Source organism: Kitasatospora sp. NPDC088264 (assembly GCF_040685715.1).
Lineage (GTDB): Bacteria > Actinomycetota > Actinomycetes > Streptomycetales > Streptomycetaceae > Kitasatospora.
The window spans coordinates 1-55,458 of sequence record NZ_JBFBIR010000006.1 but is presented as its reverse complement, the minus strand read 5'-3'; the positions used below and the strand labels follow the sequence as shown (position 1 = coordinate 55,458).

The window sequence follows — 55,458 nt, the reverse complement described above, 5'->3', positions numbered from 1 at the left end:
CTGATGGCGGGCCGCGCGTCCTCACCCGTACTGGGCGCGGCTGCGGCCCGCGCCCCGAGGGGCGCAGCCAGGAGCACGAAGGCCACGACCCCACGAACGAGGAGACTGCGGACTTGAGAGTGCGTCATATTCCAACGGTAGCGATACGCATACGATATGTGATGCTCGCGTCTCGATCAGGGGGCGTGAAACGGCACGCACGCGCTGATCGATCGAAACCTGCGCCCGGGAGAGCACTTGCTGCTCACCGCGCCCGTCCGGGATCGTCCGGGATCGGGTCACGGAGCGGCCGGTGGTGGGCGGGCCGTCCGGCTGTGGACGTTCGGCCCCACCTCCCGCCGGCTGGTCCACGTCCGGATGCGGAACTTCCGTGTGGCATAGCCAATTTGGGTGAAGGTTTGCCCACCGGTCGACGGGAGGGCGACGGGGCGCCGTAGCCTCGGTGGCGACCCGTCGCCGCCGAGGTGCGCGATCCGTTCGGAGCCACGGGAATTCGTCGACTCGGAAAGGCCATCGACAGAAATGACACTCTCATCGGGCTCATCGGGCGGGACCGACGCGGCGGCCGGCGGGCCCTCCCGCCGGAAGCTCCTCAAGATCGGCATCGGCGTCGCCGTGGGGGCGGGGGCCATCGGCTCGGGTGCCCCAGCGGCGGTCGCCGGCGGTCCGAACGACCCTCCGAGCCCGACGGTCGCGACCAAGGTGAAGAACCTCAGCGGACCGGTCGAGACCGGGCCGTTCGCCTCGCCGTGGACCGACCTCGGCATCCCCGTGCTGTGTCCGGACGGCACCATGCTCTTCGTCTGCGGCGACACCTTCGACGGCGCCCAGGTGGGCGCCGCCGACTGGCGTGCCCCGGTCGGTCTGCGCTCCAGCAGCGCCGACCTGAACAACCTGCGCATCGACGGCAGCGTCGGCGGCAGCCACGCCAACAGCCTGGTCGACGAGCCGCACAACCCGGTCGGCGACAAGGCCACGACGGCGATCCCGTCCGACGTGTTCGTCGTCGACGGCGTGATGTACATGCACCTCATGCGCGGCGTCATCTACGACACCCACCACACCGACTTCTGGCGCTCCACCGACAACGGTGAGACCTGGCAGTACCTGTGCCAGTGGCCGGGCGACCTGTACGGCGGCCAGTTCCAGCAGAAGACGTACGCCGTGGCCGACGACGGCTACTGCTACGTCCTGTCCACGGTCTTCAACCGCGACGTGGAATCGGGAATGCTGCTGCACCGGGTACGGAAGGAGAGCCTCGGCAATCCGGACGCCTACGAGCCGTGGGGCTACGCCGACGGCGGGTGGCGGTGGAACGCGCCCGCCCCGACGACCGTCTTCGGCACCCGCAAGTGGGGCGAGATGTGCTTCCGCGCCATGGACGGCAAGTACGTCCTCACGTGGCTGAACATGGACCAGCTGTCGATCAGGGCGATGGTCTTCGCCCTTCCGACCTCGGACCTGACCACGACGCTGGAGCAGGCCATGATCCTCCCCTGCGCCCCGGGCCAGGAGGTCGCCAACCTCGTCGCCAGCCCGTACGGCGGTTTCGTCATCCCCGGCTCGACGTTCGGCAACTTCCACATCGTCGTCAGCCAGTGGTACGACCCGACGAACTACCGGATCATGCAGTACCGGATCAACATGCTGTCCTGAGCCCGCTCCGGCTTCGGGCCCGATGCCGCCGGCCCGGCGTCGGCCCGGAAATCATGTCGACCGCGCTCGCCTCGTCCGGTACGGTCGCGGGGTTGTTTTCGCTGCCGGGAGCCCGTGCGGTTCGCATGCGGTCTCCCCGGCGGTTCCCCGGCTGAGAGCAGGTATTCGTCATGGCGTGTCGTATCGGTGAGCTGGTGCTCGGTTGCCGCGACCCCGAGGTGCTGGCACGGTTCTGGTGCGAGGTCCTGGACTTCGTCGTACTCGGTCGCGAGGACGACGGCTCGATGGAGATCGGGCCGCGCGAAGGGTTCGGCGGTGCGCAACCGACGATCTTCCTCAGCCGTCGGGACGAGCCCGAGAAGGGCAAGTCCCGCCTGCACATCGACGTGAACCCCACCGACCGCGATCAGGACGCCGAGCTCGAACGCCTTCTGGCGCTCGGCGCGCGCCCGGCCGACATCGGCCAGACCGGGCAGGAGCAGTGGCATGTCCTGACCGACCCCGAAGGCAATGAGTTCTGCCTGCTCAAGGCTCGCATCGACCCGCTCTGATGCTCATCGGCCACGGCTCGGCGCCAGGTTCCGGACGCCCGGGGCCTGCCGCGAAGTCCGGTGCGGCGGGGGTGGCTTGATCGGTCTCGAATCTGACGTGGCGAAAGTCTTGTGCAGATTCGACAAGCTGACCAACCGCGTCTACTTCTGCACGGTGAACCCGAAGGAACGAACCAGCTGATTCCGCCGCCCGGTGGTTCGCTGCTCGCATGATGGCGTGGAGCCGCTGACGGGCCGCCAGGGGCGAGGCGCCCGGTTCGAGGTGTGTGCTGCTACTCGGTGCGGCTCCGGAGCTCGGCGAGGGTCTCCTCGACCAGCAGCCGCGCCTCGGCCACTGTTGCCGCCAGCAGTTCGGCGCTCTCTCCGGGCGCCCCCAACAGGTGGCGGACTCGCGGGCCGAAGCCGGCTGGCGCGGCCGGTAGCGTCTCGGCGGCGGCCAGCGCGCCCTTCTCGTTGAGGCACCAGCGCCGGTCGGCGGCGAACATCGCTTGCACCAGCACGCCAACGGCCCGGGAGAGGCAGAGCGAGACGTACAGCGTGTCCGCCCGTGCCGCGCCCTTCGCTGCGGCGCCGACCAGGAACTCCGCCTCCCAGGCTCCCGCCGTCAGGGCCTCTCGCAACGGCTCGGGGTAGGTCGCGGTCTCCTGTTGAAGGTCCGTCAGCTCGCGGGCTGGGTCGGCCAGGACCTGGCCGAGCGCCACCTCGCCCGCGTAGCAGGGCGACCAGAAGCCGAGGGGATGCCCCGCCTGCACGCCGACTTCGTACCGACCCTCGCGGCAGTCCGCCCACACCTGCTCGACCCGGTCCACGTCCCGCAGGATCCAGTCCACCGCCACGCCGTCGACTCGCAGCCACGCGCCGCCGTTCACCCACGCCCCCCAGCCGCCCGGGCCGGCCACCTCCACCTCGGGGCCGGCCAGCGCGCGCAACGCGGCGAGATCGAGCCCGCCACGGTAGTAGACGCCGAGGTCCCAGTCCGAATCCGGCCGGTGCTCTCCGCGGGCCCGGCTGCCGCCGAGCATGACTCCGACGACGCCCGGCACCTCGGCCAGGCGGTTGGCCATCTCCTCGATGATCGCTCGCACGGGGCGAGTCTGGCACTCACCAACGCGTCGGGCCAGCCGTTTCCGCCGGAGGCCATCGGATGCGAGGGCTTCGAGGGCTTCGAGAGCTTCGAGGGCGGGTGCCCCGGCGGCAGACGATCCACGCGCGTCTGGTGACGAGCGCGGGAGGGAACGGCCGATCCTCCGGAGCCATCGGGCGACGGAGCCGACACCCGTCCCCCGTGTCCTGTGACAGCACTCCAACGCCCCGCTCACCACCCCGAACGGACACGGTGAGTGTGGCCGAGCCACCCGAGCCGTGGGCCGGCTGTCAGGCGCAGCGGGCTTGCAGGTCCGCGGCGGAGTACCGCTTGCTGATCTTGCGCCCGGAGTCGTCGCGCAGGAAGAAGTACCACTGCTGATCCCTGTGGTGCCAGACCTTGTCCCGGACGGTGCCGCAGTGGGGGGTGCGGTTACGGTCATCGAGCACCACCTGCGCTCGTTGGCCGTCGTGGAAGGCGGGCGCGGGTATCTCGGCACCGCCCGGACTCAGCACGGCTGCGCGCGCCTGGTCGGTGAGCTGGTCCGCTTCCAGAGCCGAGTGAAGAACCGACCGGGCACACGACCGATCGTGGACGGTACCGAACGGAACCAGCTCATGGAGCTCGAAACGGCGGCTCGGCTCGGCACTGAGTCTGGCGGACGCGTGCAGGAGCATCGGCACCTCGGCCCAGCCCCCGGGCGGAAGCTCCCGATACACCTCACCCGAGGCACCCATGGCGGCCAGAACGTCGGGCGGGACCAGAGGCTGACGGACGTAGGCCTCGACAACCGCCAGACGCAGGTGCGCGGCAGGGATTCGCCGGCACAAGGCCACCAGGTCGCCGGGTCTGGTGATCAGGTTGATGAACGTGTGGTCGACGAACCGCTGGGCATCGAGGTGCTGCTCGCCACGTGCGTGGATGATGTCGACGGCGTCGGCGAACGCTGCGGGGAAGAGGTCTTCGTACGCCCATAGCCGGTAGGCGTTCAGTCGGTCGGCGAGCAGCCGGTAGCGTTGCTGGGCCGACAACGACATCAATCCATGGACGTCGATGTCCACTCACCTTCTCCCATCGCGGTCCGTGCCGGCGCTCGCAGTGTAGGACACCCTTTCACCGCACGATCGGTGTCGGCAGCCAACACCTGAGGGAAGGCGGCACGTTCATCGAACGCGCGGCGGTCCTTGAGGTGCCGGTTTCCGGGGTCGTTGGGTCGGCGCCGGTGGTGGGGCTTGGTGCCGGAGCCGGCGGGTGGGATCCGGCACCAATCCCCCTTCCCCAGGGGGAAGTTGGCCGCAAAGTGGCGGCGTCAGACCTGGTAGCGGTCCGGGGCGAGGAGGTGCAGGTGTTCGGCGACCCAGTCGGAGGTGTGGCGCAGGCCCTCGTCCAGGCCGACCCGGGGCTGCCAGCCGGCCAGGTCGCGCGCCTTGCGGTTGTCGGAGAGCAGCCGTTCGACCTCGCTGCCGCCGGGGCGCAGCCGGGTCGGGTCGACGACGATGTCGGCGTCCCGGCCGGAGGCGACGATCAGGGCCTTGGCCAGGTCGCCGATGGACACCTCGCTGCCGGTGCCGAGGTTGACGGTCTCGCCGAGCGTGCGGTCGGCGCGGGCGATGGCCAGGAAGCCCTCCGCGGTGTCGGTGGCGTAGGTGAAGTCCCGGGTGGGGGTGGTCGAGCCGAGCCTGATCTCCCGTGCACCGGAGTGGAGTTGGGCCAGGATGGTGGGGATGACGGCGCGGGCGGACTGGCGCGGGCCGTAGGTGTTGAACGGGCGGACGACGGCGACCGGCAGTTCGAAGGCGTGCCAGTAGGAGAGTGCCATCATGTCCGCGCCGATCTTCGAGGCGGAGTACGGGGACTGCGGCTGGAGCGGGTGGTGCTCGTCGATGGGCGCGGTGATCGCGGTCCCGTACACCTCGCTGGTGGACGTGTGCACCAGGCGGGCGCCGTGCCGCAGGCAGGCGGCGGCGACGTTCTGGGTGCCCACGACGTTGGTCTGCGCGTAGGCCTCGGGGGCCTGGTAGCTGTAGGGGATGCCGATGAGCGCGGCGAGGTGGAAGACGGTGTCGCAGCCGGCGACGGCGTCCAGGACCCGGCCGGCGTCGCGGACGTCTCCGGCGAGCATCTCGACGGGGCTGTCGGGGTCGGCCAGGTAGTGGGCGAGGTATCCGCGCTCGGCGTACGGCTTGTAGTGGACCAGGGCCCGGACGCGGGCGCCGCGGGCGACCAGCAGGTCGACGAGGGTGCTGCCGATGAAGCCTTCGGCGCCGGTGACCAGGACGGTCCGGCCGGTCCAGTCCTGGTGGGCGGCGGGGGTGTTCGGGTGGGCGGGGCGGTTCATGGTGGTCCTCCGGTGGTTCGGGGCGGGTGGTCAGCGGTCAGGTGGTCAGCGGTCGTACGGGCCAGGGACGGGGGCCGGGACGGCGGGCGGCGCGGGCGCCGGGGTCCGGCCGATGACGCGCAGCACCTTGGCGGCCAGCAGGTCGGCGGCGCGCGCGTGGTCGCCCGGGTCGGCGGCCTGCGCCATCGCGGCGAGCCGGGCCGGGTCGGCGAGCAGCGGTTCCACCAGGGCGGCCAGCCGTTCGCCGGTGCACTCGTCGTCCGGCAGCAGCAGGCCGGCGCCGGCGTCGGAGAGGACGCGCGCGTTGTGGGTCTGGTGGTCGTGCGGCGCGTGCGGGTAGGGCACCAGCACGGCGGGCATCCGGAGGCTGGAGAGTTCGGCGACGGTGGCCGCGCCGGCCCTGCACACCATGAGGTCGGCGGCCGCGTAGGCGAGGTCCATCCGGTCCAGGTAGGCGACGGCGTGCGCCACCGGGTTGCCGTCCAGCGCGGCCCGGACCTGCGCCAGCGCGGCCGGGCCGGTCTTGATCAGCAGCCGCCGGTCGGTGCGGTGGCGCCAGCGTCCGGCCAGTTCGACGGCGGCCGCGGTGAGGCGGGCGGCGCCGAGGCTGCCGCCGTTGAAGACCAGCAGCCGGACGCCGTCCGGGACGGCGAAGTGCCGACGGGCCTCGGCGCGCAGCGCCGCCCGGTCGAGCTGGGCGACGGCACCGACCAGCGGCATCCCGACGGTCTGCGCCGAGCGGCCGGCGGGCAGGTGCTCGCGGGTGCGGTCGAAGGCGAGCGCGATGTGCGGGGTGAGCCGGGCGGCGAAGCGGTTGGCCCGCCCGGGCACCGCGTTCGACTCGTGCACCACGCTCGGCAGCCCGGCCATCCTGGCGCCGACGATCACCGGCGCGCTCGGGTAGCCGCCCATGCCGACCGCGACCTGCGCGCCCTGGGCCCGCAGGATCTCCCGGCAGTCCCGGCCGGAGCGCAGCAGCGCCGCGGGCAACAGGTAGCGGCGCGCGCCGAGGGAGGCGTCGAAGGGGATCATGTCGACGGTGTGCAGCCGGTAGCCGGCCTGCGGGATGAGGGTGGTCTCCAGTCCGCGTTCGGTGCCGACGAAGGAGATCACGGCCCGCGGGTCGGCTCTGCGCAGCGCCTCGGCCAGCGCGAGGCCCGGGTAGATGTGTCCGCCGGTGCCGCCGGCGCCGATCACCACCGACAGGGGGCGGGCCGGATCGTGGTTGGCATGGTTGCCGTGGTTGCCGTGTTCTGTCCGCATGCCGTCGAGCTTGCTGAGGCCGCCTAAGAGACTTCTCAGAGTCGTTCTGCGGGGCGAGGACGACGGACGCGCCCAGGCGCGACCGGCGGCACAGAGGTGGCAACGCCCGGCAGAGGGCCCCGTGGCCGCCGCGAGGACGAGCTAAGAGGCTTCTCAGATTCGTTCTGAGAGGGTTGTCCGCATGAGCAACGGGCAGAGAGTGCTGGTCGTCGACGACGATCCGGAGGTGCGGGCCGCCGTCGAGGACGGGCTGGCCGTCGAGGGCTACCAGGTGCGCGGCGCCGCCGACGGGCTGGCGGCGCTGAACGAGGTGTCCGGCTGGCAGCCCGACGCGATGGTCCTCGACCTGATGATGCCCGTCCTCGACGGGCTGGCCGTCTGCCGCCGGCTGCGGGCCCTGGGCGACCGGCTCCCGATCCTGGTGCTGACCGCGCGCGACTCGGTGAGCGACCGCGTCGACGGCCTCGACGCGGGAGCCGACGACTACCTGGTCAAGCCGTTCGCCCTGGACGAGCTGACCGCCCGGCTGCGCGCCCTGCTGCGGCGCAGCGCCCCGGCCGCCGAGGAGCCCGGCTACCGCTTCGCCGACCTGGAGGTCGACCCGGCCACCCGGACCGGGAGCAGGGCCGGACGGCCGGTGGAGTTCTCGCGCACCGAGTTCGCGCTGCTGGAGGTGCTGCTGCGCCACCCCGGCCAGGTGCTCCCGCGCGAGGTGATCATGGAGCGGGTGTGGGGCGCCGACTTCGGCCCCGACTCCAACTCCCTCGCCGTCTACGTCGGCTACCTGCGCCGCAAGCTGGAGGCCGGCGGCGAACCCCGGCTGGTGCACACGGTGCACGGGGTCGGCTACCGGCTGGACCGGGCTTGAGGGCGCACGCGCGCTGGCGGCGCCGGCGCCCGCTGCGCACCCGGCTGGCCCTCGCCTGCACGGCAGCGGTCGCCGTGGTGGCGCTCGGGATCAGCGCGGCCGCGTTCAGCATCGTCCGCTACGAGCTCAACCACCAGCTCGACCAGCACCTCACCCAGCAGGCCACCCTGGTGCAGCAGCAGCACCGCGACCAGGGGCCGCAGGTCGTCTACGGCGAGTGCAACTTCCTGGCCGCCCCGGCCTGCGCCCAGATCGTCTCCGCCGACCCCGGCAAGGCGCCGAACGAGCCGTACCTGCTGCCCGTCACGCCGACCACCCGCCAGGTCGCCGACCGGCAGCGGGCCGGCTACTTCACCGACCTCACCATCGGCGGCCACCCGGCCCGGATGCTCACCACCCCGATGATCGCGGCGCCGCCCGGCGCCCGGCAGGCCGTCCAGGTCGCGCTGCGCGCCGACAGCGTCCAGGAGGGAGTGCGGCAGGCCGGCGCGCTGATGGCGGCCGTCGCGGCGGCGGGCCTGCTGCTGGCCGCCGTACTCGGGCGCACCGTGGCCCGCACCGCCCTCGCCCCGGTCGCCCGGCTGACCCGCACCGCCGAACGGATCGCCGACACCCGGGACGCGGGGCTGCGGATCGAACTGCCGCCCGGGCGCCGCGAGGACGAACTGACCAGGCTGGCGGGCAGCTTCAACACCATGCTGGGCGAACTGGAGCAGTCCGTGGCCGCCCAGCGCAGGCTCGTCGCCGACGCCTCGCACGAGCTGCGCACCCCGCTGACGGCGCTGCGCACCAACGCCGAACTGCTGGCCCGCGCCGACCGGTTGACCGAGGGACAGCGGGAGCGGGCGGCGTCCGCGCTGCACCGCCAGCTGCGCGAGGTGACCGGGATGGTGAACGACCTCATCGAGCTGGCCCGCGACGAGGAGCCGCAGCCGCTGCTCGAACAGGTCGCGGTCGGCCGGCTCGTCGGGCACTGCGTCGACACCGCGCGCGGCCACTGGCCGGCGATCGCCTTCGCCCTCGACGACGACGCGGAGGGTGCCGCGGGCCACGGCGCCGCCGAGCGCACCGTCCCCGGCGTGCCGGCCCGGCTGGCCCGGCTGGTCTCCAACCTCCTCGACAACGCGGCCAAGTTCAGCCCGCCGGGCGCCACGGTCGAGGTCCGGCTCACCGCCGGGCTGGAACTGACCGTCCGCGACCACGGCCCCGGCATCGCGCCCGAGGACCTGCCGTACGTCTTCGACCGCTTCTACCGGGCCTCCGCCGCCCGCGCCCTGCCCGGCTCCGGGCTCGGGCTCGCCATGGCGCGGCAGATCGCCCACGCGCACGGCGCCACCCTCACCGCCGAGGCCGCCCCCGGCGGCGGGGCGCTGTTCCGCCTGCGGCTGCCGGGCTGAGCGGGCCGCGACGGTTCGGCGGCGCGGCGGCCAGGCGGCCCGGAGGAGGAGCGGCGGCGCGGCCCCATCGGCGGCTGGTCCGCGCCGCCGGTCTTAGCGGACCTCCACCGTCACCGGATCCGAGGTCCTCTCGCGAACGGGGTGGCGGTCGTCCAGGCCGGTCAGGCCGAACAGCACCGCGCGGTATTCCAGGACGCCGCCGTGTGCTGCCTTGACCTGCGCGGCGACCTCCGCTTCGGTGCCCGTCTCGACCACGGCGCCGCAGGTCATCCGCTCCCACGTCGACCCGCTGCCGCGGCCCTCCAGGCACACCTGCACGTAGGCGGCGCCGTCGTCGTCCCCGTGCCCCGTGACCGTGAAGGTCGTGCCGACCCGCGCCGTGTGCGGAGCCACGACCTCCACCTCGCCCTTGGCGAACGCGGGCCCGGCGGCCAGGGCCACCGAGGCCAGACCCAGCGCACCGATCACGGCGGCCCGGCCGCCCCACGCCTTCGTCCCGGTCCTCTTCGTCCTGCTCATGAACCAACCTCCTCTGGAACGCCCCCACATGGGGGCCGCGCCTTGCGCAGGCGCCCGGGTGTGCCCACCGATTATCGGGGCCGGCCTCCGCCCCGGCCGGGTTGCGACGCGGCCCGGCGTGGTCGGGACGGGACGGTGGACTGCGGGATCGTCGGGCGGGTCGCTTCGGGAGTGGGCGGCTGCCGGGCCGGCACCACGGAGGGGCTGACCGTGGCCCCGGTTCTGCCCTTTCGTCCCTCGTCCAATCGCTCCCGCCGCCCCTAGACTCGGCGGGCGGGGGCGGCTGGAAGGACGGGGAGGGCGTGCGCGAGACACGGAGAACCGCGGAGCGGCAGACGACGGCGCCGGCCGCCGCCGAGCGCGGGGCGCGCCTCACGGGCCTGGCCGCGCTTCAGCGGCGGGTGGGGAACGCCGCGGTGACACGCCAGGTGCAGCGCCAGAAGGGCGGCCTGGACGAGCACTACGCCACGAGGCCCACCGAGCACCCCGAGTGGGGGCCGTACCAGGAGCTGACGAAGGCCGCGGGCATCCCCCAACCCCAGGCCGACGCCGCCTGGCAACTGCTGCTCGGCGGGGTCGACTCGCAGGGCGCGCTGAACGACGAGGCCATGGCGAAGACGAGCGACCGCCAGGAGCAGCGCGAGCTCCGGGCGTCGAACTCCTGGTACCAGGAGTTCGTCAAGCTCGTGGCCGAGCACCTGGAGATCGAGACGCCCACCATGGCCCTGTGGGCGGGCGGCATCGAGACCAGTGACTACGCGTACCGGAAGGGCCACACGCCCCTGGGGCGGACCCGGATCGGCAGTGTGCTCAACGTCCTGGAGCTGCACCCGGACTGGAAGCTGACGGGGCCGATGTGGAGCGTCCTGTCCAAGGCCTTCGTGTCCCGCGCGACCGGCCCCGTGCACATCTTCGTACGGGCCTACGCTCCGGAGAGCATCCTCATCAGGCTGGAGGTCCCGGAACTACGGCTGGTCCAGCGGCTGAACCCGGACGTGAAGCTGATCTGGCACCCCGTGTACACCGCTCCCGGCGGGCAGATGAGGGAGATCTCGAAGGACTGCCGACTCGTCGACAACGCGGAGTACGACGGGCGGGACAAGTGCGTGAGCGCCCTCATCCAGTACCTCAGGATGTTCCACGACGACGGCAACACCGAGGCCGCCCCCGCCCACAAGAGCATGGAGCGGCTGCTCGTCGCGAACGGCCACAAGGACGGCGTCTGAGACTGCCTCCCGGGCAGGCGGGCCCTGCCTGCCCGGGCGGTGCGGCTACCGGACGACCACGGTGTCGGGGACGCGGTTCGGCCCGCCGGGGGTGAGGGCACCCGCCGGGGCGAGGGCATGGCGTGGGCGCCCTGCGCGGGTGAGCCGTCAACTGTCCGGCGGACAGGGCCCATCGGTTTCTGGGACAGGATCGGGATACTTCCCGCACCTGCCTGTGAACGACCCCCGCCTACGGTGATCACACCCGGTGAACCTCACCGGTCGAACGACATCGGGAGACCTCATGCGCACGCGCCGCCTCGCCCTCACCGCCGCCGCCGTCGCGGCGCTCGCCGCCACCGCGACGGCCTGCGGGCCGGACAACAGCGACACGGGCTCCACCGCCGCCAGCCCCGCGGCCACCGCCGCCGCGCCCACCGGGGCCGCAACCGCATCCACCGGGGCCTCGCCGACGAAAGCCGCCGCCGCGCCCACGTCGCCCTCGACGCCGAAGTCGTCCTCCACGCCGAAGTCGCCCGACGCGGCCTCCTCCCCCGCCGCCGACAAGACCGGCTACGGCCAGGCCTGCGGCGCCAACGACCTGGTCCTCGGCGCGAAGGCCGAATCCCAGGCCGGCGGCTACCTCCTGATCACGGCCAAGGCCAAGCCGGGCATCACCTGCACGCTCCCCGGCACCCACCCCACCATCGCGTTCGGCTCGCGCGGCATCGAGGCCGCCAACGCCGAACAGGCCACCGGCGAACCGATCACCCTGAGCGGCGCCAAGGTCGCGTACGCGGGCATCATGACGAAGACCACCAAGGACAACCAGGCGGTCCAGTTCACCGACGTCATCGTGGGCATCGGCAACGCCGACCCCAACCCGGCCAGCATCCTCGTCGGCGACACGCCGGTCGACAAGCCGATCGTCACCAACTGGCACACCGTCGCGAAGGACGCCGTCCCCGGCCTCTGACGGCCGTTCACCGACGGGGCGCGGACCGGCCGTACGACGGCGACCACCGTACGGGCCTGCGCTGTTGCGCTGTTCAGCCCAGGAAGTCGACGCGGTCGATGAGGCCTTCGCGCACCCGGTAGGCCACCAGGACGCGGACCGGCTCGTCGGCCAGGCCGTGGGCGACTTCGTGGTCGACCACCCAGTCGCCTTCGCTGAGCCGCCCCACGATCTCCGCCCGGCAGCGGCCCTTGGCGAACTGTCCGGCGTACCTGTCGCGCAGAGCCTGCCGGCCCTGAAGTCGGGTGCCGTCGGCCCGGTGGATCGTGATGTCCTCGGCATAGGTGGCGACGAAGGCGTCGATGTCGTGGCTGTTGTAGGCGGCGAGCTGCTGCTCGACCACCTCGCGCGGTTCGGTCATGTGATTGGTCGTTCCTTCCTCGGTGTACGGGTTACGTGTTACGGGTTCAACCGGGCTCAGGCCGCGAGACGGCGGGTGGCGAGTTCGGCGTAGAGCGCGGCCCCGTCGGGGAGCACCGCGTCGTCGAACTCCGCGTAGGGCGAGTGGTTGACCGGCAGGTCGTCGGGGTCGGTCCCCTTCGGGGCGGCGCCGAGCCACACGAACGATCCCGGCACGGCGTCCAGGACCCGGGAGAAGTCCTCCGACCCGGTCATCGGGTTCGGCATCGACTGGAAGCGCTCCTCGCCGAAGACCTCCCGGACGGTGTCCGCCAGGAAGTCGGTCTCGGCCCCGTCGGTCACGGTCACCGGGTACTGGGGAAGGTACTCGACCTCGGCCCGCAGGCCGTGGGCGGCCGCGATGGCCCTGACCAGCTCCACCGTGGTGTCGGCGGCCTTGGACTGCGCCTCGGCGGAGAAGGTGCGCACGGTCGCCTCGAAGTAGGCGGTCTCGGGGATGATGTTGCGCTGGGTACCGGCCTGGATCAGCCCGACGGTGACCACCACCGGATCGAACACGTCGAAGCGGCGGGTCACCATGGTCTGCAGGGCGGTGACCATCTCGCAGGCCGCCGGGATGGGGTCCTTGGCCCGGTGCGGTACCGAGCCGTGGCCGCCCGCACCGTGGACGGTGACGTTCAGCGCAGTGGAAGCGGCCATGATCGGCCCGCGCCGGGAGCCGAACTCCCCGTGCCGCATGGCCGACGACACGTGCAGGGCGTAGGCGGCGACCGGGCGCCTGCCTGCCGCGTCGAGGACGCCCTCGGCCAGCATGGCTCCGGCTCCGTCCCACCCCTCCTCGCCCGGCTGGAACATGAAGACCACGTCGCCGTGGAGCTGTTCCCGCCGTGCGGCCAGCAGGTGTGCGGCACCCGCGAGCATGGTGGTGTGCAGATCGTGTCCGCAGGCGTGCATGGCCCCGTTGTCGGCGGCGAACGGCAGCGGGGCCTTCTCGGCGACCGGCAGGCCGTCCATGTCGCCGCGCAGCAGCACCGCCGGCCCCGGTCGGCCGCCGCGCAGCACCGCGGTGACCGAGCTCAGCGCGGAGCCCTGGCTCACCTCCAGCGGCAGTCCGTCCAGGGCCCGCAGCACCCGCTCCTGGGTGCGCGGCAGGGTCAGTCCCAGCTCCGGGAACCGGTGCAGGTCGTGGCGCAGCCGGACCAGGTCCGGGGCCAGAGCGAGAGCGTCGTCGTGCAGGGACACGGGCACCTCCGTCGATCCCGCGCGTGGCGGGAACTTGTGCAGAGCGATCTTGTTCCGTGATTCTGGATCTCTCGGCGGGATTTTCCCGCGATTTCGCAGGATCACGCCACCAGGAGGCCCTTCGATGAACGAATCCACCGGCAGCCGGCCGTGACCGGCACCGAGGTGACCGGCGCCGAGGTGACGGTGGACGAGCTGGACCTCGCCCTGGTGAACGCGCTGCAACTGCGGCCCCGCGCACCCTGGTCCCTGCTCGGCCAGACGCTCGGGATCAGCCCGGTCACCGCCGCCCGCCGCTGGCACCGGCTCTCGCAGGCCGGGATCGCCTGGGTGACCGCCTACGGCCTGCCGCACCCCGAGGACCGCGGGTGCGTCGCCTACCTCGACCTCGACTGCGCTCCCGACCGGCTCCGGCAGATCGCCGACGAACTGGCCGAGGACCCGCACGTGATGAGCATCGAGCACCTCGCCCAGGGCTGCGACCTCGTCGTCACCGTGGCCTTCACCGACCTGGCGATGGTCTCCCGGTACACCGCCGAACGGCTCGGCCCACTCCCCGGGGTCAACGCCGTCCGCGTCCACCTGGCGACCGGCTTCTACGCCGAGGGGATCCGCTGGCGACTGGACTCGCTGGACCCCGCCCAGCGCGTGGAACTGCACGACGATCACCCGGCGGGCTACGGGACGCCGTCCGGCGCACGAGCTGAAGTCCGGCAAGAAGACCGGGAGTTGCTCATCAGACTGGGCGTCGACGGCCGCCTCGGCCAAGCCGAGCTGGCCGCCGCCACCGGGCTCAGCCCGTCCACGCTGCGCCGGCGCCTCGACCGGCTGGCCGCCTCCGACGCGATCCGCTTCCGCTGCGAGATCGCCGCCCGCGACGCCGGCCGGCCGGTCCTGGCGACCTTCCGGGCCAACCTCCCCCCGGACCGGCTCGACGAGGTCGGACCCCAGCTCGCCAGACTCCCCGAGGTCCGGCTGTGCGTGTCCGTCACCGGCCCTCACAACCTCCTGCTCTCCGTCTGGCAGCGCTCCCTCGCCGACGTCCAGCGGCTGGAAACCGCTCTCGCCCGCAGGTTCCCCGACCTGCGGGTGGCCGAGCGCCGCGTGTCGCTGCGCACCGTGAAGCGGATGGGCCGGATCCTCGACGCGGACGGACGCGCGGTCCGCGCCGTTCCGCTGGACATCTGGCGGGACCCGGTCCCGGTCTCCTGACGGCCGTTCAGCCGTTCAGCCGTTCAGTCGTTCGGACCGGTCGGCGCCGCAACGCGCCGTCGCCAGGAGCCGCCAGGAGCCGCGGGCCGCCTCGCGCAGGCCCGGCGGCCCGCCCGCGTGTTCCGGCCATTTCCGGGTGTAGGCGCCCGTACCGGTCGCCCTGGTGGGCAGGATGGCCGACGGCCCGCTCCACTGCCCGGCGCCGGGCTCCGCAGACCGATCGGAAGGCAGGGACCAACCATGCCCAGGAGCGCACGGCGACGCACGGCGGCGGCGACCGTCTGCGCCGCACTCATCGGCGCAGTCGGCCTCCTCGCACCATCCGCCCAGGCCCAGGCACGGACCCAGGCACCGGCCCCGGTACAGGCACCGGCGACCGCGTCGTCGACGGCGGACCGGCCCCGGGACACCACCACGCCCCCGGGCACCGAGGGGCAGTCCACCACGGTCACCCGTCCCGACGGCACCCAGGCACGGTTCGCGGTCTTCTCGACCGACTACGCCACCGGACAGACCATCTGGTACCAGACGCAGTCCGCCCCCGGCGGCCCGTTCGGCGCCTGGAGCCAGGTCAACGGCATGAACCTCAACTTCCAGAACCAGGTGCTCACCGCCGCCGCGGACGCCGACGGCGCCCTGGAGGTGTTCACCATCGGGTACCAGTCGTCGGTCCTGGTCCGGATGCACCAGGCCGGCCCAGACGGGCCGTGGTCGGCACCCGAGCCCTTCGGCCCCGCCGGGGCGGGCGTGCCGAGGTTCTTCGGGGCGCCGGTGGCCTTCCAGCGGGCGGACGGCACGCTGGCCTTCTTCGAGGTCTACCAGGGCTCAAGCAGCCCGCAGTTGTACGTCAACGAGCAGAGCGCCCCCGGTGTCTGGGGCTCCTGGACCGCCCTGGGATCCGGTCCGCTGCCGTCCGGGGTCGCCACCCCCTCCTCCATCACCGAGTCGGCCGACGGGACGTTGACGGTGGTCGCGCACATGTGGAACGCCTCCTCGTGGTTCGCCCAGATCTCCGAGCAGGCCCCGGGCGGCGCCTGGGGCCCCTGGAAGGACTGCCGACCCGGCAACTGCACCACCGGCTGACCTCGCCGGCCACACCCCGGAAGCCCCGCGAGGCGGCCGGGAGGCCGAGCGCACCGCCCGGCGGCACCGCCCCGCCGACCTGCCCGGCGGCCTCGACCACCCCCGGGCCCGAGCCGCCCGAGGCGCTGGCGCAGACTGGGAGGCGGACCACACCCGACCGACCGGAGGACGACACCCATGGCCGACCGGCCCCTGACGCTGATGGCAGTGCACGCCCACCCCGACGACGAGGCCACCTCGACCGGCGGCGTCCTCGCCCGCTACGCCGCCGAGGGCATCCGCACCGTCCTCGTCACCTGTACGGACGGCGCCTGCGGCGACGGCCCCGGCGGCGCCAAGCCGGGCGAGGAGGGCCACGACCCCGCCGCCGTCGCCGAACTGCGCCGCCAGGAACTCGAAGCCAGCTGCCGGGTCCTCGGGGTCGACCACCTCGAACTGCTCGGCTACGGCGACTCCGGGATGATGGGCTGGCCCGCCAACGACGCCCCGGGATCGTTCTGGAGCACCCCCGTCGCCGACGGCGCTGCCCGGCTCGCCGACCTGATGCTCCACTACCGGCCCGACGTCGTCGTGACCTACGACGAGAACGGCTTCTACGGCCACCCCGACCACATCCAGGCCAACCGCATCACCATGGCCGCCCTCACCCAGGCCGCCCTGACGCCCAAGGTGTACTGGACCACGGCGCCGCACTCGATGATGCAGCGCTTCGGCGAGCTCATGCGCGAGTTCGGCGCCGACGGGAACGACGGGGGCGACGGGGACAACCCGGAGCCCACCGGGGAGGCCGTGGAGCTGCCCCCGATCGGGCTGCCCGACGAGGAGATCACCACCTGGGTGGACGCCACCGCCTTCGGCGGGCAGAAGTACGACGCGCTGCTCGCGCACGCCAGCCAGGGCGAGAACATCTTCTTCCTGAAGATGGGCCGGGAGCGGTTCACCGAGCTGATGGGCGTGGAGACGTTCGTCCGGGTCCTCGACACCACCGGCGCGGCGCTGCCCGAGAAGGACCTGTTCACCGGCCTGCGCTGAGCCGCAGGCTGAGCCGCAGGGCAGGCCCGGGCCCCGGACGAAACGATGCAGGCCACGCCCGGAAGGGCGTGGCCGCTTCCACTCGGGGGCAGTCGGCAAGGGCCCAGACCTGGACCGGAGCCCTGGCTGCCGGTACCCGTGCCCGCGCCGGTGACCGAACCGGTGCGGGCCGTCGGATCAGCGGGTGGTGTAGCCGCCGTTGGCGAACACGGTCTGCCCGTTGATCCACCAGCCGTCGGTGAGCAGGAACTTCACGAGCGGGGCGATGTCCTCGATCCTGGTGAGCTCCCCGTTCATGGAGGACGACTTGTGGTAGGCGACGGAGTCGTCGGTCTCGGCCGGGTAGAAGAACGAGGTGTCCATCGGGCCGGGGGCGACGTTGTTGACGGAGATGTTGCGGCCGAACAGTTCCTTGGACAGGGCGCGGGTGAAGTGCTCGACGGGGGACTTGCTACCGGCGTAGACGGAGTACAGGCCGGTGTAGGCGGCCAGCAGCGAGGTCACGATCGTGACGATCTTCCCGCCGTCCTCCAGACGCTTGGCCGCCTCGCGCATCATGAAGTACGCCGCCTTGGTGTTGACGGCGAACATCCTGTCGAACTCTTCCTCCGTGGTCTCCGTCATGGGCTTCTTGATGACCATGCCGGCCGTGTTGACCATGCAATCGACCTTGCCGAAGGCACGCACCGCGGTGTCGAACAGCGTCTCCACCTCGGCGACCCCGCTCAGGTCGCCCTGATGGACGATGGCGTCGCCGCCGAGCTTCTTCACGTCGGCCGCCGTCTGCTCGGCCTTGTCGCGGGAGGAATCGCTGTTGTAGTGCACAACGATCCTGGCACCGTCCCGGGCGCACTCCTTGGCGATGAGGCTGCCGAGGTTCTTCGATGCGCCTGCGATGACGACGACCTTGTCCTTGAGCGTATGGCCGGGCATGGAACTCTCCTCATCGGGAGCCGGAGGAAGGGGAGGGAAGGGGGGAAGCCGGGCAGGCCCGCCGGCCCGGACGGGTGTGCCTGGCGTCTCGCCGCCACCACCACGCTCACGCTATGGCGGCGTGCCAGGGCCCGCATGTCGAGGTCCCGCGGCTTGCGCCCGTGGCGATCGGCACTCACCACCACGCACGGGGGAAAGGCCCACGGCTTGGTGCCGGCCCGCATCACGCCACGGGCGGGTGTCCCTGCCACGCCCAGGAACACCGGGGTGCCGCCCCGCCCACCCCCGCTCCCCCAGAGTTAGGAATCACGCCGGGCTGTCCACGAGCATCCGATTCGTCGCCCCCGGCCTCAGCGAAACCGGCGAAAGGCACGACATGACCAGCAGCACTCCCGGCGGCACCCTCACCCTGGCCCCCGACCTCACCCTCAGCCGGATGGGCTACGGTGCCATGCAGTTGGCCGGCCCCGGCGTCCTCGGTCCCCCCAAGGACCGCGACCAGGCCTTGGCGGTCCTGCGCGAAGCCGTCGAGCTGGGCATCACCCACATCGACACCAGCGACTACTACGGGCCGTTCGTCGTCAACGCACTCATCAAGGAAGCCCTGCACCCCTACCCGGCCGGACTGCACATCGTCACCAAGGTCGGCGCCCGCCGCAACGAGACCGGCGACTGGATCCCCTCGCAGGAACCCGCGGACCTCAAGGCCCAGGTCCACGACAACCTCCGGCACCTCGGCCTGGAGGCCCTGGACGTCGTCAACCTGCGCCTGGACTCGGTGGAAAACATCTCCGACGCGCCCATCGCCGAGCGGTTCGGCGCCTTGGCCGACCTGCGCCGTCAGGGGCTGATCCGCCACCTGGGCATCAGCGGCGTCTCCGACGCCCAGCTCACCGAGGCGCAGGCCATCGCCCCGGTCGTCACCGTGCAGAACCTCTACAACCTGGCCAACCGGCAGGACGACACACTCGTGGACCGCTGCGCGGACCAGAACATCGCCTTCGCCTCGTTCTTCCCCTTGGGCGGCTTCAGCCCGCTCCAGTCCCAGGTGCTCAACGATGTCGCCGCCCGCCTCGACGCCTCCCCGCAACAGGTCGCACTGGCCTGGCTGTTGCAGCGCTCGGCCACCACCGTCCTGATCCCCGGCACCTCCTCCATCGCCCACCTGCGCGAGAACACCGCCGCGGCCGACCTGGTGCTGCCCGCCGACGCGGTCGCCGAACTCGACACCATCGGCTCGGCGAGAGCGCGGTAGTCCTCACCGTGGTCCTCAACCTCGACCATGGCCGGGCGCCCGTGTCCTGCGGCGGTTCCCTCACCGCCCGCCCGGATCCGGGTCCCGCCGCGGTTGCGCCCGTCCGGGTGGCCTTCCGCGCTTCCGGCTCCCCTCCGTTCGCATGCGGCGCTAGGTTGCTGGGCGACCCGCTGGCCCGCTTCCCGGAGGACACCGATGGCCATCTCCGCTCTGGACCACTCGACGACCCGCTATTCCCTCCCCCACGCCTACTGGATGGCGCAGGCCGCCGGACTGGCCGTGCTGGACCGGGCCGGCATCGAGGACAAGGCCCACGCCTGGGGCTTCGACGAGGTGCGGCACTTCGAGTCGACGCACCAGATGCCGTTCCTGATCGAGGACACCCAGGCCTACACGATGGCCAGCGACCGCATGATCGTCACCGGTTTCCGGGGCACCGAGGTCCTGAAGATCTACGACTGGCTCACCGACGTCAGCACCCCGCCCGTTCCCGGACCGGCGAACAAGGGCTTCGTCCACTACGGATTCCACCAGGCCCTGCGGTCCGTCTACCCCGAGATCCGCGACACCATCCAGGGACTGCGCACCAACGGGCAGAGCGTCTGGTTCACCGGCCACAGCCTCGGCGGCGCCCTCGCCATGCTGGCCGGCGCCTGCTGGTACTTCGAGGAGCCTCGCCAACTCCCCGACGGCGTCTACACCTTCGGCCAGCCCCGCACCTGTGAACGCCTTCTCGCCGCCGCCCACAACACGGCTTTCCGGGACCGCTGCTACCGCTTCGTCAACAATAACGACATCGTCCCCCAGCTCCCGCCCGAGCCGGCCTTCACCCACGTCAGCGCACTCCGCTACTTCGACGCCGACGGAGGGCTCCACGAGGCCATGCCGCTCATCGCCGGGTTGAAGGACCGGGCGAAGGGTTACCGCCAGGACATGTTCGCCCCCGAGACCGACGGCATCAAGGACCACCACCTGCGCAACTACCTCGCCGCGTTCGAGAAGAACCTCGCCACAACCGCCTGATCGCAGGACACCCCGGGGCCGGCCGGGTGGCCCCGGCGCGACCAGGTGGCTCAACAGCGGTCGCGCCGCTTCACCCTGCTGGGACGTCAAGGAGAAGTTCAACGGCTCCGCCGTACCGGTCGGTGCGGTGCTGACGTTGCCGGAGCTGGATTCCGTCTCCGACACTGCACACCCGGCGCACGCGGATACCGGGGTCACCGCCCGTGCTCCGTCTGGAGCAAGCGGCTGCTGACGGGATCTGCCCGACTCCCCCGCATGGCGGCGTCGATACGGCCGCCGCACCGGTGCCCCGCCACGCCTGTTGACGAGTCAGCCCGCTGTCGTTTTCGGATCAGTAGTCCAGGACGCGCTGGAGATAGGCGGTCCTGGCCGCGATGGCGAGTTGCGAGACGGCCGCCTGCGGCGCGGCGGTGGCGAAGGCGTGCCAGGCTCCCGGCCACACGTGCAATTCGACCGGGACTCCGGACCGGGACAGCCGCGCGGCGTAGTCGATGGTCTCGTCCCGGAAGGTGTCGACCTGGCCGGTGTCGATGTAGGTGGCGGGCAGCCCGCTCAGGTCTGCCGCGCGGGCCGGAGCCGCGTAGGGCGAGACCTCGGGCCCGCCCCTGGCCTGCCCGAGCAGGCAGGTCCATGCCGTCAGGTTGGCCCGGCTGTCCCAGAATCCCTCGCGGTCGAGTTCCTGGCTGGACGCTGTCTGACAGCGGTCGTCGAGCATCGGCGCCTGCAGCATCTGGTGGGCCAGGGCCGGGCCGCCGCGGTCCCGAGCCAGCAGCGCCGTCGCCGCTGCGAGCCCACCGCCCGCGCTCGTGCCCCAGATGATCAGCCGTTCGGGGTCGATGGACAACTCGTCGGCGTTGGCCGCGACCCACGCCAGCCCGGCATAGCAGTCCTCGACGGGTGCGGGATGGGGATGCTCGGGAGCCAGCCGGTACTCCACCGAGATTCCGACGATGCCGAGGACGTCCACCCACTCGGCGAGCACGTGGGAGAGCTCCCACTTGTTGCCGGAGATCATACCGCCACCGTGGGTGTGGTAGACGCACGGGCGTGAGCCCGCGCCGCGGGTAGGACGCATGATGAGCAGCGAGATCTCCGGTGCCCCGGCGGGGCCGGGCACCGTGCGTTCCTCGATCTCGACGGCCCCGTCCCGGCGCAGCGCGGCCGCGTCGGCCCCGCCGGGCACCGTCGCGTTCATTTCCCGGTAAGCGGGGATATCGGCCGGCCCGAGCCAGCCGAGTTCCCGCACCTCTTGCGGATAGGTGGCCAGGATTGCGGCCAACTCGGGGTCGAACGGTGGTCGGGAGTACATGCTCGGGTCCTTCCTTCAGTGGTTCGCCGCCCCAGTGTCCTGGCCGGTCGCCGCCCGATCCACCGCCGGATGGCTCACGTCATCCGCCATGTGGCGGATATGGTCCAGTGGTGGAAGAACTGCTCCAACGGCTCTCGGCACTGGATCCCGCCGCCGGGGACGCGGTGCGCGCCATCGCCTACTTCGACACCCTCGTCGAGCAGCGGGCCGGCCTCGATGCCTTCGTCAGGGCCGGGGCCATCCTCTCGGGCTGCACGGCGGGGCTGGCCGATCCCGACCGTCACGTCCTGGTGCGCATCCATCCCGACGGCCACCGGCTGGAACCGGCCGCGGACGTTCCCTCCTGGCCCGGCACCGCACTACGCGGTACGACCGCAGGCCGGGTCTGGCTCGAACGCACCGGCATGTCGCTGCCCACCGACGCCATCGTTCTCGAACGCCTCGCGGCCGGGGCGGGCATCGTCCTGGACCGAACCCGCGGCCGGGCCGCCACACACGACCCGGCCAGCGTGGAAGTGCTGCTCTCACCGGAGGCCACACCCGCAGCCCGCGCGCAGGGCGTGCGCAGACTCGCCCTTCCCGCAGCGAGATTCAGGGTCGCGGCCCTGCTGGGAAACCCGGATGATCCAACGATCAACCGGTGGAGCACTCGCCTCGGACGCGTGACCGCCGCCATCGTCGTCGACACCACGACCGAGCCCACCGCGAGCCTTGGACCCGGCATCGGGACCGAGCACGGGCCAAGAGCCGGGCTGGGCCCCGCCGTGGAAGCCGGTGGGCTGCCGCGATCATGGCACGGAGCGCTGACGGCGCTGCGGCTGACAGCCGAGACCCACGGTCCGCGCCACCTCAACTACGACGCGCTGGGCGGCCTGGCCCTCGTGGCCGAGCATGTCTCCCCGCACAACGCGTTGATCGAGGATGTGCGCGCGCTGCGTGCGGCGGAAAGAGCCGGCACCGGCGCGCTGGAAACCCTGGCCGCCCTCGAAGCCCACGACAGCCTGCGCCAGGCAGCCGCCGCGTTGCATCTGCACCACTCCACACTCCAGGCGCGCCTGCCCAAGCTGACCGCCGCCCTCGGCTTCGCCCCCGACACCCCGCAAGGACGCACACGCCTCCACCTCGCCCTGGCCCTCCACCGACTCAACCTCAACGGTCCCCTTCCCTAGCCCCCTTCCCTAGCCACCGAGCAGCAGTCGCAGTCCTCGGGGGGGGGCGGTCACGTCGAAGACCATGAGGGCGCTCTCCGCTAGATCTAGATAAGGAGTACATCGGCCATCTGGCCGACCTGGCCAGCCGGTTCGACCCGCACACCAGCGGCAGGCACTCGCCGCGTCGCTGCCCGCACTCCTCAGGACGGCCCGGCTCGCCACCCGACCGACCGACACGCCGACGGCACCACTTCCTCCTCCCCGGAAAGGAACCACGCCATGACCGCCCCGCACGCCTTCCCCCTGGAACCCGCCCCGATCCACGTGCCCGACGAGGTCCTCGACGACCTGCGCACCCGTCTCACACTGACCCGTGCCCCGCTGGACGAGGGGAACGAGGACTGGTCCTACGGCGTCCCGGACAGCTACCTCCGTGAGCTGGTCGCCTACTGGCGGGACGGCTACGACTGGCGCAAGGCCGAGGCCGCCGTCAACGCCCACGAGCACTACCGGGTGAGCGTCAGCGGTGTCCCGGTGCACTTCATGCGCAAGCCCGGCCGCGGCCCCCGCCCGATCCCGTTGATCCTCACCCACGGCTGGCCGTGGACGTTCTGGCACTGGTCGAAGGTGATCGGCCCGCTCGCCGACCCGGCCGCGTACGGCGGCGACCCCGCCGACGCGTTCGACGTCATCGTGCCGTCCCTGCCCGGCTTCGGCTTCCCCGGCCCGCTCACCGGCTTTCCCGACGTCAACTTCTGGAAGGTCTCCGACCTCTGGCACACCCTGATGACCGAGACCCTGGGATACGAGAAGTACGCCGCCGGGGGCTGCGACATCGGCGGGATCGTCTCCAGCCAGCTCGGCCACAAGTACGCCGACGAGCTGTACGGCATCCACATCGGCTCCGGGCTGCCGCTCGACTTCTTCACCGGCCCCCGCGCCTGGGACTTCGCCCGGAACCGGCCCCTCACCGACGACCAGCCCGCCGACGTCCGCGCCCGCACCATCGAGCTGGACCACCGCTCGGCGTCCCACCTCGCCGTGCACACGCTCGACGGCGCCACCCTGGCCCACGGGCTGAGCGACTCCCCCGCCGGGCTGCTCGCCTGGCTGCTGGAGCGCTGGAACGCCTGGAGCGACAACGGCGGAGACGTCGAATCCGTCTTCACCAAGGACGACCTGCTCACCCACGCCACGATCTACTGGGTGAACAACTCCATCGCCACGTCGATGCGTTACTACGCCAATGCCAACCGCTACCCCTGGACCCCCGCCCACGACCGCACCCCGGTCGTCCAGGCCCCGGTCGGCCTCACCCTCGTCACGTACGAGAACCCACCCGGTATCCACACCGCCGACGAACGCGTCCGGGCGTTCAAGACCGGCCCGCAGGCCGACTGGTTCAACCACGTCAACGTCAACGCCCACGACCGCGGCGGCCACTTCATCCCCTGGGAGAACCCCGACGCCTGGGTGGGCGACCTGCGCCGCACCTTCCACGACCGCAGGCCCTGAACAGCCCTGCCGGCTGGCCCGGCGACAGGCCGGACGAACGCTGCCCGGCGTGGGTGGTGCGGGCCGGTCGGCCCGCACCACCCACCGCACCGTCCGCCTGAGCCGCCCCCTACCGGGACCCCTCGCGGGGTCGACGGCGGGATCACGGGTGCTGGAAGGCGACCTCCGGGTCGGCCGGTGACGGGCCGTCGAGCAGCGGCTGCGGGATGCCGCGCAGGTGCAGGTCGAAGAAGGCCCCGACGTAGGCGCGGGTGATCTCCTCCGCGCGCTGTGCCGGGATCGGCACGGCGGGGTCGGTCACGCCCAGCTGTGCGGCGAGGACGGGCAGGTCGGTGAAGCTGGAGTGGTCGGAGCCGGCGATGGTCAGCCACCGCTTCCAGCCGTCCAGGCGCGCCCAGTCGCGGTCCCAGCTGGTGTCCGCGCCGCCCGGGCTGTGGTTGGCCAGGGTGCCGAACATGAGGAAGGGGCGGCCCTGGAGGCCGGTGGCGGGAACCGGCGCGAAGAAGGTGCCGTCCATGTTCACCCCGGCTCGTACCCGGTCGTCACCGGCCATGGTCGCGGCGGCGGCGTCACCGCCGATGGAGTGCCCGGCCATGCCGATCCGTTGCGGGTCGATCACGCCGGCGTACCGCCACCGCGAATGACGGTCGGTCAACTGATCGACGACGAAGGAGAGATCCTCGGCCCGGCTCCGGGCTATCGCCTCCAGGCCGTCGAGGGTGGGCGTCTGGTCGCAGACGACGCAGGTGCGGGTCCGTCCGTCGGGGAAGGTCACACCGGTGGACTCGTAGGTGTGGTCGACCAGCGCGACGACGTACCCGCGACTGGCCAGGTCCTCGGCGAGGCCGGTGAGGGTGGCGCGCGGCAGCGTGAGGCCGGGCGAGAGCACCAGCAGGGGGAACCTGCCGCGCTCCGGCCGGGCGTCGGCGTGCGCGTAGGTGCGGGTGCCGCCGAGTGTCTCGGCCGGGACGGCGCCGCCCGGAGCCGTCTGCTGCAGCAGCAGACGGGCCTCCTCGGTGGTCATGTAGGGGGCCGGTCCGCCGGTCCCGGGCCGGGCCGGGTAGTACGTCGACACCATCAGTTCCCGGGCACCCCCGGCCGGCACCCAGGGATCCCGGCGGTGCTGGTCGACGAGGTGCAGGGTGCTGCGTCCGATCGCGTGCGGGCCCGTCGGGCGGGGCAGCTCCAGGTGGACGCCGTACCTGTCCGAGGCCGCGGAGGGAGCTGCGACGGAGGGCCCAGGCGCGGCGAACGCCGCACCCGCCCCGATGATCGGCAGCGGCAGGACGAGCGTGAGCGCGGCGGCCAGGGCAGCACGACGGATTCTGGTCATGCCGGCAACGCTAGTTCGCGGGCGCAGCAGTTGACATCCCCTCAGAGGAGGACGGGGAAGGGGATGAGGCATCCCAGCGGAGGAGGGCCGGGCATCCCAGCGGAGGAGGCGGACGGGCCGGCGCAGCAGGCCGGACGGGCCGAGGCGGCGGGCCGTTCCGTCCCCCGCGCGGAACGGCCCGCCGACGGCTCCCGCTACTTCAGCAGGAAGTCGTACACCGCCTGCCGTCCGGCCGGGTTCGCCGCCCGGTTCTGCACCGAGTGCGCCGCCCCGGGCACGATCACGATCTGCGGGTCGTGCGCCAACTTCGCCTGCTGGTACAGCACTTCGTACGGCGTGGCCAGGTCCCGGTCGCCGCCGAGCAGCAGCACCGGCACGTCCGGCAGCCTGCGGTGCTCCGACGGCGCCGGCGGCACCCGCTCGCGCGGCCAGTCGAGGCAGACCAGGAGGCTGCCGAGCCCGGTCGCGGTCGCCGGGTCGTACGGCCAGGTCTGCTCGGCCGTCAACCGCTGCCGGGTGCGCTCCAGCGCCGCCGCGCGGCCCGCGACGGGCGTGTCGGTGGTGCCCCACGGGAAGCGCGAGTCGGCGCACAGGGCGGCGGAGTGCAGCCCCTGGCTGAGCTCCTCGGCCGGGGCGGCGTCGACCTGCTGGTGGACCAAGTCGAAGAAGTCCTGGAGCTTCGCGGGCTGCCCTGCGGCGGCCTCGTGCAGGATCTCCGGGACACCGCCGTAGTCCGGGTCGATGAACTCGTAGCCGGTGAGCGCACTCAGGACCTGCGCCCCGTTGCCGTACCGCCGAACCGTGGCCGCGAGGTCGGCGGCCGGGTCGGTGGTGCAGCCGGTGGACCGGCAGGCGGCCCGCAGGACCCGGGCACTCGCGGGCAGCGCGGCCAGGTCGAGGGGGTCGAAACCCTGTTGCGGCGCCACCGAGTCGAGCACCAGCCGGGCCACGCGCGCCGGGTGGGCGAGCGCGTACCGCTCGGCGACGATGGTGCCGTACGAGACGCCGTCCAGGGTGAGGCGCCGGTCGCCGAGCGCGCGGCGCAGCAGGTCGATGTCGGCGACGGTGTCCGCGGTGCTGTAGTGGCGGGCGTCGGGGCCCAGGGCGGCGGCACAGTCGGTGATCGACTGCTTGCGCGGCGCGGCGAGGTCGGAGGAGCCCATGTCCTCCTGGAGGCCCGGGCACTGGAGCGCGCCCCGGCCGGTGCCGCGCTGGTCGTACATCACCAGGCGGTAGTCCTTGAGGACGGGTTCCAGCTTGCCCGCGATCCGCTTGATCGCCGGGACGCCGGGCTGGCCGGGACCGCCGGTGAGGAAGAGCAGGTCGCCCTTGGGGGCCGTGGTGTTGCCGGTGACGGCCACCTGGAGGTCGAGGGTGCCGGGGGTGGCACCGCTGTGGTCGAACGGGACGGTGAGGGTCCCGCAGGTGAACTCGGGTGCGTCCGGGCAGGGCGCCTGGCCGGTGATCCCGCCGGCGCGGGCCGGTCCGGCCGTGGCGGCGAAGCCGACTGCGGGGGTGGCCAGGGTGGTCCCGGCGGCCACCGCGGCGGCACCCAGCAGAGCGGCGATACGGCCGCGCTTGCTCGTCATGTTCGTCCTTCCGCTCGCGCCGCGCCCGGGCCGACGCGGTCACGGAAGCAGCCTGCGCCCCGCGGCACTTCGATGGCGAGCGTCCGGGCGGGATTCGACCTGGAAGGCGGACGGAACCATGTCTGCTACGCCCCCCACACCCTCGTGCTGCGCCACGACGGCACGCCTCGCCGGCGTCCTCAAGAACGGGTGAGGAGTTCGGTGAGGTCCGCCAGCGCGGCGTCCCACCCGTGGGCCAGCACCACGCCGGCGGGGTTCAGTACCACCTCGTCGACTCCGGCCGTCCCGTAGGCGGCGAGCTCGGTCGCCAGCTGGTCCGGCGAGCCGTAGAGGAAGACACCGGACTCGACGAGTTCGCGGGCTCCGGCCACCGGGTCGCGGGTGTCCAGGTGCAGGCCCGCGCGGCGGAGCATGTCGGCGTAGTGCGGCGCGCCCAGGTGCCGGCCGGCGCCGTGCTGGGCCAGCACCATCGGGTGGCGGCCCGGCCGGGCGACGGCGGCGTGCACCACGGTCACCACTCTCGGCGGGGCCGCCACCCGGCCCGTCGTCGCTGCGCCTTCGGCCAGGGCGGGGACGAGGACCTCGGCCACGTACCGGGGCGGGGTCATCCAGGTGATCGCGACGTCCGCGACCCGCCCGGCCGCGCGGGCCATGGCGGGTCGCAGGACGCCCGCGCCCAGCTCGACCGCCGGCGGGGGCTCCCCGTGCGGGAGCCGGAGCCCGGGCGCGGCGGAACCGGGGCCCGGTGCGGGAGGCCCGGCCGACCGGCCGTCCAGCAGCGCGCGGACGGCGCCGACGTAGTCCGCCACGGCCTCGGCCGGCCGGGCGTAGGGGGCGCCCAACAGGCGACCGACGAGCGAGGGTTCGCCCGCGCCGTAGCCGATCACCGGCCGGTGTCCGGTGAGCACGGCCAGGGACTGGGCCTGGGCGGCCGCCTCGAAGGGGTGTCGCAGAGCAGTCAGCGTGACCGAGAGCCCGACCGGGATCCGCTGCCCCGTACCGGCCAGCCAGGCCAGCGCCTGGTGGCTCTCCACCGCCAGGGACTGCCCGAGCCAGAGCCGGTCGGCCGCGCCGGCGCCCACCAGCGAGGCCAGCGCCGTCAGCGCGGTGAGGTCGGCCCGGTCGCGGAGGGCGTGCGGGAAGAGGACGGAGATCCGCATGCCGCTCAGCCGTTCCGCGAGGGGTCGGCGGGGTCGGTGGCCGCGTCGCGCAGCGATCGGGCGACGGAGGCGGCGAGCGCCGGTCCGCCTGATCCGGCCGGGCCGTCCGGGCCGTCCGGGGCGGCCGCGTGTCGCAGTACTCCTTCGGCCACCGCCGCCGCCCGGTGCTGGCCGAAGCTCCGGCCGCGCCACCCGGCCCTGGTGTCGCCGGGCTCGTCGGCGGTGGCGATGCCCGGCCCCAGGGGGCGGGCGAAGACCGAGGTCTGCGTGCCGAGGCCGGGCAGGCCGCGCAGCGCCGCCGCCAAGGCCGTCAACTCGTCGGCGTGGGAGCGGGGGAGGTAGAGCACGACCGCGTCGCGACGCGGGTACGACCAGGGCCGGGACAGCACCTTGGCCCGGTATCGCAGCGAGCGGGCGGCCAGCTCCCGGAGCAGCGCCGCCCAGAGCGCGGGCGCGGCGGTGGGGTCCTCGACGTGCAGGTAGAGCCGCCGCAGCGACTCGCCCTCGTGCGGCCCGCCGTGCGGCCCGTCCACCAGCAGGAAGCCGGGCGACAGCGCGGGACGGACGGCAGGCAGCTCGACGGTCACGGACGTGTCCGCCGGTCGCGGGTCGTCGCTCCGGACGGCGGCGGCCGGGACGCGGACCGTCACGCCGCCCAGCTCGACCGTGAACTCCGTGGCGGCGCCCCCGGTTCCGGTCCCGGACTCAGCTCCGGCCCCGGCTCCGGCTGCGGCCCCGGCTCCGGTCGGGACGGCGGCGCGCAGGCGGGCGGGGGCGAGCGTGTCCGCGTGCGGTGTCGCCGAGATCAGCTGCCGCTCGAACTCCACGTCACGGCGGGGCAGTCGGGTGGCGGTGCTGGATCGGTCGAGGCGCGACCGGTCGAGGCCGGCGTGCCACTGCTCGTAGAGCGCCGTGCCCAGGGCGATCCGCAGGCCGCGCGGCGAGTCGGCGCTGATGCGGTGGCCGTCCACCGTGACGGCCTGCGGGTACTCGGTGAGATCGATGCCGGTGAGTGCGGCCGCGAGCTGCTCGGACACGTACGTCATGACACCACCAGCCCGATCGCCTCGATGAACCGGTCCGGGGCGAGCAGTGCCCCGCGTCCCACACCGGCGATGCCGCGCTGAACCGCGCTCAGGGTGGGCCGGACGCTCGCGGTGGCCATGGTGCGGTCGAAGAGGTGCCAGCCGGCGTACCCGACCACCCGCTCGGCGAGTTCGGGATCGAGCCGGTCGGCGTGCTGCCGGTAGCCCTGCCAGAAGGCGCCGATCACCGGGAGGACGGCGGCCAGTTCGCGCTCTCCGCTGCGCATGAGGGTGCCGTGGGCGTCGGCGGCTCGGCCGCCGTCGGCGTCAGCGTCAGTGAGGTCGGGGTCGGGGTCGGGATCGGTGGCGTCGACCTCCGCATCGACCTCGTCGGTGTCGACGCCGGTGAACATCCGACTCGCCGCGCGGTACAGCCACTGCCCGACGAAGCCGCCGAGGTCGATCGCCGGGTCGGCGAGCTGGAACTCCTCCCAGTCGGTCAGCTGGAGCGTGCCGTCGCAGAGCAGGAACTGGTCCAGCCGCAGGTCGCCGTGGACCGGGAGGTGGTCGGCGGCGGCCGAGCGGGCGTCCAACGCGCGCAGGGCGCCGTGCAGTCGGCGGTCCTGCTGGAGCAGGCCCCAGAGGGCCAGTTCGGCGCCGCTGCTCGCGGTGTACTCGGCCACGGTCAGCGCGGCCAGCCGGTGGCCGGTGCGCGTGCCGGGGCGGGGCTTGGGCCGGACGTCGGCCGTCGGGAAGCCGTGCAGCTCGGCGAGCGCCCGGCCGGCCCGCCGGGCGAGTCCGGTGTCGAAGCCGTCCTCGTCGGCGAGGGTGTTCCCGGTGACGGCATCCACCAGCAGGTCGAAGACCAGCACCAACCGCTTCCGATCGCCGCCGAGCAGCGCCGGCGACTCCCAGGAGAGTGCGCCGGCCCCGGTCCGGGCCGACTCGAAGGCGCAGGAGCGGTCATAGCGGTCGGTTCCGTCGGGGGCCTGGCCGTCGAGCCGTTTGATGAAGACGCCGGTGCCGTCCGTGGTGCGTCCCGCCCACGAGTCGTTGCGGCCGAGATGGCTCACCAGGCTGTCCGGGTCCAGCGGGGCGAAGCCCAACGCGGCCAGTGCCACCGGCACTTCGGGCGCGTACTCGAAGAGGCCCGGGGTGCGGCCGGGGCCGGCCCGGTCGGCTGCCGGCGTTGCCGGTGGAGTCGAGACTGTCGCTGCCATGGCGGCCACGCTAGGGATCCCGGCCGGCGGTCACCACAGGCAGGATCCTGTCATGCCCGAGCGGGCAAGGGGTCAGGATGCCCCACTTTCCTGCTACTGGGCACTGGCATCGAACGCCTGATCTGCTGGGGGCGGTCGAGGAACCCGCTCCTCGACCGAAATCCGAAGCCGAATCCGGGCCCGATCCGGGCCCGAATCCGACGAGTCGAGAGGATGACCATGAGCTCTGCTGACCTGATGGGCGGCTACGCCGCCTACACCACCCCGAACGCGGCGATCGAGGAGCTCGCCAGCACCGGCATCACGGCCGAGTTGGAGTTCACCCCGGTCCTCACGGTCACCCCGTGGACCGAGGCGATCTCCCTGGTGGTGGTCTCCATCGCCACCCAGCTGTGATCCGCTCGCAGACCTGATTTCCCTTCCATCTCAAGGGAGTTCGACATGAGTACTGCTGACCTGATGGGCGGCTACGCCGCCTACACCACGCCGAACGCCGCGATCGCGGAGCTCGCCAGCACCGGCGTCGCCGGCGTCCCGGCGGAGCTGGAGGTCACCCCGACCGTCTCGCTCGTCGTCCTCTCGCTCGTCACGATCACCATCATCGGCTGACGGACTCGTCGAGCGTCACGTCGTCCGGGCCCCGCGGCACGCTGCGGGCGGGGCCCGGCCGGCGGCCGGAGCGGTGCACCCAGCCGGCGACGCCGACCCGCGAGGAGCACTGCAACCGCCGCATCGTCTCGCGGAGGTGGTTGACCACCGTCCACTCCGAGATGCCCAGGCGGCGCGCGATCTGATGGTTGCTCAGTCCGTCGGCCACCAGGAGCGATACCTCCAGTTGGCGGCTGGTCAGTTGCCGCCCCGGCGGCGCCTCGGCGGAGTCCGGCTCGGCGAGGGGGAGGGCGAGGGAGAAGGAGCAGAGCAGGTCCAGGAGCGCGGTGGCCGCGCCGGTTGCCAGCGCGTGGGCGAACTCGTCCTCGGCGAGCCGGCGGCGGATGCCGGGCAGCAGCCGAGCGGTGGCCAGGTCGGGATCCGCGGGGTCGCCGGGAATGCCGGCTCGCCCCGGATGAAAGCTGCCCAGCAGCCGGGCGGCGTCGGTCGCCCGCGCCGGTGCGGGGCGCAGCGGACTCGCGACCAGGCCGACCAGCGCACCGAGCGTGGCGACTGCGCCGAGTGGGCGCAGGTGGGCCAGCCCCTCGACGTAGTGGGCGCGGGACGCGGACGGATCGCCGCCGGCGGCGGCGATCAGGCCCAGGTGCAGCAGGGCCGTGCCGACCAGCAGCACGTCCCCACGGCGCCGGGCCGCGGTCAGCACCCGGCCCGCCAGTGCGGCGCCGCGCCCGGTCCGGCCGACCCGAAGCTCGACCAGGGCGGCCTCCAACTCGACGCGCAGGGCCGCCGGTTCGTCGTCGGCCGCACGGAGGAGCGCTGCTGCCCCGGTGAGGGCGGCGAGCGCTCGGTCGGGGTCCCGGTCGCATCCGGTCAGGCCCCGCAGCCGCAGGAGTCGGGCCGCCGTGGAGGGTTCATCGGGCGTGGTCCGGGATCGGTCGGGCACGGATGAGGCCGCCCCGGCCTCATCCAGCAGGGCACTCGCCAACTCGTGGTCGCCGTCGAGCAGTCGGGCCTCGGCGCGGATCAGCGCGAGCCGGACCCGCGCTCGCCCGCCGGTGATGCCGGTGATGCCGGTGGGATCGGCGGGATCGGTGGGACTGGTGACGCCGAGCGGCACGGCGGCCCGGTCGGCCCAGTCCGGGCCGAGGCCGACGACTCGGGCGTGGGCGAGCAACTGCTCCATCAGGTCGAGGGCTTCGACAGTGAACCCGTGCCGGGTCAGCGTGTCGACCGCCAGCCGGAGGTTGGCCTCCTCGACGCGCAGGGCGAGCAGGGATGTCGTCTGGTCGCCGGCGGCCAGCCGCCGGGCGGCCCCGGCGGCGAGCCGGGCGTAGTAGCGCGCATGGCGGAGCGTGAGGACGACGAGCGGGCCGCCGGCAGGCCGGATCTCGGGCAGGTCGCCGAACGGCACGTACAGTCGCGTCTCGGCCGCACCGTCCAATCGGCCGGACGGCCGGTCCTCCAGCGTCAGCGACTGCCGATCGAGCAGGGCCTCCAGCGCCGCCGGGAAGGCGCTCGGCGCGATCCCGGACACCGCCCGGAGCGCCTCGGGCCCGAACCCGCCGGCGAACAGGGGTGTGCAGGACATCAGCCGCGCCGCGTCGGCGCCGAGCGGGCCGCACCGTCCTGGTGGTCGCCCTGCCTCCCGTTTTACCTCCCGTCCCGGCAACCGGTCCGGCGACCGTCCCGGCGCCCGGTCCGCCGGCGGGCCAGGCGGCTCGGCATAGGCGGCCACCAGGCGGCCTCCCTCCGCCCCGCCGAGTGCGGCCAGCACGGTGCCGACGCCCTCCAGCGCCGCCACCCGGGCCGCGAGCACCAACGCCCCTGGCAGGCCCCGGAGTTCCACGCAGATCCGGCCCACGGTCTGCTGGTTCCGGGAGGTCACCGTGAAGCCCGGGCTCCAGGCCCGCCGGGCAGCCGTGAAGGCCTGTACCGCGGGGGTACGGCAGAAGGCATCCAGGTCGGTCGGTGACCAGTCCACCGGAACGGCCAGCGGGTCCACCCGGTACGCCACGCCGGCGCCGACGGGTGACAGCCGACCGGTGGCGAGCAGCTTCGCCCCACGCGGCGCACAGCGGGCCAGCAGCGCCGGGTAGTCGTCCGGCTCGACCTGATCAGCCATCAGCAGCTCGGCTGGTCCCGGAGTTCCCGCCGCCCCGCCCGCCGCCCGGTACTGCTCGGCGACCGCGAACGCCAGCCGGGTCTTGCCGCTGCCCGGTAGGCCGTGCAGCAGCACGCCGGGTACGGCGGGGTCGGCGAGCAGCCGCAGCAGCTCGGCCGTCTCACGTGCTCGCCCGAACAGTTCGCCCGTGAAGGCCCGGTGGTCCGCAGGTTCCCGCTGGGGGACGCCGGACTCGAACAAGATGGTCATGGACGGCTCCAGAGCTGGCTCCGCCCGCCTACACAGCGCGGGCGCGCCGGCGGGATCGTCCGTACTGATCCTGGACGGCGGCGCCGACCGGCGGTATCCCAGACTTCTGGGACGCCGCCGGTTCAGCATCGGCACGCGGCCAGGCTCAACCCCTCGCCCGGACCGGTCTGCCGTTCGGTTCCGGACTCACCGCAGCCCCCGGTGCCGACGGTGGTGGCCCGCGTGGTGGTGGTGCCGGTTGCGCCGTCGCCACCGCCGTCGACCGGCTCCCGCCGCCGAGGCTCCGGCCGCCGACGCTCCGGTGGACCGGGCCGAGTCGGCGAAGGCGTCGTCCGACTCCCGGCCGGAGCCTTCCGATCCTGCGGGCAGCACGTCGATCCGGCCCATCTGGCCGTGCGAGGAGTGCACCATGTGGTGGCAGTGGTAGACGTACTCGCCCGGATATTCGCCCCAGGTCATGGCGATCCGGACGCTCTCCCCCGGGTGGACCGTGACGGTGTCCTTCAGCCCGGCCTCGGCCGGGCCGACCGGCACCCCGTCACGGTCCAGCACGCGGAACTGCACCAGGTGGGTGTGGAAGGAGTGGGGGGCGTGGAAGACCCCGGCCGGCGGGCGGGTGAGGTGGTTGCGGATCGTCCAGATCTCGCTGCTGCCGACGGTGGTCCGCACGTCGGTCCGTTTCGGGTCGTACTTGCGCCCGTTGATCCTGGCGTCCGGGAAGGTCGTCAGCGCGAACTCCCGGTGCACCGTCGCCTTCGGGATCGGCGGCAGGGTGGCCAGGACGTCCGGAATCCGGCTCCGGTCCTCGGCCGTCCGGGTGATGTCGAAGCGCAGCACCTCGGTCCGCTCGCTCTCCAGCGCGGCCGTGTTCTCCAGCACCACCGATCCGCCGACCGGGTAGCGGGCGAAGTCGACCACGATCTCGGCGCGCTCCGCGCCGGTCAGGGTCAGCTCGTGCACCGTCACCGGCGCGGCGAGCAGTCCGCCGTCCGAGGCGATCTGGGTGAACGGCTGGCCGTCGGCGAGACGCAGCGACACATGGCGGTTGGGCGAGACGTTGAAGACCCGCAGCCGGTACTTGCGCGCGGCCACCTGGAAGTAGGGCCGCTCCTTGCCGTTGACCAGCATGTGCGGGCACGCGTACGGGTCGGTGTAGACCAGCCTGCCGTCGGTCTCGATCCGGGCGTCCCGGATCAGCAGCGGGATGTCGAACTCGCCGTTCGGCAGCGGCAGGCCGCTCTCGTGCGGGTCGCTGAGCAGGTAGGCGCCGGCCAGGCCGCGGTAGACGTTCTCGGCCTCCAGCTCGTGCGCGTGGTCGTGGTACCAGAGCGAGGCGGCCACCTGCGAGTTGGGGTAGCGGTACTCGCGGGTCTCGCCGGGCTTGACGAGGTCCATCGGCAGGCCGTCGTAGCGCGAGTGCACATGGCCGCCGTGCAGGTGGACGGAGGTGTGCACGCGCAGGTCGTTGGTCTGCTGGACCACCACCTCCCGGCCCCTGACCGCCCGGATGGTCGGACCGGGGAAGCAGCCGCCGAAGGTCCGGACGGTGGTCAGCAGCCCCTTGACGATCTCCGCCTGGGTGTCGGCCATCCGTAGCCGGTACAGGTCCGAGGAGTCCGTCCGCGACACCGGGCTCAGCACCGGGGGCACCGGCATGGCGTGCTCGAAGGGGGTGATCCGGGCGGCCGACCGCTTCGCCTCCGACCTGGGCGGCGCGGCTTGCGGGGCCGGGGCGGCCGGCGCGGCCGACAACGCCAGGGACGAGACCCGGGCCCCGCCCGGTGCGCGGTCCCAGGGGAAGAGGACCGCCGGACCGCCTATCGCGGCGGCTTTCAAAAGGTCTCGTCGGTTCAGCATTCCCGGTCTTTCCGTCCAGGGCCGGACGGTCGGTGCGCCGCCGGGCCAGTGGTCGCCGGTCGTGGCTTCCGGCGGCCCTGCTCGGTGGCCGCCGCGCGCACGACGGCGCGGGCCGGGCGTGTCGGACCGTAGCGCCGACGCGACGTTCCGTCACTGCCCGTCGGCTCAGTATCAGCGAGCTTCGCGCGCTCCGCAGCGCGACCGCACCTGCCCGGCCCCGGTCGGCACTGGCGTCGGGCCGACCGGCCACGGCCACCGTTCAGGATTCGGGCGACGCCCAGGTGCCCAGGGACATCTCGGCGGTGATCCCCGGGCCGAACCCGGCCAGCAGCCCCTGGTGGCCGTCGAGGGCCGACTTCTCGTCGAACATCCGGGCCAGGGCGTCGAGCACGACCGCACTGGCGATGTTGCCGTACTGGGTGAGGGTGGCCCGGCTGAAGCGGAACGCCTCGGGCGGCACCTCCAGGAAGCGGCTGAGGTCGTCCAGGATCCGTGGGCCACCGGCGTGGACGATGTAGAAGTCCAGCGTGCCCACGTCCCACTGGTGCTGCTCCGCCACCGCGCGCAGGGCCGGGCTGAGCGGCTCCATCGTCCCCGGCACCCTCTTGTCCAGCTGGAAGTGGAATCCGGTGGGGCGGACCGCGTAGGAGATCCACTCCTCGGTGTCCGGGATGAGGTACGAGCCGTTGCGTTCCAGCCGCATTCCGGTCCCGCCCTCGCCCCGGACCACGGCGGCGGCGATCCCGTCGCCGAACAGGCCGTTGGACAGCAGCGAGCCCACGCCCAGGTCCGTGGGCTGGTAGCACAGCGAGCAGAACTCGCAGGCCACGATCAGCACGTTGGCGCCCGGGTAGGCCGAACAGAAGTCATGGGCCCGGTTCACCGCCGCGCCGCCGGCCGCACACCCCAGTTGGGCGATCGGCAGCTGCCGGGTCTCCGGCCGGAAGCCCAGCCTGTTGATCAGCCACGCCGTGAGCGACGGCATCATGAAACCGGTGCACGACACATAGACGATCAAGTCGATCTGGGACGGCTCCACTTGGGCCTGTTCGAGGGCCCTGAGCACCACCGCCGGGACGCGGGCCTTCGACTCCGTCGCGAAGACGGCGCTCCGTTCGTCCCACCCCGGGTGCTTCAGCACCACCTCGATGGGTTGGATCAGGTGCCGCTTGCGCACTCCGGTGTTCTTGATGAGACGCAGCGCCAGTTCGAGCTGTGGGTGGTCGGGGTGGAGCCTGCGCGCCAGCTCGATGGTCTCCTCGTTGGTGATGACGTGCTCGGGTACGTCTATCGCCGGTTTGCACAGAACTGCCACGGCACTTCCTCCAGACGAGCGGTGTTCCCGGTGCGACCCTGGCGGGGCGGGATTTCACCACTCGACGGCAGCCGCTGCGAGCCGGACGCGCGGAGGGCGCGGGCGGCGGGACGCACCGGGCGGGACCCAACTCAGTGGCCGACGAGCCGACCGGGCGAGGATCGGATGATCGCGGTACGGGCGGTCGTGCTGGTCGCAAGTTGGTTCAGGCCACCTAGCCCAATTTACGGAAGGCGGGCCCGTCCCGCATGTCGGCCCGCACACCCCGGGGTGTGCGGGCCGACGTGCGCGGTGTTTCCGGCAGTCACCAGGTGACCGGCAGCGCCAGCGGATAGCGCCAGATGGACGTGGTGTTCCACGCCAGCTCCGCGGCCGGCTTCGCCAGCGCGATCCTGGGGAAGCGCTCCAGCAGGGTCCCGAGGGCGACTTCGAGTTCGGTGATGGCCAGCGGCGCGCCGAGGCAGTGGTGCGCGCCCCAGCCGAAGGTCATGTGGGAGGGGCTGGTCCGCTCCAGGTCCAGCTCGTCGGGCCGGTCGAACCGGCGGCCGTCCCGGTTGGCCGTCAGGTAGGAGACGTGCACGATGTCCCCCGCCGGGATCGTCACCCCGCTCAGCTCCACGTCCTCAAGGGCCACCCGGGGGATGCCGACGCCCTTGCGGAAGGGGATGAAGCGCAGCAGCTCCTGGAGCGTCCGGGAGAGCGTCTCGGGCCGCTCGCGCAGTGCGGCGAGCACGTCGGGGCGGCTGAGGATGGTGTACGAGAGGTTGCCGAGCTCGTACGTCGTGGTGTCCTGGCCCGTGATCAGCAGGACCATGGCCATCACGGTGAGTTCCTTCTCGTCGAGGACCTCGTCGCCGTCGCGGGCCGTGGCCAGCACGCTGATCAGGTCGTCGCCGGGGTTCCTGCGCCGTTCGGCGGTCAGCTCGGCGAAGTACGCCCGCAGGTCGGCCTTGGCCCGTACCGCGTTCGGCTTGTTGGCCAGGCTCACGTCCATCATCGTCCGGGCGTTGGCGCGCAGCCGGGCGCTGTCGGCCTCGGGGATCTCCAGGACCTCGCAGATCGTGATCAGCGGGAGCGGGTGGGCCAGGTGCTCCATGAGGTCGGCCGGGGGGCCCTGGTCCCGCATGCGGTCCAGCAGCCCGTTCACCACGTGCTGGGTGCGGTCCCTCATCCGCTCGATGTGGTCGGGGGTGAAGCCCTTGGACACCAGGCTGCGCAGGCGGGCGCTGGCGGGAGGGTCCATGACGTTGATCGCCTCGGCCTGGACGATCGGCTCGGGGGTCATGCGCGGGAAGTCCCGGCCGACGATGGCGTGGCGGCTGAACCGCCGGTCGGTGGTGACCGTGCGCACGTCGTCGTACCCCGTGACGAGCCAGGCCTCCCCCTCGCCGTAGGGGAGGCGGATGCGGCTGACCGGTGCGTCGTTCATGAGCTGCCGGAGCGTCGGGTCGAACTCTAGGGTCTCGGCGAAGTCGAACGGGCAGTTCCGTGCGCTGGAGTCGGTGGACATGCGGACCTCCAGGTCTGGGCCGCGCGGGCCGGATGGGGGAGGCGGACGAATTGCACCGGTACCCGATCGGTCGGCCGCACACACCGGTGGAGGTGCGAGAGCGCCGGTAATTCATCCGGTCTGATCAGCGGCTCGGCTCCACCCGCGCCGGGGCCTGCCACCGGTCCGCTGGTCCGTGGCAGGCCCCGGCCCCGGGTGCCTCAGCCCTTCCCGGCGGCCCGGTTCTCCCCGGTGGCCCGATGCCCGTGCCGGAAGAGCGGGGCGCGGGTGTCGAAGGGCACGTCCTCGTGGGAGGCGGCGACGGCGGCGTCCGAGCGGGGGAGGTCGAACGGGAGCGTCGCGGTCATCGGGGCCCGGCCGAGCGCGGCGTCCAGCACGACCTCGTCCGCGGCGCCGAACTCGCCGATCAGCAGCGCCGCGTGCGGGGCGAGCGGGGTGAGCACGGCGGGCCGCTCCAGCTGGGCGGCGAACACCGTGGGCACGGTGGCGGCCAGCGCGGTGAGGCGGTCGACCTCGGCCGACTCGAACTCCAGCGAGCCGCTGTGGAAGTGCTGCTCCAGCAGCCCTTCGCGCCGCTCGTACGGGGTGGCGAGGCGGATCACGGCCAGCTCGGCCCGCTCCGGCTCCTCGACGAGGGTGCCGTACCCGGCGGCGACGGCGGGGTCGATGCCCTCGACGTACAGCCGGGTGGCGGGGCGCGGCTCGCCGGCCAGGTGGACCACCGAGCGGCGCTGGACCTCGCGGCCGAGCGCCCGGCCCTCCGGGGCGCCGACCAGGTCGGCGGCGGCCTCCGGGTCGACGTACGGGTCGGCGAAGAGGCCGAGGCGGAACTTGTCGCGCAGGATGCGGCGGACCGACTCGTCGAGCCGGGCCTCGGTGACGGCGCCGGAACGGACGGCGGCCAGGATCAGCTCCGGGTCCGTCTCGCCGCCGAGCTGGTCGGCGCCCGCGTCCAGGGTGAGCACGACCTGCTCGGCGACGGACAGCTCCTCGACGCCCCAGTGCCGCGGGGGCAGCGTGACCACTCCGGGGACGTCCATGCCGGTGATGGCGTTGAAGTCGGTGCAGACCACGCCGTCGAAGCCGTAGCGCCCGCGCAGCAGGCCGGTGATGACGTCCCGGTTGAAGTTGGCGCCGACCTCGGCGAGGCCGCTGCCGGAGGGGATCGCGTAGGCGGGCATGATCTGCGCGGTGCCCGCGGCGAAGGCGGCCTCGAAGGGGCGCAGGTGGGTCTCGAACTCGCCGCCGGGGTAGACCAGTCGGCGGCCGGCGGCGAAGTGGGAGTCCTCGCCGGCGGCCTGCGGGCCGCCGCCGGGGAAGTGCTTGGTCATGCAGGCGACGCTGTCCGGGCCGATCGGCCCGCCCTGGAGACCCTCGATGTAGGCGGTGATCATCCGCGAGGCGCGCTCCGGGTCCTCCCCGAAGGTGCCGCTGATCCGGGCCCAGCGGGGCTCGGTGGCGAGGTCGGCCATCGGGTGGATGGCGACCCGGATGCCGACGGCGCACAGCTCGCGGCGGATCAGGTCGGCGTAGCGCCGCACCAGGTCGGGGTCGTCGGTGGCGGCGAGTCCGATCGGCTCGGGGCCGGTGCTGAAGCCGCCACCGGTGTGGGCGGTGGCCGGGTTGGCGGTGAAGCCGTGCCGGGGGTCGGAGGAGAGGGTGACGGGGATGCCCAGCCGCCCGGCCGCGGCGAGGTCCTGGACGTGGTTGTTCCACTCGGCCATCGCGCGCGGGTCGGGGACGGCCATCATGGCGAAGTGGGTGAGGCCGCGCTCGGTGATCAGGCGGGCGCCGGAGGGGAACGGGCCCTGGTCGCCGGGGAGCATCCGGCCGTGCAGCATCAGCGCGGCCTTCTCCTGCAAGGTCATCCGGGTGAGGAGGTCCTCGACCCGCTCCTCGACGGGCAGCCGCGGGTCCTCGTAGGGCTCCATGGTGCCGTTGTGGTTGAGGTCGCGGAAGGGCGTGCCGTCGGTGTGCCGCAGCAGGGTCAGCATGCCGTCACCTCGGCGGTGTTCGACGCGGCGGTACGGGCCTCGGTGCTGGCGGCGGTACCGGCCTCGGTGCTGGCGGCGGCGCGGGCGGCGGCCTTGGCGCGGAAGCCGTCCAGGGTCTCGGCGGTGACCCCGCAGGCGGTCAGGAAGCCCTCGGCGCCGCCGTGCTTGGCGCGGACCAGGTCGAGGAAGGTGCTCATCGCCCCGGCGGGCGCCTCCAGCAGCGGGGCGGGGACGACCAGCCGGCCGGCCTCGACCTCGTTGAGGGCGGCGCGGTTGCGGTCGGCGAGGCCGGCCCAGATCTGCTCGATCGCCTCGTTGGTGCGGGCGTAGTCGGCGACGATCTCCTCGGCGGGCACCCCGAGCAGCTCCAGCAGCAGCGCGGTGAGCAGCCCGGTGCGGTCCTTGCCGGCCGCGCAGTGCACCAGCACGCCGCCCGGGCGGACGGTGGCCTCGGCGGCGGCGGCCAGCCCCTGCGGCGCGGACTCGGCCATCAGCAGGTAGAAGGCGCCGAGGTCCTCGGCGGTGGTCATGGCCCGCATGGCCTGCGCCAGTTCGTCGTTGGTCGGCTCGATCCGGGCGAGGACGACGGCGATGCCGGCGGCCTCGGCGGCGGCCCAGTCCTCGGGGCGGCTCTCGGACTCGCCCCGGAGGTCGACGATGGTGGTGATGCCGTGCTCGCGCAGCTGGGCGACGACGGCCTCGTCGGCGGCGGGGAAGGGCTGGGCGGAGCGGAACAGGGTGCCGGGGCGGATCCACCGGCTCGCGGGGTCGGCGAGCGCTGCGGGGTCGCGGAAGTTGACCAGGGACATGCGGGGGGCCTTTCAGGAAGTGCGAAGCAGGTGGTGAAGGTGCGCGGCGGGCCGCACGAGGGGGGGAGAGAAAGGGCAGGGCCGGCGGCGAAAGGGCGCGCGGTGCCGTCCGGACGGCCGACGGCATCGCCCAGTGGTGACGGGGTGTAGGGGTGACGGGGTGTAGGGGTGTCGGCTCGGGTCAGCCGGTGGTGTCGAGCACGTCCCGGTAGGCCTTGTGCCAGTCGGCCACCGTGCCGGTCTCGGACGCGATCAGGACGTGGTGGCGCACCATGCCGCCGAACTGCGCGCCGAGCGCGGTCGGACGCAGGTCGGTGGCCGGGTCCACGCCGAGCCGCTCGGCCGCGATGGTGACGGTGCGTTCGGTGAAGCTGTCGATCACGACCACGGCGTAGTTGTGCACGGAACCCTGCACCTCGATCAGGCTCCGGCGCAGCCGGCGGCGGCGCTCGGTGTGCTCGACGGGCTCTTCCAGCCGGCCGCCGGTGGCGGTCAGCGCGTGGTCGAGCGCGGCCCAGAGCGGGAGTTCGGCGGGGGCGGCGGCGAAGGCGTCGAGGATGGCCTGGCCGAAGTCCCAGCCGAACAGCAGAGCCTCCTTGGCCGGGTAGTAGCGGAAGAACGTGCGGTGGGCGATGTCGGCGCGGCGGCAGATCTGGTCCACGGTGGTGCGCTCGAACCCCTGCTCCTCGAAGAGGTCGAGCGCCGCGGTGCGGATGGTGTCGCGGGTGCGCGCCTTCTTGCGGTCGCGCATGCCCTGCTCCGCCGCGGTGTCCGTCCCCTGCATGGTTCTTCCGTTTCCTCTCGGTGAGTTGAGTGTGGATGGGGCCGCCGAGGGGGCGGCTGTCAGTACCGAATCACGTCCGACCGTGCTCGCTCAAGGCGAGCGCCGACTCTTCCGGGTTCCGTCATCTGAAATTTGCACAACTGCCTTTTGGCAGTACTGCCACTTCCGGAATGGTGTGAAGCGTCGGCGGTCGCACTCCCCCAGGCCGCCCCCACTCCCCCGAACCGAGGAACCATGAAGCGGCACACCCACCTCCTGGTAGCGGCGGCCTGCACGGCCGCGCTCACCCTCACCGCCTGCTCCGCCTCCGACGACGCGGTCTCCGGCTCCGGCGCCGGGAACACCGGCGCGGCGAACGACGGGCCTGCCGTGGACGGCGGCACGCTCAAGATCGGCCTGGACCGGCCGTTCGCCAAGCTCGACCCGGCCGACGGCACCCTGACCTCGATGCCGATGATGGTCCTCGCCAACGCCCTGTACGACCCGCTGATGGTCAACGGCGACAACGGCGCCGTCCAGCCCTACCTCGCCAAGTCCTTCACCCCCAACGCGGACGCCACGGTCTGGACCCTCGACCTGCACGAGGGCGTGAAGTTCGGCGACGGCAAGCCGCTGGACGCCCAGGCCGTCGCCGACCACGTCACCCGGCTCGCCAAGCCGGAGAGCAAGTGCGCCTGCGCCATCGACGCAGCCACCATCGGCGCCACCACCGTCTCCGGCCCGACCACCCTCACCTTCACCCTCAAGGCGCCCGACGCCGCCTTCCCGAACATATTCACCCGCTCCCTCGGCTACGTCTCCGAGGCCCCGTCCGGCGACTCCCCCGCCGTCGGCTCCGGCCCGTACACCGTGGAGAGCGTGCAACCCGGAGTCTCCGTCACCCTCACCCGCAACCCCGCGTACTGGGGCGCCAAGGGCCACGCCGACAAGCTCGTCTACCGGGTGCTCACCGACACCGACAGCCGCTACCAGTCGCTGCGCTCCGGCGACACCGACCTGATCTGGACCGAGACGCCCGGCCAGCTCAAGCAGGCCGCCGCCGACGGGCTGCGCAGCGCCACCGGGCCCGGCGGCACCACCACCATGGTCTTCAACACCGCGTCGACGCCCTTCGACGACGTGCGGGTCCGCCGGGCCGTGCAGTACGCGATCGACCGCGAGGCCCTGGAGAAGGTCGTCTCCCTCGACCAGGGCAAGGTCTCGGACGGCCCGATCGGCTCCCGCTCCCCGTACCGCACCGCCGCCGGGTACCCGGCCCACGACCCGGCCAAGGCCCGGGACCTGCTCGCCGAGTCCGGCCACCCCGACCTCGCCTTCGACTACCTCGTCGACAGCCGCCCCGAGGGCCAGCAGCGCGCCACCGTGATCCAGCAGATGCTCGGTGAGGCCGGGATCAAGGTGACCATCAAGCCTCTCGACGCCGCGGGCCTGGGCACCGCGATGCTCCAGCGCAAGTTCCAGGTGATCGACTTCCCCACCAGCATGTTCGGCGACACCGACACCGCGCTCACCAATCTCTACCTGTCCAACTCGCCCTACAACTTCATGAGTTGGTCCGACCCGGAGACCTCGAAGGCGATCGCCGAGGGCCGCGCCTCGACCGACCCCGCCAAGCGTGCGGCCGCCTACCAGCAGGCCGCCCGGCGGGTCGTCGGCGAGGTGCCGATGGCCTTCCTCACCGAGAACACCGTCGGCTTCCTCGCCGGCGCCAAGGTCGGCGGACTGCCCGACCTGTCCAAGCGCACCGTCCTCAACGTCTCCCCCGCCCCCCTGTGGGTGAAGCGGTGACCCCCCGCACCCGCACCGCGCTGCGCCACGGCGGGCGGCTCGGCCGCGCCGCGGCCGTACTGCTGCTGGTCACCGTCGCCGCCCTGTACCTGCCCCACCTGATGCCGGGCTCCCCCGCCGTCGCCGCCCTCGGCCCCACCGCCACCCCCGAGCAGATCTCCGCCTACGAGGCCGGGCTCGGCCTGGACCGCAATCTGTTCGCCGCCACCTGGCAGTGGATCGCCGACGCCCTGCACGGCGACCTCGGCCACTCGCTGTCCACCGGAGCCGCCGTCACCACCGAACTCGCCGACCGCATCCCCGTCACCCTCGAACTCTTCCTCGCCGCCCAGCTGGTGGCGCTCGCCCTGGCCGTGCCCGTCGCCCTGCTCTCCGCCTGGCGGCCCGGCGGCACCTTCGACCGGATCGCCACCGCCGGCACCTTCGGCTGGCTCGCCGTCCCCGGCTTCGCCCTCGGCCTGCTGCTCATCTGGCTCGCCGCCGTCCAACTGCGCATCCTGCCCGCCACCGGCTGGACCCCGTTCACCGAGGACCCGGCCGAGAACCTGCGCCACCTGGTGCTGCCCGCCCTCACCCTCGGCCTCACCGAGGCCGCCGTGTTCACCCGCACCCTGCGCGGACAACTGCTCGACACCCTCGACCAGCCGTACATCGCCGCCGCCCGCAGCCGCGGCATGGGCACCACCCGGCTGCTGCTGCGCCGCGCCCTGCGACCGTCCAGCCTGCCGCTGGTCACCCTGGTCGGCATCGGCATCGGCACCTCGCTGGGCGGCTCGGTGCTGGTCGAGTCGCTGTTCGCGGTGCCCGGCGTCGGCAGCCTGGCCGCCGGGGCCATCTCCGGCCGGGACTTCCCCGTCGTCCAGGCCGTGGTGGTGGTCAGCGCCGTCGGCGTGGTCGCGGCCACCTTCGCGGTCGACCTGCTGTACCGCACGATCGACCCGAGGATCGCCCATGAGCACCGCTGAGACCCCAGTCGTGACCGTCGAGACGGTCGCGGCGCGCACCGCCCGCCGCCGGCCCCCCGCCGGCGTGCTCGCCGCCGGGGCCTGGCTGGCCGTCGTCGCCCTCGCCGCCCTGCTGCTGCCCCTGCTGCCCGGCTTCGACCCGCTGCACGGCGACTTCGCCCACCCCGCCGCCGCCCCCGGCCCCGGCCACTGGCTGGGCACCGACAGCGCCGGACGGGACGTCCTGCAACGCACCGTCGCCGGCGCCCGCGCCTCCTTCACCGTCGCCGCCCTCACCATCCTGGTCGGCCTACTCGGCGGCGGAACGCTCGGCCTCGCCGCCGGCTGGTTCCGCGGCCCGCTCGACAAGGCGATCGGCTTCGCGACCGACCTGCTGATGTCCGTGCCCAGCCTGATCCTGGTGATGATCGCGGTCTCGCTGCGCGGCCCCAGCCTCACCGTGATCGGCACGCTGATCGGGCTGTTCACCGTCCCGCACTTCACCCGGGTGGTGCGCGCCGTCGTGCTCTCGCTCAGCGAACGCGGCTTCGTCCAGGCCGCCCGCATGCTCGGCACCGCCCCGCTGCGCGTCCTGCGCCGCGAGATCGTCCCGCACGTCGCGCCGGCCGCCCTCACCTTCGCCTTCACCGCCACCACCGTCGCCATCGTCGCCGAGGGCTCGCTCAGCTTCCTCGGCTTCGGGCTGCGCCCGCCGGAGCCCTCCTGGGGCGGCATCATCGCCGAGGGGCGCACGGCCCTCGGCAGCGCGCCGTGGATCTCGCTGGCGCCCGCGGCCGTGCTCTGCCTGACCGTCCTCGCCCTCAACTACCTCGGGGAGCACCTGCGTTCGGGTGGTCCCGCCGGCCCGAAGGGAGCGCGCGGATGACCTCCGCCCCCGACCTCGACGAACCCGCCCTGGACGTCCCCGCCCTCGACGTCCCGGTGCTCGACGTCCGCTCGCTGGACACCGTCCTGCACACCCCCGACGGCCGTGCCCTGCACGTCCTGCACGGCGTCAGCCTCACCATCGCGGCCGGCGAGTGCCTCGGCGTGGTCGGCGAGTCCGGCTCCGGCAAGTCCGTGCTCGCCCGCGCCGTCCTCGGCGTCGAGTCCCGCACCACCAGGGCCGTCGCCACCGGCGAGATCCGGCTGAACGGCGAGGACCTGCTCGCCGCCTCCCGCACCCGCCGCGCCGAACTGCTCGGCACCGGCATCGCCATGGTCCACCAGGACCCGATGACCTCGCTCAACCCGGTGGTCCGGATCGCCGACCAGGTCACCGAGTCCCTCACCAACCGGCGCCGGCTCTCCCGGCGCGAACGGCTGCGCACCGCCACCGAGTTGCTCGCCGCCGTCGACGTCCCCGACCCCGCCCGGCGGGCCCGCGCCCACCCGCACGAGCTCTCCGGCGGCCTGCGCCAGCGCGTCGGCATCGCCGCCGCCCTGGCCGGCGAACCCGCCCTGCTGCTCGCCGACGAACCCACCACCGCCCTCGACGTCACCGTCCAGCGCACCGTCCTGGACCTGCTCGACCAGCACCGGCGCAGCCGCGGCCTCGCCACCCTGCTGATCACCCACGACATCGGCCTGCTGTACGGGCGGGCCCGCCGGATCGCCGTCATGTACGGCGGCCGGATCGTGGAGACCGGCCCCACCGAGGCCGTCACCCGCCACCCCCGGCACCCCTACACCGCGGCCCTGCTGCGCTCCGTACCCCGGGTCACCGGCCCGCTGCGCCGCACCCTGCCCGCGATCCCCGGCTCGCCGCCCGACCTCACCCGGCCCACCCCCGGCTGCCCCTTCGCCCCGCGCTGCGAACTGGCGACGGACCTGTGCACCACGACCGCGCCGCCCACCCACACCGCGGCGGACGGCCACACCGCCGCCTGCCACTTCCCGCTCACCGCGCCGCCTGACGCGCCGTCGCCCTCGCCCTCGCCCGACGAACTGGAGCCCGCGGCATGACCACCGCCCCCGACGCTGCTGCCCCCGAAGCCGTCGCTCCCGGCGCCGCCGCTCCCGGAACGGCCGTCCTGGAGGCCACCGACCTCAGCGTCGTCCACCGCACCCGCTCCGGCCCGCTGCACGCCGTCAGCGGCGTCGACCTGGCCCTCCACCCGCGCCGCACCCTCGCCCTGGTCGGCGAGTCCGGCTCCGGCAAGAGCAGCATCGCCAAGGCCCTGCTGCGGCTGCCCCCACCCACCACCGGCACCGTCACCCTCGACGGCACCGACCTCGCCACCCTCTCCCCGCGCGCCCTGCGGGCCGTCCGGCCCCGCCTCCAGCTGGTGTTCCAGGACCCGCTCTCCTCCCTCAACCCGCACCGCCGGGTCCGCGACCTGGTCGCCGAACCCCTCGACGCCCACCCCGACCCGGCCCGCGACCGCGAGCAGGTCGTCACCGAGCAGCTGTCGGCCGTCGGCCTCCCGCCCGCCCTGTTCGGCGACCGCCGCCCCCACCAGCTCTCCGGCGGGCAGGCCCAACGGGTCGCCATCGCCCGGGCCCTGGCCGCCGGACCGCGCGTCCTGATCGCCGACGAGGCGGTCTCCGCCCTCGACGTCTCGGCCCAGGCCACCGTGCTCAACCTGCTGCGCGGGCTCACCGAGGAACGCGGACTGGCCGGCCTCTTCATCTCCCACGACCTCGGCGTGGTCCGCGCGGTGAGCGACGAGGTGGCTGTGCTCCAACTCGGCCGCATCTGCGAACGCGGCCCCACCGAGGCCGTCCTCGCCGCCCCGGCCCACCCCTACACCGCCGCCCTGCTCGCCGCCGTCCCCGAACCCGGCCGCCCGCTGCGCGACACCGGCCTCCTCCCCACCGACCCGCCCTCCCCCCTCGCCCCGCCCAGCGGCTGCCGCTTCCGCACCCGCTGCCCCCTGGCCGACACCCGCTGCGCCACCGAGGAACCGCAGCTGCGGGAGGTGGCACCAGGCCGCGCGGTGGCCTGCCACCGACCACTGATCGGCGCTGCCACAGCGTCCTGACCAGCCGGACGCACCACGGGCCCCCGGGCCGGGAGCCCCACTCCCGCCCCAGGGGCCCTTCCCGTTCCGGCCGCGGACGGGCGGGCGCCACGGCGGCGACGGGAAGGGTTCAAGCGCAGTGCCCGACTCGGAGCACCCGCAGGTCATCGGCACCACGGAGGCCCGACGGGACGGCGCCCCCGTCGGGCTTTCACCTGGCAGGGGCACGGCCCTCGCGCGCCGTTCGCGCCCCTTCACGCCGGTGACGATTCGCGTACGCAGCCTTACCGTTGGTTGCGATCACGGGTCGCACCTGGCGACCCGGCGTACCGGAGGTCCCATCATGCGACGCCTCGTCACGACGATCGGTACCCTCATCGCCGCAGGGACGCTGGCCGTGGCCGTCCCCACGTCCGCCCAGGCCGCCACGGGCACCCTGACGTTCTACAACGTGATCTTCCCCGGCGGGTCGGGCAGCGGCCCGGGCGTGCCGTACCTCGACCCGGCCCCCGGCTGCTACGACGTACCGAGGGAGGCACAGGGGCCCCTGTCAGGCGTGAACAACGCGACGGACAGCACGGTCCGCTTCTACTGGGGCGAGGACTGCACCGGCGGGTCGCTGTTCAGCGTGTCGGCCGGCCGTTCGGTCAGGTTCAACTCGCACCCGCGCTCCTTCATGGTCGAGAGCTGACCGCAGACCCGATCGCAGCCACACCGATCCCAGGTGGCCGAAGGACGGGCGACCCGGCCAGCGGCTATTGGGGGTCCGGCCAAGGCGCCCGCGAAACCCACCCGGGGCCATCCCGGTCTCGCTCGTCGTCGAGTAGTCGCGGGGATTTTGAACGGCGGGCGACCGCAGGCCACTTCGGCCTGTCGGCCGCCCGCCGTTCGCCGTTCGCGTTCGCGCCCACGGCGGCGCTACGACCGCGATGGCGCTACGACAGCGGCAGCGCCCGCCTGAGCGCACCGAAGGCCGCGTCCAGCAGGGCGCGATGATCGGGGTCGACCGCCGCCGCACTCTCCCCCGCCAGCATCCGGCCCGCAGAGGTGAGGCAGCCGGTGCGATAGGCGGCGACGGCGAGCGCGGCGGTCAGCCGGGGCTGCGGGTCCGGCGAGGTCTGCGCGATCACCCCGGCCAGCGCGCCCTCCAGCTCCTCGACGCCTTCGCGGGCCCGCGCCCGCAGCGACGGGGAGTCCACCACGACCTGCCAGAAGGCCGTGAAGCGATCCCGCAGAGCCGCCAACGGGTAGCCCTCGTCGATGAGTTCGAGAATCAGGCGATGCAGCGCGGCGAGTGGGGACTCGGCGGCCGGGCGGTCGCGCACCGCGCTCGTGAACAGCTCGACAGCCTCCGGGATCCGGTCCAGGAAGAGGTCCTCCTTGCGCGGGAAGTAGTTGAAGACCGTCATGGTCGAGACCTCCGCCGCCTCGGCCACCTCGGCGACGGTGACCTGGTCGAACCCGCGCGCCAGGAACAGGGTGGTGGCCACGCCGGAGATCCGCTGCCGGGTCTGCACCTTCTTGCGCTGACGCATCGTGAGGTTCCGGGACTGCGGTTCGTCGCCGGCGTCTGGGGTCCTGGCTACATCCATGACCGAAATTATACCCACCACAGATTTTTAGTGACTACAGTGAAGTCATGAACACGGACATGAACACGGACATGAGCACAGACGCAGGCACCGACGCAGGCACGGACGCAGGCACGGACTACGACGTGGTGGTGGCGGGCGGCGGGCCGGTCGGGCTGATGCTGGCCTGCGAGCTCCGGCTCGCCGGAACCTCGGTGCTGGTCATCGAACGACTCACCGAGGTGGACCAGACGGTCAAGGCGGGCGCCATCAACACGCCCAGCGTGGAGGCCTTCTACCGGCGCGGGCTGCTCCCCGCGCTCGAAGAGATCCACGCGCAGGCAATGGAGAAGTTCGCCCAGTTCACCCGGCAGCGCCACCCGGACGGGCCGCCCACCAACGGCGAAGTGCCCACCAACGGCGAAGTGCCCGCCGACAGCGCAGTGCCCACGCGGGCGCCGCAGCGGATCGCCGGGCACTTCGCCGGAATCATGCTGAGCCTCGACCGCTTCGACCCCGCCGACGACCCCGACTTCGCCGACCGCGGCCCCGTCGACAAGGCCGCCCTCGTCCCGCAGGCCGCCCTGGAGCACGTGCTCGGCGAGCGCGCGGCCGAGCTGGGCGTCGAGCTGCGCCGGGGCGTGGAGTTGACCGGCTTCGACACCGACGAGCACGGGGTGACCGTGCACACCGACGGCGGTGCGCCGATCCGAACCGGCTGGCTGGTCGGGTGCGACGGCGGCCGCAGCACGGTGCGCCGGCTCGCCGGGTTCGACTTCCCCGGCACGGCCCCGGAGATCACCGGCCACCAGGCGATAGTGGAGATGACCGGCTCCGAGGCCCTGGGCGCCGGCTGGAACCGGACCTCGGTCGGGACGTACGTGCACGGGCCGGTGCCGGGCCGGATCCTCACCGTGGAGTTCGACGGTCCGCCCGCGGACCGCCAGTCGCCGGTCACCACCGAGGAGTTGCAGGCCAGCCTGCGCAACGTCAGCGGCGTGGACGTGACGATCACCAAGGTGCACAGCGCGACCCGCTTCACGGACAACGCCCGCCAGGCGAGCACCTACCGCGCGGGCCGGGTGCTGCTGGCCGGCGACGCGGCGCACGTGCACTCCCCGTTCGGCGGCCAGGGGCTCAACCTCGGCATCGGCGACGCGATCAACCTCGGCTGGAAGCTCGCCGCCACCGTACAGGGCTGGGCACCGGAGGGCCTGCTGGACAGCTACACCGCCGAGCGGCACCCGATCGGCGCCTGGGTCCTGGACTGGACGAGGGCGCAGGTCGCGCTGATGCGGCCCGAGCCGGGCAGCGGCGCGCTGCGCAACGTCGTCGCCCAGCTGGCCGACACCGCGGCCGGGACGACCTACTTCGTCAAGCAGCTCTCCGGCGTGTGGCAGCGCTACGACCTGCCCGGCGAACACCCGCTGGTGGGCCGCAGCGCACCGGACCTCGCACTCGCCGACGGCAGCAAACTGGCCGACCACCTGCACGACGGCCGCGCGCTGCTGCTGGACCTCACCGACGACCCCGAGCTGCGCGCCCGCGCCGACGGCCACCGCGACCGGTTGCGGATCGTGACTTCCCCCTGCCCCGAACAGCCCACGCCGGCCGCCCTGCTGGTCCGCCCGGACGGCTTCGTCGCCTGGGCGGGCGACAGCGGTGAGGCCCCGGACGGGCTCGGCGAGGCGCTCGACAGGTGGCTCGGCGCAGCTCAGGACTGAGCTCAGGGCCGGCGCAGGACGGCGGCTGCCAGGGCGAGCGCCGGGTCAGGGTGTCGATCGCCCGGTCGAGTTCGGCGGCCTGCTGCTGGTGGCTGCCGTCGGTGACGCAGTCCTGGAAGGAAAGGTCTTCGTCCAGGACCTCCGCAAGCACATCCCCTTCACCATCACCCGCACGTGACCACCACCGCCCCGCCCACCCCGAGGGCCGCCAGGCCGGTCGCACCGCGCCCAGCGGCCTCCGGCACACCAACGGCGGACACCACCGCACCCCACTTCCCACACGGCCGCATCGCAGACGCGGCGCTCCCATCTCTCCCCCCCGGCCCCCGCACATCCGCGCGACACTCACAGGTGATCTATCGTCACTTTGTGTAGGCCTCCAGGCGTACGATGTCGGGGGTTTGGGCATGGTCAGCGCCGGGGCCGTCACGGTCCCTGCGGTTCGCGTCCACTGCGGGCCGCGAGAAGGTGCCGGTCCAGCGAAGAGGAGCTTCCATGACGGGTCAGACGCCCGACGCCGCGCAGCAGCAGGTGCAGTTCCCCATCACCGAGTCGTTCACCGGCACAGCCCCGGAGAATGAGCACTGGCAGTTGCTGGGTAGCGCGCGGCTGAACGAGGGCGCCCTGGAGCTGACGCCGAACACCCCCTCGAAGGCGGGTACGGCGTTCCTGGACCAACCGTTCTCCTCCTCGCTCGGGGTGAGCATCGACTTCGACTACTCCTGTGAGGGCGGCGGGGCCCAGGGTCTCGGGGACGGGTTCAGCCTCTACCTGATCGACGGGAGCCGTACCACGCAGCCCGGGGCCCGCGGCGGGGCGCTGGGCTACTCCTACATCAAGGACGGCTCGGTCAACCTTCCCGGCGTCACTGCCGGCTATGTGGGCGTCGGCTTCGACAACTTCGGGAACTTCGCCGCCCCCTCATGCGGCCCCGGCGGTCCCGGCCGCAGCCCCGACACTGTGGGTGTGCGCGGCTCCGGGGACCTGCTCACGGGCTTCGCCTGGCTGGCCGGTGTCGAGGTGCCGGGTGGGTTCCGGGGCGGCTGGGGGGTGGGGGCCCATCTGCAGGTGACCGTCATCGGCGGGCGCCTGACGGTGCGGCGCTCCAGCACCTCGGACCCCAACGGCGCGGTGCTGATCGACAATCTCGACCTGGCCGCCGGCCCGGGCCAGGTGCAGATGCCCGCGACGTTCAAGCTCGGGTTCGGCGCCGGCACCGGCGGGGCCACCGCCGCCCACCGCATCCGCAACCTCACCGTCGCCCTGCCCGTCGCCATGCCGCTGGAGATGAGCGGCCCGCTGACCGCCAAGGCCGGCCATCGGATCTCCTACACCATCGGCGTCCAGAACCACGGGCCCAACGACGCCCCCGACGCCGTCGTGCGCGGCGACGTCCCCGTCCAGTTGCTCGACGTGGAGGTGACATGCCGCGGGGAGAACGGCGCGGTGTGCGGCCCGGGAACCGCTACCGACGGCGAACTCCACCAGCCGCTCAGCCTGCCCAAGGGCAGCAAGGCGGTGATCACCTTGAGGGGCACCGTCGACCCTCACCACGAAGGCGACTTCACCGCCACGAGCCGGATCACCTCCGCCACCCGCGCCAATACCGCGGCCCAGCAGTCCGGCCAGGTCACCACCACTGCCGAACTGCCGCTGATCACCGTCGGCCAGAAGATCGCCGGGCAGTGGGACCAGACCTGGCCCGAGGACGCCAAGGGTTGGCTCGTCAGCTACAACCTCACCCTGGCCGCCAACGAACACCGCGTGACAGCCTGGGAGATCGCCTTCGACGTCCCCGCGCGCACCCGCGTCAACCCCCAGCAGACCCAGTGGTACCGGGTCATCAAGGACGGCCTGGAGGGAACGGTCGTCCTTGGGTCCCCCAACGACGGCTCCCACACCATCGACCCCGGCACCCCGCTGCCCGTCGACGTCCAGATCCTCTACCCCTCCCAGTCCGACGCCGGCGACGGCCGCCTCCGCGGCCTCTACGCCGTCGAGGTCGAGAACCCCTAACCCCCGCAGAAGCAGCACCCGGACCGGATCCGCCTCGCAGCAGTGCATCCGCCCGCGAGGCGGATCCGGCACAGCTACCCGCAGCCCGACCTGCCGGTCACGCCCGTGCGGGCCGCCATTTGCACCCGGCGCTCTGCGCCAACGCGCGGTGGATTCGCCCGCCGACGCAGTCCTCCACCACTGGGGGCGGGTGGGGCTGCCTTACGGCAGCCCCACCCGCCCGGGCCTCTGCTACATCTGGCCCTGGTCCATCAAGCCGCCGGCGCGCGTCCGTGCCTGCGTTCCGAGTGCCTGGTCGGCGGTATCCGCAATGGGGTCGGAGCCGTCGTCCTGCGGGTCTGCGACCCTGTGGACGACCAGTTCGGGCTGCTCGTCGACGTACTCTTCGGGCTCGGGCATGGGGTTCTCCTTCTTCGGGGCGTCAAGCACCTGGACCAACGAGCCGTCCGCCACCTGATGACGCCTACCGGAGGCAGCTGGCTGGCAGCCGGTCTGTGCGGACTGACGGCGACCGTCCCTCGGAGAGCCCGATCGCTCTCGCGCTCCGCCGGGCGATGGCCCGCTCCTCGGCGTGAACGAGAGGCATTGACAGCCCGGCGGCCTCCAGAAGTCGGTGGAATCCGGGGACCGCGCCCGTGCTACTTGCCGACCGCATAGACGATGTCGTCCGTGAGGTACTTGTCGCCGACGGTCGCCTCGTAGGTCCCCAGGTTCGACGTGATGGCGGCCTTGGCCTTCGCCTTGACCGGGGCGGGAGCGCCGTTCAGCGCGCTCAGCGATGTGGCCAGGTCTGCGGCCTGAGAGGCGATGGTCTTCAGCAGGTGGTCGTAGTCCGGCGTGCCCATCTGTGGCTTCCCCTTTGTAGAAGTGCTGTGCTGGCGGTTGGCGGCCCTGTCCGTCGGGCATCTGCGAGGGCCCGGCCAAGACAGTTCCTCGATAGGCGGCTCCCCATTCGCCGCCACTCGATCGGGTGAATACTCTGGACACGCCAGCACTCTTGCGCGATAGCGCCGACGGCGCGCTCCCAGTCCCGGAGTTGCCCAACCTGGCCCGAAGAGCAGCATCGCACCGGTCCGGCCTCCGAGCTCTGGACTCCCACCCTGCACTGCCGCTGCACGATGGCAGCGCGGCCAGAGGTGGTGGTTGTCAGTGCTTGATGTCGATCTTCCCCTGTCCGCCCATCGCGCCGACGCCCATCTCCGCTCCGCCACCGACAAACGAACCGATGTACTCGCCGTCCAGGCCCCACAGGTTGATGTTGAACATGGCCGCGGTGGTGGTCGCCTCGAAGCGGGTGGTCCAGCCCGCGTAGTCGGACAGGTGGCCGTTGGTCCACAGGGTGCCCCAGACGTCTCCGCCTCCGACGCTCAGGCCGCCTCCGGCACCGGTGATCTCGTACTCGACGCCCTTCTCGTCGGTGAAGTCCCCGGAGAAACCGCCCCCGAGGACCGAGAAGGAGTGCACGGACCCGGAGTAGGAGAACTTCTTGGGGACGATCACCGCTTGCCCGGCGATCAGGTCGGGGTCGATAGCCCGCCGGGCTGTGATCAGGTCGAGGTGGGACTCGGCGGCCCGGCTGTAGTGCTCGGCCAGTTGCGGGTGGGCGGTGTCGTGAATGCTCATGGCGAGGGGTCCTTAATTCGTTTCACGGACGGCCCGGGCGCAGGTGCGCACGGCGGCTTGATCGTCCCAGCCCGCCCCGGACCCCGCTGCACCGAAAGGTGTGAACAGGCCATCGAACAGGCAAGGTTGGCTTCCGAATCACCCAGTCGACTTGCCCCACGCGGTTCCCACCCAGCCGGCACGGGAGGGGACGTTCAAGGGGCCGTGACAGCACTGTCCTCGCCCGGCGCGTCCGACGCGTCGGGGCTCAACCCGAACGTCCGCGCGCACCGCGGGTGGGAGATGGGCCAGTCGGCGGCTTCCTCGACTGTGCGCAGGGTGCGGGTGGCCTTGTCGGGGTCGGGGTGGCTGTTCCATCCGCAGTCGTGACCGTCAGAGACCTCGACCTGGTGGATTCCGTACTCGCGGGCGGTGTTGAGGGTGCCGGTGTTGTGGGCGACGGCGGAGCGGGCGGCGAGGGCGGCTTCGGCCCAGGCCCGGACGGGCATGCGGGCGCCGTTGCGGTAAACGACCCGGTCGAGGCGGTAGGCGGCGGCGAGCCGGTCGGCGAGGGAACGGGCTGCGGTCGTGGCGCCGGCTCGGTCGGCGGTGAGGAGGGGAGGTCGTGGCGGACGGCGACACCGCCGCCCCCTCCGGCATGCACCGGGCTCGAAATGAACTTCCGAGGGGCCGTCGCGCAGGGCGTACAGGTCGGCGATGGCGGCCAGTTCCGCGAAGCGGTCCAGTAGCCGACGGACGGCCCGGCCGTCACCGCCGGGCACGGCCTTGGTGATCGTTTCGACCAGGGCCTCCCGTCCCGCCCTCCGGGCCGTCTCCGGTCCGACGGGCGCCAGGTCTTCGACTTCTGCCTCCCCGCGCGGTGCGGCTCGCTGCTTAGGGCGCGCGGCGGCGGCTCGGGGGGTTGCCGCCGCCGCGCAGCGGAAGGTTACCTCACCCCAGAGCGTCGCAAAATCTGTGTGCGCCGGAGTAGACATTGCTCGTGGGTGGGTCTAACGTTTCTCTCGTAGACAGCAGTCGGCGATACCGGCCAGACACGAACTGGCCGGGGTTGTTTGACAGAAGTTCGCAGTTCGGTCCGGCAGTGGAGTTCCGAAGCCAGGCAGGTGCAGGACGGCGACGGGGCTGGCTTCCGGACCGGGCGGCCCGTAGGTATCAGGGGCCGCCACCAGCGGTACCAGTAGGACGCAGTTCAGTGAGTGCAGTACCGGCAGTCGCGAGACAGGCACGGCCTCGGCAAAGGCG

49 protein-coding genes and 1 pseudogene (1 of these 50 only partly in view) are annotated in these 55,458 nt (G+C 72.9%); 23 read left to right on the top strand and 27 right to left on the bottom strand.

Annotated elements, in window-relative coordinates; genetic code table 11:
- Positions 1 to 128 carry the 5' end (the start) of a peptidase inhibitor family I36 protein gene (locus AB0O82_RS07325; RefSeq protein WP_363581075.1) on the bottom strand. 505 nt of this gene lie to the left of the window's left edge, so only the first 128 of its 633 coding nucleotides appear in the window; its start codon is at positions 126 to 128; the stop codon falls past the left edge of the window.
- Positions 129 to 522: 394 nt separating this feature from the next.
- Here AB0O82_RS07325 and AB0O82_RS07320 point away from each other — a divergent pair, with 394 nt between their 5' ends.
- Together AB0O82_RS07320 and AB0O82_RS07315 are read left to right on the top strand one after the other, a co-directional pair.
- Positions 523 to 1,656, top strand: coding sequence for a DUF4185 domain-containing protein (locus tag AB0O82_RS07320; RefSeq protein ID WP_363581073.1), 1,134 nt, complete (start codon positions 523 to 525; stop codon positions 1,654 to 1,656).
- 170 nt (positions 1,657 to 1,826) lie between these two features.
- Positions 1,827 to 2,207, top strand: coding sequence for a VOC family protein (locus AB0O82_RS07315; RefSeq protein ID WP_363581071.1), 381 nt, complete (start codon positions 1,827 to 1,829; stop codon positions 2,205 to 2,207).
- A 272-nt stretch (positions 2,208 to 2,479) separates the two neighbouring features.
- On the opposite strand, the gene AB0O82_RS07310 is transcribed toward AB0O82_RS07315, so the two are convergent.
- The 4 genes from AB0O82_RS07310 to AB0O82_RS07295 form a co-directional block, all read right to left on the bottom strand.
- On the bottom strand, positions 2,480 to 3,271 hold the full coding sequence (locus AB0O82_RS07310) for a nucleotidyltransferase domain-containing protein (protein ID WP_363581304.1): 792 nt from the start codon (positions 3,269 to 3,271) through the stop codon (positions 2,480 to 2,482).
- A gap of 310 nt (positions 3,272 to 3,581) precedes the next feature.
- Positions 3,582 to 4,352: a hypothetical protein gene (locus tag AB0O82_RS07305; protein ID WP_363581069.1), complete on the bottom strand. Its 771-nt coding sequence runs from the start codon at positions 4,350 to 4,352 to the stop codon at positions 3,582 to 3,584.
- 248 nt (positions 4,353 to 4,600) lie between these two features.
- Positions 4,601 to 5,629, bottom strand: coding sequence for an SDR family NAD(P)-dependent oxidoreductase (locus AB0O82_RS07300; RefSeq protein ID WP_363581067.1), 1,029 nt, complete (start codon positions 5,627 to 5,629; stop codon positions 4,601 to 4,603).
- A gap of 45 nt (positions 5,630 to 5,674) precedes the next feature.
- Positions 5,675 to 6,892 carry a UDP-N-acetylglucosamine--N-acetylmuramyl-(pentapeptide) pyrophosphoryl-undecaprenol N-acetylglucosamine transferase gene (locus AB0O82_RS07295; RefSeq protein ID WP_363581065.1) on the bottom strand — a complete coding sequence of 406 codons (1,218 nt, stop codon included), beginning with the start codon at positions 6,890 to 6,892 and terminating at the stop codon, positions 5,675 to 5,677.
- Between the two features lie 181 nt (positions 6,893 to 7,073).
- On the opposite strand from AB0O82_RS07295, the gene AB0O82_RS07290 reads away from it, so the two are divergent.
- Complete coding sequence (locus tag AB0O82_RS07290) at positions 7,074 to 7,760, top strand: response regulator transcription factor (protein ID WP_063352055.1); 687 nt, start codon at positions 7,074 to 7,076, stop codon at positions 7,758 to 7,760.
- Entirely contained in the window at positions 7,757 to 9,157 is a 1,401-nt protein-coding gene (locus AB0O82_RS07285; protein ID WP_363581062.1) for a HAMP domain-containing sensor histidine kinase, read from the top strand. Before AB0O82_RS07290 ends, AB0O82_RS07285 begins: the two co-directional genes overlap by 4 nt.
- A 93-nt stretch (positions 9,158 to 9,250) precedes the next feature.
- On the opposite strand, the gene AB0O82_RS07280 is transcribed toward AB0O82_RS07285, so the two are convergent.
- Positions 9,251 to 9,676 (bottom strand): hypothetical protein, encoded by a 426-nt coding sequence (locus AB0O82_RS07280; protein ID WP_363581061.1) that lies wholly within the window; start codon positions 9,674 to 9,676, stop codon positions 9,251 to 9,253.
- A 302-nt stretch (positions 9,677 to 9,978) separates the two neighbouring features.
- On the opposite strand from AB0O82_RS07280, the gene AB0O82_RS07275 reads away from it, so the two are divergent.
- Complete coding sequence (locus AB0O82_RS07275) at positions 9,979 to 10,902, top strand: hypothetical protein (RefSeq protein WP_363581059.1); 924 nt, start codon at positions 9,979 to 9,981, stop codon at positions 10,900 to 10,902.
- 283 nt (positions 10,903 to 11,185) lie between these two features.
- Complete coding sequence (locus AB0O82_RS07270; RefSeq protein WP_363581057.1) at positions 11,186 to 11,857, top strand: hypothetical protein; 672 nt, start codon at positions 11,186 to 11,188, stop codon at positions 11,855 to 11,857.
- 73 nt (positions 11,858 to 11,930) lie between these two features.
- On the opposite strand, the gene AB0O82_RS07265 is transcribed toward AB0O82_RS07270, so the two are convergent.
- Both AB0O82_RS07265 and AB0O82_RS07260 read right to left on the bottom strand, forming a co-directional pair.
- On the bottom strand, positions 11,931 to 12,257 hold the full coding sequence (locus AB0O82_RS07265; RefSeq protein ID WP_363581055.1) for a nuclear transport factor 2 family protein: 327 nt from the start codon (positions 12,255 to 12,257) through the stop codon (positions 11,931 to 11,933).
- A 56-nt stretch (positions 12,258 to 12,313) separates the two neighbouring features.
- Entirely contained in the window at positions 12,314 to 13,498 is a 1,185-nt protein-coding gene (locus tag AB0O82_RS07260) for a M20 family metallopeptidase (RefSeq protein ID WP_363581053.1), read from the bottom strand.
- Positions 13,499 to 13,648: 150 nt separating this feature from the next.
- On the opposite strand from AB0O82_RS07260, the gene AB0O82_RS07255 reads away from it, so the two are divergent.
- The 3 genes from AB0O82_RS07255 to AB0O82_RS07245 all read left to right on the top strand — a co-directional run bounded on the left by AB0O82_RS07255 (position 13,649) and on the right by AB0O82_RS07245 (position 16,825).
- Positions 13,649 to 14,710: an Lrp/AsnC family transcriptional regulator gene (locus AB0O82_RS07255; protein ID WP_363581051.1), complete on the top strand. Its 1,062-nt coding sequence runs from the start codon at positions 13,649 to 13,651 to the stop codon at positions 14,708 to 14,710.
- 240 nt (positions 14,711 to 14,950) lie between these two features.
- Positions 14,951 to 15,793 (top strand): hypothetical protein, encoded by an 843-nt coding sequence (locus tag AB0O82_RS07250; RefSeq protein ID WP_363581049.1) that lies wholly within the window; start codon positions 14,951 to 14,953, stop codon positions 15,791 to 15,793.
- 177 nt (positions 15,794 to 15,970) lie between these two features.
- Positions 15,971 to 16,825, top strand: a complete 855-nt coding sequence (locus tag AB0O82_RS07245; protein WP_363581047.1) for a PIG-L family deacetylase — start codon at positions 15,971 to 15,973, stop codon at positions 16,823 to 16,825.
- Between the two features lie 177 nt (positions 16,826 to 17,002).
- On the opposite strand, the gene AB0O82_RS07240 is transcribed toward AB0O82_RS07245, so the two are convergent.
- On the bottom strand, positions 17,003 to 17,758 hold the full coding sequence (locus AB0O82_RS07240; RefSeq protein WP_363581045.1) for an SDR family oxidoreductase: 756 nt from the start codon (positions 17,756 to 17,758) through the stop codon (positions 17,003 to 17,005).
- Positions 17,759 to 18,134: 376 nt separating this feature from the next.
- Here AB0O82_RS07240 and AB0O82_RS07235 point away from each other — a divergent pair, with 376 nt between their 5' ends.
- Both AB0O82_RS07235 and AB0O82_RS07230 read left to right on the top strand, forming a co-directional pair.
- Positions 18,135 to 19,013, top strand: a complete 879-nt coding sequence (locus AB0O82_RS07235; RefSeq protein ID WP_363581043.1) for an oxidoreductase — start codon at positions 18,135 to 18,137, stop codon at positions 19,011 to 19,013.
- A gap of 195 nt (positions 19,014 to 19,208) precedes the next feature.
- Positions 19,209 to 20,036, top strand: a complete 828-nt coding sequence (locus AB0O82_RS07230; protein ID WP_363581041.1) for a lipase family protein — start codon at positions 19,209 to 19,211, stop codon at positions 20,034 to 20,036.
- Between the two features lie 331 nt (positions 20,037 to 20,367).
- Here the strand turns inward: AB0O82_RS07230 and AB0O82_RS07225 are convergent, their stop codons facing one another.
- Complete coding sequence (locus AB0O82_RS07225) at positions 20,368 to 21,345, bottom strand: alpha/beta hydrolase (protein WP_363581039.1); 978 nt, start codon at positions 21,343 to 21,345, stop codon at positions 20,368 to 20,370.
- Positions 21,346 to 21,455: 110 nt separating this feature from the next.
- On the opposite strand from AB0O82_RS07225, the gene AB0O82_RS07220 reads away from it, so the two are divergent.
- Together AB0O82_RS07220 and AB0O82_RS07215 are read left to right on the top strand one after the other, a co-directional pair.
- On the top strand, positions 21,456 to 22,514 hold the full coding sequence (locus tag AB0O82_RS07220; protein ID WP_363581037.1) for a helix-turn-helix domain-containing protein: 1,059 nt from the start codon (positions 21,456 to 21,458) through the stop codon (positions 22,512 to 22,514).
- Positions 22,515 to 22,775: 261 nt separating this feature from the next.
- Positions 22,776 to 24,011: an epoxide hydrolase gene (locus AB0O82_RS07215; protein ID WP_363581035.1), complete on the top strand. Its 1,236-nt coding sequence runs from the start codon at positions 22,776 to 22,778 to the stop codon at positions 24,009 to 24,011.
- A 142-nt stretch (positions 24,012 to 24,153) separates the two neighbouring features.
- Here AB0O82_RS07215 and AB0O82_RS07210 read toward each other — a convergent pair whose 3' ends face one another.
- From AB0O82_RS07210 to lxmK, 5 genes are all read right to left on the bottom strand, one after another.
- Complete coding sequence (locus AB0O82_RS07210; protein ID WP_363581033.1) at positions 24,154 to 25,344, bottom strand: alpha/beta hydrolase; 1,191 nt, start codon at positions 25,342 to 25,344, stop codon at positions 24,154 to 24,156.
- A gap of 194 nt (positions 25,345 to 25,538) precedes the next feature.
- Positions 25,539 to 26,933 (bottom strand): alpha/beta fold hydrolase, encoded by a 1,395-nt coding sequence (locus AB0O82_RS07205; protein ID WP_363581031.1) that lies wholly within the window; start codon positions 26,931 to 26,933, stop codon positions 25,539 to 25,541.
- 179 nt (positions 26,934 to 27,112) lie between these two features.
- On the bottom strand, positions 27,113 to 28,093 hold the full coding sequence (locus AB0O82_RS07200; protein ID WP_363581029.1) for an LLM class flavin-dependent oxidoreductase: 981 nt from the start codon (positions 28,091 to 28,093) through the stop codon (positions 27,113 to 27,115).
- A 5-nt stretch (positions 28,094 to 28,098) separates the two neighbouring features.
- Positions 28,099 to 29,139, bottom strand: a complete 1,041-nt coding sequence (locus AB0O82_RS07195; protein WP_363581027.1) for a T3SS effector HopA1 family protein — start codon at positions 29,137 to 29,139, stop codon at positions 28,099 to 28,101.
- Complete coding sequence (gene lxmK / locus AB0O82_RS07190) at positions 29,136 to 30,338, bottom strand: class V lanthionine synthetase subunit LxmK (RefSeq protein WP_363581025.1); 1,203 nt, start codon at positions 30,336 to 30,338, stop codon at positions 29,136 to 29,138. The genes AB0O82_RS07195 and lxmK overlap by 4 nt, the downstream gene beginning before the upstream one ends.
- A 219-nt stretch (positions 30,339 to 30,557) precedes the next feature.
- Between lxmK and AB0O82_RS07185 the strand changes: the two genes are divergently transcribed.
- A complete protein-coding gene (locus AB0O82_RS07185; protein ID WP_350876063.1) occupies positions 30,558 to 30,734 on the top strand; it encodes a hypothetical protein in 177 nt (58 codons plus the stop codon).
- 45 nt (positions 30,735 to 30,779) lie between these two features.
- Positions 30,780 to 30,947 (top strand): hypothetical protein, encoded by a 168-nt coding sequence (locus AB0O82_RS07180; RefSeq protein WP_350876060.1) that lies wholly within the window; start codon positions 30,780 to 30,782, stop codon positions 30,945 to 30,947.
- Here the strand turns inward: AB0O82_RS07180 and AB0O82_RS07175 are convergent.
- The 7 genes and pseudogenes from AB0O82_RS07175 to AB0O82_RS07145 form a co-directional block, all read right to left on the bottom strand.
- Positions 30,937 to 33,318 carry a LuxR C-terminal-related transcriptional regulator gene (locus AB0O82_RS07175; protein WP_363581023.1) on the bottom strand — a complete coding sequence of 794 codons (2,382 nt, stop codon included), beginning with the start codon at positions 33,316 to 33,318 and terminating at the stop codon, positions 30,937 to 30,939. The genes AB0O82_RS07180 and AB0O82_RS07175 overlap by 11 nt on opposite strands.
- A gap of 186 nt (positions 33,319 to 33,504) precedes the next feature.
- The gene (locus tag AB0O82_RS07170) at positions 33,505 to 35,175 is read right to left on the bottom strand and encodes a multicopper oxidase family protein (RefSeq protein ID WP_363581021.1); all 1,671 of its coding nucleotides are present in this window, start codon (positions 35,173 to 35,175) and stop codon (positions 33,505 to 33,507) included.
- A 259-nt stretch (positions 35,176 to 35,434) separates the two neighbouring features.
- Positions 35,435 to 36,499 (bottom strand): annotated as a pseudogene (locus AB0O82_RS07165) (type III polyketide synthase); the annotation flags it as partial.
- A 295-nt stretch (positions 36,500 to 36,794) separates the two neighbouring features.
- The gene (locus tag AB0O82_RS07160) at positions 36,795 to 38,000 is read right to left on the bottom strand and encodes a cytochrome P450 (protein ID WP_363581019.1); all 1,206 of its coding nucleotides are present in this window, start codon (positions 37,998 to 38,000) and stop codon (positions 36,795 to 36,797) included.
- 200 nt (positions 38,001 to 38,200) lie between these two features.
- A complete protein-coding gene (locus AB0O82_RS07155) occupies positions 38,201 to 39,994 on the bottom strand; it encodes a glycoside hydrolase family 3 N-terminal domain-containing protein (RefSeq protein WP_363581017.1) in 1,794 nt (597 codons plus the stop codon).
- Positions 39,988 to 40,803 carry a tyrosine-protein phosphatase gene (locus AB0O82_RS07150; protein ID WP_363581015.1) on the bottom strand — a complete coding sequence of 272 codons (816 nt, stop codon included), beginning with the start codon at positions 40,801 to 40,803 and terminating at the stop codon, positions 39,988 to 39,990. The genes AB0O82_RS07155 and AB0O82_RS07150 overlap by 7 nt, the downstream gene beginning before the upstream one ends.
- A 181-nt stretch (positions 40,804 to 40,984) precedes the next feature.
- Positions 40,985 to 41,587 carry a TetR family transcriptional regulator gene (locus AB0O82_RS07145; protein WP_363581013.1) on the bottom strand — a complete coding sequence of 201 codons (603 nt, stop codon included), beginning with the start codon at positions 41,585 to 41,587 and terminating at the stop codon, positions 40,985 to 40,987.
- Between the two features lie 234 nt (positions 41,588 to 41,821).
- Between AB0O82_RS07145 and AB0O82_RS07140 the strand changes: the two genes are divergently transcribed.
- From AB0O82_RS07140 to AB0O82_RS07115, 6 genes are all read left to right on the top strand, one after another.
- Positions 41,822 to 43,375, top strand: a complete 1,554-nt coding sequence (locus AB0O82_RS07140) for an ABC transporter substrate-binding protein (RefSeq protein ID WP_363581011.1) — start codon at positions 41,822 to 41,824, stop codon at positions 43,373 to 43,375.
- Positions 43,372 to 44,340, top strand: a complete 969-nt coding sequence (locus AB0O82_RS07135; RefSeq protein WP_363581009.1) for an ABC transporter permease — start codon at positions 43,372 to 43,374, stop codon at positions 44,338 to 44,340. Before AB0O82_RS07140 ends, AB0O82_RS07135 begins: the two co-directional genes overlap by 4 nt.
- Positions 44,327 to 45,205: an ABC transporter permease gene (locus AB0O82_RS07130; RefSeq protein WP_363581007.1), complete on the top strand. Its 879-nt coding sequence runs from the start codon at positions 44,327 to 44,329 to the stop codon at positions 45,203 to 45,205. Before AB0O82_RS07135 ends, AB0O82_RS07130 begins: the two co-directional genes overlap by 14 nt.
- Complete coding sequence (locus AB0O82_RS07125) at positions 45,202 to 46,284, top strand: ABC transporter ATP-binding protein (RefSeq protein WP_363581005.1); 1,083 nt, start codon at positions 45,202 to 45,204, stop codon at positions 46,282 to 46,284. Before AB0O82_RS07130 ends, AB0O82_RS07125 begins: the two co-directional genes overlap by 4 nt.
- The gene (locus tag AB0O82_RS07120) at positions 46,281 to 47,303 is read left to right on the top strand and encodes an ABC transporter ATP-binding protein (RefSeq protein WP_363581003.1); all 1,023 of its coding nucleotides are present in this window, start codon (positions 46,281 to 46,283) and stop codon (positions 47,301 to 47,303) included. Before AB0O82_RS07125 ends, AB0O82_RS07120 begins: the two co-directional genes overlap by 4 nt.
- A 322-nt stretch (positions 47,304 to 47,625) precedes the next feature.
- Positions 47,626 to 47,973, top strand: a complete 348-nt coding sequence (locus AB0O82_RS07115) for a hypothetical protein (RefSeq protein ID WP_363581001.1) — start codon at positions 47,626 to 47,628, stop codon at positions 47,971 to 47,973.
- Between the two features lie 244 nt (positions 47,974 to 48,217).
- Here AB0O82_RS07115 and AB0O82_RS07110 read toward each other — a convergent pair whose 3' ends face one another.
- A complete protein-coding gene (locus AB0O82_RS07110) occupies positions 48,218 to 48,874 on the bottom strand; it encodes a TetR/AcrR family transcriptional regulator (protein ID WP_363580999.1) in 657 nt (218 codons plus the stop codon).
- Positions 48,875 to 48,945: 71 nt separating this feature from the next.
- Here AB0O82_RS07110 and AB0O82_RS07105 point away from each other — a divergent pair, with 71 nt between their 5' ends.
- Both AB0O82_RS07105 and AB0O82_RS07100 read left to right on the top strand, forming a co-directional pair.
- Positions 48,946 to 50,577, top strand: a complete 1,632-nt coding sequence (locus AB0O82_RS07105) for an FAD-dependent oxidoreductase (protein ID WP_363580997.1) — start codon at positions 48,946 to 48,948, stop codon at positions 50,575 to 50,577.
- A 495-nt stretch (positions 50,578 to 51,072) separates the two neighbouring features.
- The gene (locus tag AB0O82_RS07100; protein WP_363580995.1) at positions 51,073 to 52,593 is read left to right on the top strand and encodes a hypothetical protein; all 1,521 of its coding nucleotides are present in this window, start codon (positions 51,073 to 51,075) and stop codon (positions 52,591 to 52,593) included.
- A gap of 231 nt (positions 52,594 to 52,824) precedes the next feature.
- On the opposite strand, the gene AB0O82_RS07095 is transcribed toward AB0O82_RS07100, so the two are convergent.
- The 4 genes from AB0O82_RS07095 to AB0O82_RS07080 form a co-directional block, all read right to left on the bottom strand.
- Positions 52,825 to 52,992, bottom strand: a complete 168-nt coding sequence (locus tag AB0O82_RS07095) for a hypothetical protein (protein WP_363580993.1) — start codon at positions 52,990 to 52,992, stop codon at positions 52,825 to 52,827.
- Between the two features lie 239 nt (positions 52,993 to 53,231).
- Positions 53,232 to 53,438 (bottom strand): hypothetical protein, encoded by a 207-nt coding sequence (locus AB0O82_RS07090; protein ID WP_363580991.1) that lies wholly within the window; start codon positions 53,436 to 53,438, stop codon positions 53,232 to 53,234.
- A gap of 301 nt (positions 53,439 to 53,739) precedes the next feature.
- Positions 53,740 to 54,216 carry a hypothetical protein gene (locus AB0O82_RS07085; RefSeq protein ID WP_363580989.1) on the bottom strand — a complete coding sequence of 159 codons (477 nt, stop codon included), beginning with the start codon at positions 54,214 to 54,216 and terminating at the stop codon, positions 53,740 to 53,742.
- Between the two features lie 194 nt (positions 54,217 to 54,410).
- Positions 54,411 to 54,977 (bottom strand): hypothetical protein, encoded by a 567-nt coding sequence (locus tag AB0O82_RS07080; protein WP_363580987.1) that lies wholly within the window; start codon positions 54,975 to 54,977, stop codon positions 54,411 to 54,413.
- Between the last annotated feature and the right edge of the window lie 481 nt (positions 54,978 to 55,458).

What these genes read in the sequence shown, in the direction of transcription:
- AB0O82_RS07225 (WP_363581039.1), bottom strand. Translation starts at nt 21,345, where the DNA reads ATGTACTCCCGACCACCGTTCGACCCCGAGTTGGCCGCAATCCTGGCC.
- AB0O82_RS07095 (WP_363580993.1), bottom strand. Translation starts at nt 52,992, where the DNA reads ATGCCCGAGCCCGAAGAGTACGTCGACGAGCAGCCCGAACTGGTCGTC.
- AB0O82_RS07105 (WP_363580997.1), top strand. Translation starts at nt 48,946, where the DNA reads ATGAGCACAGACGCAGGCACCGACGCAGGCACGGACGCAGGCACGGAC.
- AB0O82_RS07250 (WP_363581049.1), top strand. Translation starts at nt 14,951, where the DNA reads ATGCCCAGGAGCGCACGGCGACGCACGGCGGCGGCGACCGTCTGCGCC.
- AB0O82_RS07170 (WP_363581021.1), bottom strand. Translation starts at nt 35,175, where the DNA reads ATGCTGAACCGACGAGACCTTTTGAAAGCCGCCGCGATAGGCGGTCCG.
- AB0O82_RS07300 (WP_363581067.1), bottom strand. Translation starts at nt 5,629, where the DNA reads ATGAACCGCCCCGCCCACCCGAACACCCCCGCCGCCCACCAGGACTGG.
- AB0O82_RS07100 (WP_363580995.1), top strand. Translation starts at nt 51,073, where the DNA reads ATGACGGGTCAGACGCCCGACGCCGCGCAGCAGCAGGTGCAGTTCCCC.
- AB0O82_RS07160 (WP_363581019.1), bottom strand. Translation starts at nt 38,000, where the DNA reads ATGTCCACCGACTCCAGCGCACGGAACTGCCCGTTCGACTTCGCCGAG.
- AB0O82_RS07115 (WP_363581001.1), top strand. Translation starts at nt 47,626, where the DNA reads ATGCGACGCCTCGTCACGACGATCGGTACCCTCATCGCCGCAGGGACG.
- AB0O82_RS07120 (WP_363581003.1), top strand. Translation starts at nt 46,281, where the DNA reads ATGACCACCGCCCCCGACGCTGCTGCCCCCGAAGCCGTCGCTCCCGGC.
- AB0O82_RS07230 (WP_363581041.1), top strand. Translation starts at nt 19,209, where the DNA reads ATGGCCATCTCCGCTCTGGACCACTCGACGACCCGCTATTCCCTCCCC.
- AB0O82_RS07265 (WP_363581055.1), bottom strand. Translation starts at nt 12,257, where the DNA reads ATGACCGAACCGCGCGAGGTGGTCGAGCAGCAGCTCGCCGCCTACAAC.
- AB0O82_RS07270 (WP_363581057.1), top strand. Translation starts at nt 11,186, where the DNA reads ATGCGCACGCGCCGCCTCGCCCTCACCGCCGCCGCCGTCGCGGCGCTC.
- AB0O82_RS07140 (WP_363581011.1), top strand. Translation starts at nt 41,822, where the DNA reads ATGAAGCGGCACACCCACCTCCTGGTAGCGGCGGCCTGCACGGCCGCG.
- AB0O82_RS07310 (WP_363581304.1), bottom strand. Translation starts at nt 3,271, where the DNA reads ATGGCCAACCGCCTGGCCGAGGTGCCGGGCGTCGTCGGAGTCATGCTC.
- AB0O82_RS07125 (WP_363581005.1), top strand. Translation starts at nt 45,202, where the DNA reads ATGACCTCCGCCCCCGACCTCGACGAACCCGCCCTGGACGTCCCCGCC.
- AB0O82_RS07175 (WP_363581023.1), bottom strand. Translation starts at nt 33,318, where the DNA reads ATGACCATCTTGTTCGAGTCCGGCGTCCCCCAGCGGGAACCTGCGGAC.
- AB0O82_RS07090 (WP_363580991.1), bottom strand. Translation starts at nt 53,438, where the DNA reads ATGGGCACGCCGGACTACGACCACCTGCTGAAGACCATCGCCTCTCAG.
- AB0O82_RS07320 (WP_363581073.1), top strand. Translation starts at nt 523, where the DNA reads ATGACACTCTCATCGGGCTCATCGGGCGGGACCGACGCGGCGGCCGGC.
- AB0O82_RS07155 (WP_363581017.1), bottom strand. Translation starts at nt 39,994, where the DNA reads ATGCTGACCCTGCTGCGGCACACCGACGGCACGCCCTTCCGCGACCTC.
- AB0O82_RS07280 (WP_363581061.1), bottom strand. Translation starts at nt 9,676, where the DNA reads ATGAGCAGGACGAAGAGGACCGGGACGAAGGCGTGGGGCGGCCGGGCC.
- AB0O82_RS07145 (WP_363581013.1), bottom strand. Translation starts at nt 41,587, where the DNA reads ATGCAGGGGACGGACACCGCGGCGGAGCAGGGCATGCGCGACCGCAAG.
- AB0O82_RS07195 (WP_363581027.1), bottom strand. Translation starts at nt 29,139, where the DNA reads ATGACGTACGTGTCCGAGCAGCTCGCGGCCGCACTCACCGGCATCGAT.
- AB0O82_RS07185 (WP_350876063.1), top strand. Translation starts at nt 30,558, where the DNA reads ATGAGCTCTGCTGACCTGATGGGCGGCTACGCCGCCTACACCACCCCG.
- AB0O82_RS07295 (WP_363581065.1), bottom strand. Translation starts at nt 6,892, where the DNA reads ATGCGGACAGAACACGGCAACCACGGCAACCATGCCAACCACGATCCG.
- AB0O82_RS07315 (WP_363581071.1), top strand. Translation starts at nt 1,827, where the DNA reads ATGGCGTGTCGTATCGGTGAGCTGGTGCTCGGTTGCCGCGACCCCGAG.
- lxmK (WP_363581025.1), bottom strand. Translation starts at nt 30,338, where the DNA reads ATGGCAGCGACAGTCTCGACTCCACCGGCAACGCCGGCAGCCGACCGG.
- AB0O82_RS07200 (WP_363581029.1), bottom strand. Translation starts at nt 28,093, where the DNA reads ATGCGGATCTCCGTCCTCTTCCCGCACGCCCTCCGCGACCGGGCCGAC.
- AB0O82_RS07210 (WP_363581033.1), bottom strand. Translation starts at nt 25,344, where the DNA reads ATGACCAGAATCCGTCGTGCTGCCCTGGCCGCCGCGCTCACGCTCGTC.
- AB0O82_RS07085 (WP_363580989.1), bottom strand. Translation starts at nt 54,216, where the DNA reads ATGAGCATTCACGACACCGCCCACCCGCAACTGGCCGAGCACTACAGC.
- AB0O82_RS07235 (WP_363581043.1), top strand. Translation starts at nt 18,135, where the DNA reads ATGACCAGCAGCACTCCCGGCGGCACCCTCACCCTGGCCCCCGACCTC.
- AB0O82_RS07180 (WP_350876060.1), top strand. Translation starts at nt 30,780, where the DNA reads ATGAGTACTGCTGACCTGATGGGCGGCTACGCCGCCTACACCACGCCG.
- AB0O82_RS07240 (WP_363581045.1), bottom strand. Translation starts at nt 17,758, where the DNA reads ATGCCCGGCCATACGCTCAAGGACAAGGTCGTCGTCATCGCAGGCGCA.
- AB0O82_RS07150 (WP_363581015.1), bottom strand. Translation starts at nt 40,803, where the DNA reads ATGTCCCTGGTCAACTTCCGCGACCCCGCAGCGCTCGCCGACCCCGCG.
- AB0O82_RS07205 (WP_363581031.1), bottom strand. Translation starts at nt 26,933, where the DNA reads ATGACGAGCAAGCGCGGCCGTATCGCCGCTCTGCTGGGTGCCGCCGCG.
- AB0O82_RS07245 (WP_363581047.1), top strand. Translation starts at nt 15,971, where the DNA reads ATGGCCGACCGGCCCCTGACGCTGATGGCAGTGCACGCCCACCCCGAC.
- AB0O82_RS07215 (WP_363581035.1), top strand. Translation starts at nt 22,776, where the DNA reads ATGACCGCCCCGCACGCCTTCCCCCTGGAACCCGCCCCGATCCACGTG.
- AB0O82_RS07290 (WP_063352055.1), top strand. Translation starts at nt 7,074, where the DNA reads ATGAGCAACGGGCAGAGAGTGCTGGTCGTCGACGACGATCCGGAGGTG.
- AB0O82_RS07130 (WP_363581007.1), top strand. Translation starts at nt 44,327, where the DNA reads ATGAGCACCGCTGAGACCCCAGTCGTGACCGTCGAGACGGTCGCGGCG.
- AB0O82_RS07110 (WP_363580999.1), bottom strand. Translation starts at nt 48,874, where the DNA reads ATGGATGTAGCCAGGACCCCAGACGCCGGCGACGAACCGCAGTCCCGG.